This window comes from Neptunomonas sp. (assembly GCF_016744175.1).
Classification (GTDB): Bacteria; Pseudomonadota; Gammaproteobacteria; order Pseudomonadales; family Balneatricaceae; genus Neptunomonas.
In genome coordinates, this window is the sequence record NZ_JADGEV010000014.1 from 11806 (window position 1) to 69476 (window position 57671).

56 protein-coding genes (1 of these 56 running past the window's edge) are annotated in these 57671 nt (G+C 43.3%); 22 read left to right on the forward strand and 34 right to left on the reverse strand.

Features of this window, described 5'->3' with window-relative positions:
* The 5 genes from QZZ55_RS08485 to QZZ55_RS08505 form a co-directional block, all read left to right on the forward strand.
* The coding region (locus QZZ55_RS08485; protein ID WP_293266891.1) for an ABC transporter permease subunit at positions 1–1479 on the forward strand (1479 nt) is incomplete at its 5' end.
* A gap of 27 nt (positions 1480–1506) precedes the next feature.
* Positions 1507–3195, forward strand: coding sequence for a phosphate ABC transporter permease PstA (gene pstA, locus QZZ55_RS08490; RefSeq protein ID WP_293266892.1), 1689 nt, complete (start codon positions 1507–1509; stop codon positions 3193–3195).
* 39 nt (positions 3196–3234) lie between these two features.
* Positions 3235–4068: a phosphate ABC transporter ATP-binding protein PstB gene (gene pstB, locus QZZ55_RS08495; protein WP_293266962.1), complete on the forward strand. Its 834-nt coding sequence runs from the start codon at positions 3235–3237 to the stop codon at positions 4066–4068.
* Between the two features lie 58 nt (positions 4069–4126).
* Complete coding sequence (phoU, locus tag QZZ55_RS08500) at positions 4127–4870, forward strand: phosphate signaling complex protein PhoU (protein WP_293266893.1); 744 nt, start codon at positions 4127–4129, stop codon at positions 4868–4870.
* 134 nt (positions 4871–5004) lie between these two features.
* The gene (locus tag QZZ55_RS08505) at positions 5005–6531 is read left to right on the forward strand and encodes a diguanylate cyclase (protein ID WP_293266894.1); all 1527 of its coding nucleotides are present in this window, start codon (positions 5005–5007) and stop codon (positions 6529–6531) included.
* On the opposite strand, the gene QZZ55_RS08510 is transcribed toward QZZ55_RS08505, so the two are convergent.
* Positions 6528–7109, reverse strand: a complete 582-nt coding sequence (locus QZZ55_RS08510) for a DUF1415 domain-containing protein (protein ID WP_293266895.1) — start codon at positions 7107–7109, stop codon at positions 6528–6530. The two genes, QZZ55_RS08505 and QZZ55_RS08510, sit on opposite strands and share 4 nt — an antisense overlap.
* Before the next feature lie 98 nt (positions 7110–7207).
* On the opposite strand from QZZ55_RS08510, the gene QZZ55_RS08515 reads away from it, so the two are divergent.
* From QZZ55_RS08515 to phoR, 4 genes are all read left to right on the forward strand, one after another.
* Complete coding sequence (locus tag QZZ55_RS08515; RefSeq protein ID WP_293266896.1) at positions 7208–7753, forward strand: chorismate lyase; 546 nt, start codon at positions 7208–7210, stop codon at positions 7751–7753.
* Positions 7754–7776: 23 nt separating this feature from the next.
* Positions 7777–8667 carry a 4-hydroxybenzoate octaprenyltransferase gene (gene ubiA, locus QZZ55_RS08520; protein WP_293266897.1) on the forward strand — a complete coding sequence of 297 codons (891 nt, stop codon included), beginning with the start codon at positions 7777–7779 and terminating at the stop codon, positions 8665–8667.
* A gap of 76 nt (positions 8668–8743) precedes the next feature.
* Entirely contained in the window at positions 8744–9439 is a 696-nt protein-coding gene (phoB, locus tag QZZ55_RS08525; protein ID WP_293266898.1) for a phosphate regulon transcriptional regulator PhoB, read from the forward strand.
* 34 nt (positions 9440–9473) lie between these two features.
* Complete coding sequence (gene phoR, locus QZZ55_RS08530; RefSeq protein WP_293266899.1) at positions 9474–10787, forward strand: phosphate regulon sensor histidine kinase PhoR; 1314 nt, start codon at positions 9474–9476, stop codon at positions 10785–10787.
* Here phoR and cysZ read toward each other — a convergent pair.
* Positions 10784–11530, reverse strand: a complete 747-nt coding sequence (gene cysZ, locus QZZ55_RS08535; RefSeq protein ID WP_293266900.1) for a sulfate transporter CysZ — start codon at positions 11528–11530, stop codon at positions 10784–10786. The two genes, phoR and cysZ, sit on opposite strands and share 4 nt — an antisense overlap.
* A 13-nt stretch (positions 11531–11543) precedes the next feature.
* Complete coding sequence (locus QZZ55_RS08540; RefSeq protein WP_293266901.1) at positions 11544–11771, reverse strand: hypothetical protein; 228 nt, start codon at positions 11769–11771, stop codon at positions 11544–11546.
* Positions 11772–11912: 141 nt separating this feature from the next.
* On the opposite strand from QZZ55_RS08540, the gene QZZ55_RS08545 reads away from it, so the two are divergent.
* Positions 11913–12851 carry an NADP-dependent oxidoreductase gene (locus QZZ55_RS08545; protein ID WP_293266902.1) on the forward strand — a complete coding sequence of 313 codons (939 nt, stop codon included), beginning with the start codon at positions 11913–11915 and terminating at the stop codon, positions 12849–12851.
* Positions 12852–12905: 54 nt separating this feature from the next.
* Here QZZ55_RS08545 and QZZ55_RS08550 read toward each other — a convergent pair whose 3' ends face one another.
* The 5 genes from QZZ55_RS08550 to QZZ55_RS08570 form a co-directional block, all read right to left on the reverse strand.
* Complete coding sequence (locus QZZ55_RS08550; RefSeq protein WP_293266903.1) at positions 12906–13562, reverse strand: hypothetical protein; 657 nt, start codon at positions 13560–13562, stop codon at positions 12906–12908.
* Positions 13563–13568: 6 nt separating this feature from the next.
* The gene (locus tag QZZ55_RS08555) at positions 13569–14558 is read right to left on the reverse strand and encodes an ATP/GTP-binding protein (protein WP_293266904.1); all 990 of its coding nucleotides are present in this window, start codon (positions 14556–14558) and stop codon (positions 13569–13571) included.
* Positions 14559–14731: 173 nt separating this feature from the next.
* Positions 14732–15160 (reverse strand): hypothetical protein, encoded by a 429-nt coding sequence (locus tag QZZ55_RS08560; protein WP_293266905.1) that lies wholly within the window; start codon positions 15158–15160, stop codon positions 14732–14734.
* A gap of 21 nt (positions 15161–15181) precedes the next feature.
* Positions 15182–15439 carry a hypothetical protein gene (locus QZZ55_RS08565; protein WP_293266906.1) on the reverse strand — a complete coding sequence of 86 codons (258 nt, stop codon included), beginning with the start codon at positions 15437–15439 and terminating at the stop codon, positions 15182–15184.
* The gene (locus QZZ55_RS08570; RefSeq protein WP_293266907.1) at positions 15439–16047 is read right to left on the reverse strand and encodes a DUF416 family protein; all 609 of its coding nucleotides are present in this window, start codon (positions 16045–16047) and stop codon (positions 15439–15441) included. The genes QZZ55_RS08565 and QZZ55_RS08570 overlap by 1 nt, the downstream gene beginning before the upstream one ends.
* Positions 16048–16216: 169 nt before the next feature.
* On the opposite strand from QZZ55_RS08570, the gene QZZ55_RS08575 reads away from it, so the two are divergent.
* Both QZZ55_RS08575 and QZZ55_RS08580 read left to right on the forward strand, forming a co-directional pair.
* On the forward strand, positions 16217–16768 hold the full coding sequence (locus QZZ55_RS08575; protein WP_293266908.1) for a TRAP transporter small permease subunit: 552 nt from the start codon (positions 16217–16219) through the stop codon (positions 16766–16768).
* A complete protein-coding gene (locus QZZ55_RS08580; RefSeq protein WP_293266909.1) occupies positions 16765–18144 on the forward strand; it encodes a TRAP transporter large permease subunit in 1380 nt (459 codons plus the stop codon). Before QZZ55_RS08575 ends, QZZ55_RS08580 begins: the two co-directional genes overlap by 4 nt.
* 432 nt (positions 18145–18576) lie before the next feature.
* Here the strand turns inward: QZZ55_RS08580 and QZZ55_RS08585 are convergent, their stop codons facing one another.
* Positions 18577–19656 carry a TRAP transporter substrate-binding protein gene (locus QZZ55_RS08585; protein ID WP_293266910.1) on the reverse strand — a complete coding sequence of 360 codons (1080 nt, stop codon included), beginning with the start codon at positions 19654–19656 and terminating at the stop codon, positions 18577–18579.
* Between the two features lie 270 nt (positions 19657–19926).
* On the opposite strand from QZZ55_RS08585, the gene hexR reads away from it, so the two are divergent.
* Together hexR and QZZ55_RS08595 are read left to right on the forward strand one after the other, a co-directional pair.
* Positions 19927–20811 carry a transcriptional regulator HexR gene (hexR, locus tag QZZ55_RS08590; RefSeq protein WP_293266911.1) on the forward strand — a complete coding sequence of 295 codons (885 nt, stop codon included), beginning with the start codon at positions 19927–19929 and terminating at the stop codon, positions 20809–20811.
* Between the two features lie 170 nt (positions 20812–20981).
* Positions 20982–21191 (forward strand): PA3496 family putative envelope integrity protein, encoded by a 210-nt coding sequence (locus QZZ55_RS08595; protein ID WP_293266912.1) that lies wholly within the window; start codon positions 20982–20984, stop codon positions 21189–21191.
* Positions 21192–21204: 13 nt separating this feature from the next.
* Here the strand turns inward: QZZ55_RS08595 and QZZ55_RS08600 are convergent, their stop codons facing one another.
* From QZZ55_RS08600 to QZZ55_RS08635, 8 genes are all read right to left on the reverse strand, one after another.
* Positions 21205–22695: an FMN-binding glutamate synthase family protein gene (locus QZZ55_RS08600; RefSeq protein WP_293266963.1), complete on the reverse strand. Its 1491-nt coding sequence runs from the start codon at positions 22693–22695 to the stop codon at positions 21205–21207.
* A 76-nt stretch (positions 22696–22771) separates the two neighbouring features.
* Positions 22772–23959, reverse strand: a complete 1188-nt coding sequence (gene metC / locus QZZ55_RS08605) for a cystathionine beta-lyase (protein ID WP_293266913.1) — start codon at positions 23957–23959, stop codon at positions 22772–22774.
* Between the two features lie 49 nt (positions 23960–24008).
* Complete coding sequence (locus QZZ55_RS08610) at positions 24009–25004, reverse strand: D-cysteine desulfhydrase (protein WP_293266914.1); 996 nt, start codon at positions 25002–25004, stop codon at positions 24009–24011.
* A 157-nt stretch (positions 25005–25161) separates the two neighbouring features.
* Positions 25162–25926 carry an amino acid ABC transporter ATP-binding protein gene (locus QZZ55_RS08615; RefSeq protein WP_293266915.1) on the reverse strand — a complete coding sequence of 255 codons (765 nt, stop codon included), beginning with the start codon at positions 25924–25926 and terminating at the stop codon, positions 25162–25164.
* 48 nt (positions 25927–25974) lie between these two features.
* Positions 25975–27054 carry an amino acid ABC transporter permease gene (locus QZZ55_RS08620; protein WP_293266916.1) on the reverse strand — a complete coding sequence of 360 codons (1080 nt, stop codon included), beginning with the start codon at positions 27052–27054 and terminating at the stop codon, positions 25975–25977.
* A gap of 2 nt (positions 27055–27056) precedes the next feature.
* The gene (locus QZZ55_RS08625) at positions 27057–28238 is read right to left on the reverse strand and encodes an amino acid ABC transporter permease (RefSeq protein ID WP_293266917.1); all 1182 of its coding nucleotides are present in this window, start codon (positions 28236–28238) and stop codon (positions 27057–27059) included.
* Between the two features lie 198 nt (positions 28239–28436).
* The gene (locus QZZ55_RS08630) at positions 28437–29456 is read right to left on the reverse strand and encodes an amino acid ABC transporter substrate-binding protein (protein WP_293266918.1); all 1020 of its coding nucleotides are present in this window, start codon (positions 29454–29456) and stop codon (positions 28437–28439) included.
* A 468-nt stretch (positions 29457–29924) separates the two neighbouring features.
* Positions 29925–30401 (reverse strand): Lrp/AsnC family transcriptional regulator, encoded by a 477-nt coding sequence (locus QZZ55_RS08635; protein WP_293266919.1) that lies wholly within the window; start codon positions 30399–30401, stop codon positions 29925–29927.
* Positions 30402–30587: 186 nt separating this feature from the next.
* Between QZZ55_RS08635 and QZZ55_RS08640 the strand changes: the two genes are divergently transcribed.
* Entirely contained in the window at positions 30588–32267 is a 1680-nt protein-coding gene (locus QZZ55_RS08640) for an aminotransferase class V-fold PLP-dependent enzyme (RefSeq protein WP_293266920.1), read from the forward strand.
* A 57-nt stretch (positions 32268–32324) separates the two neighbouring features.
* Positions 32325–33488, forward strand: a complete 1164-nt coding sequence (locus QZZ55_RS08645) for an aminotransferase class I/II-fold pyridoxal phosphate-dependent enzyme (RefSeq protein WP_293266921.1) — start codon at positions 32325–32327, stop codon at positions 33486–33488.
* An 86-nt stretch (positions 33489–33574) separates the two neighbouring features.
* On the opposite strand, the gene glmS is transcribed toward QZZ55_RS08645, so the two are convergent.
* The gene (glmS, locus tag QZZ55_RS08650; protein ID WP_293266922.1) at positions 33575–35401 is read right to left on the reverse strand and encodes a glutamine--fructose-6-phosphate transaminase (isomerizing); all 1827 of its coding nucleotides are present in this window, start codon (positions 35399–35401) and stop codon (positions 33575–33577) included.
* 12 nt (positions 35402–35413) lie between these two features.
* Positions 35414–36778, reverse strand: a complete 1365-nt coding sequence (gene glmU, locus QZZ55_RS08655) for a bifunctional UDP-N-acetylglucosamine diphosphorylase/glucosamine-1-phosphate N-acetyltransferase GlmU (protein WP_293266923.1) — start codon at positions 36776–36778, stop codon at positions 35414–35416.
* Between the two features lie 113 nt (positions 36779–36891).
* Here glmU and QZZ55_RS08660 point away from each other — a divergent pair, with 113 nt between their 5' ends.
* Positions 36892–37632: a helix-turn-helix domain-containing protein gene (locus tag QZZ55_RS08660; RefSeq protein ID WP_293266924.1), complete on the forward strand. Its 741-nt coding sequence runs from the start codon at positions 36892–36894 to the stop codon at positions 37630–37632.
* 74 nt (positions 37633–37706) lie between these two features.
* Here the strand turns inward: QZZ55_RS08660 and QZZ55_RS08665 are convergent, their stop codons facing one another.
* The 14 genes from QZZ55_RS08665 to QZZ55_RS08730 form a co-directional block, all read right to left on the reverse strand.
* Positions 37707–38132: a F0F1 ATP synthase subunit epsilon gene (locus QZZ55_RS08665; RefSeq protein WP_293266925.1), complete on the reverse strand. Its 426-nt coding sequence runs from the start codon at positions 38130–38132 to the stop codon at positions 37707–37709.
* Between the two features lie 33 nt (positions 38133–38165).
* Positions 38166–39542, reverse strand: coding sequence for a F0F1 ATP synthase subunit beta (gene atpD / locus QZZ55_RS08670; protein ID WP_293266926.1), 1377 nt, complete (start codon positions 39540–39542; stop codon positions 38166–38168).
* Between the two features lie 36 nt (positions 39543–39578).
* A complete protein-coding gene (gene atpG, locus QZZ55_RS08675) occupies positions 39579–40442 on the reverse strand; it encodes a F0F1 ATP synthase subunit gamma (RefSeq protein WP_293266927.1) in 864 nt (287 codons plus the stop codon).
* Between the two features lie 69 nt (positions 40443–40511).
* Complete coding sequence (atpA, locus tag QZZ55_RS08680; protein WP_293266928.1) at positions 40512–42056, reverse strand: F0F1 ATP synthase subunit alpha; 1545 nt, start codon at positions 42054–42056, stop codon at positions 40512–40514.
* A 15-nt stretch (positions 42057–42071) separates the two neighbouring features.
* A complete protein-coding gene (locus QZZ55_RS08685; RefSeq protein ID WP_293266929.1) occupies positions 42072–42608 on the reverse strand; it encodes a F0F1 ATP synthase subunit delta in 537 nt (178 codons plus the stop codon).
* Between the two features lie 12 nt (positions 42609–42620).
* Complete coding sequence (locus QZZ55_RS08690) at positions 42621–43091, reverse strand: F0F1 ATP synthase subunit B (protein ID WP_293266930.1); 471 nt, start codon at positions 43089–43091, stop codon at positions 42621–42623.
* A gap of 71 nt (positions 43092–43162) precedes the next feature.
* Positions 43163–43396 carry a F0F1 ATP synthase subunit C gene (atpE, locus tag QZZ55_RS08695; protein ID WP_028468210.1) on the reverse strand — a complete coding sequence of 78 codons (234 nt, stop codon included), beginning with the start codon at positions 43394–43396 and terminating at the stop codon, positions 43163–43165.
* An 87-nt stretch (positions 43397–43483) separates the two neighbouring features.
* Positions 43484–44311, reverse strand: a complete 828-nt coding sequence (atpB, locus tag QZZ55_RS08700; RefSeq protein WP_293266931.1) for a F0F1 ATP synthase subunit A — start codon at positions 44309–44311, stop codon at positions 43484–43486.
* 18 nt (positions 44312–44329) lie between these two features.
* Complete coding sequence (locus tag QZZ55_RS08705; RefSeq protein WP_293266932.1) at positions 44330–44791, reverse strand: ATP synthase subunit I; 462 nt, start codon at positions 44789–44791, stop codon at positions 44330–44332.
* Between the two features lie 118 nt (positions 44792–44909).
* A complete protein-coding gene (locus tag QZZ55_RS08710) occupies positions 44910–45794 on the reverse strand; it encodes a ParB/RepB/Spo0J family partition protein (RefSeq protein WP_293266933.1) in 885 nt (294 codons plus the stop codon).
* Positions 45795–45796: 2 nt separating this feature from the next.
* Positions 45797–46603 carry a ParA family protein gene (locus QZZ55_RS08715; protein WP_293266934.1) on the reverse strand — a complete coding sequence of 269 codons (807 nt, stop codon included), beginning with the start codon at positions 46601–46603 and terminating at the stop codon, positions 45797–45799.
* A 2-nt stretch (positions 46604–46605) separates the two neighbouring features.
* The gene (rsmG, locus tag QZZ55_RS08720; protein ID WP_293266935.1) at positions 46606–47235 is read right to left on the reverse strand and encodes a 16S rRNA (guanine(527)-N(7))-methyltransferase RsmG; all 630 of its coding nucleotides are present in this window, start codon (positions 47233–47235) and stop codon (positions 46606–46608) included.
* Positions 47235–49130, reverse strand: a complete 1896-nt coding sequence (gene mnmG / locus QZZ55_RS08725; protein WP_293266936.1) for a tRNA uridine-5-carboxymethylaminomethyl(34) synthesis enzyme MnmG — start codon at positions 49128–49130, stop codon at positions 47235–47237. The genes rsmG and mnmG overlap by 1 nt, the downstream gene beginning before the upstream one ends.
* Before the next feature lie 707 nt (positions 49131–49837).
* Positions 49838–51439 carry a GMC family oxidoreductase N-terminal domain-containing protein gene (locus QZZ55_RS08730; RefSeq protein WP_293266937.1) on the reverse strand — a complete coding sequence of 534 codons (1602 nt, stop codon included), beginning with the start codon at positions 51437–51439 and terminating at the stop codon, positions 49838–49840.
* A gap of 227 nt (positions 51440–51666) precedes the next feature.
* On the opposite strand from QZZ55_RS08730, the gene mtgA reads away from it, so the two are divergent.
* Positions 51667–52374 (forward strand): monofunctional biosynthetic peptidoglycan transglycosylase, encoded by a 708-nt coding sequence (gene mtgA / locus QZZ55_RS08735; RefSeq protein WP_293266938.1) that lies wholly within the window; start codon positions 51667–51669, stop codon positions 52372–52374.
* A gap of 2 nt (positions 52375–52376) precedes the next feature.
* On the opposite strand, the gene QZZ55_RS08740 is transcribed toward mtgA, so the two are convergent.
* Complete coding sequence (locus QZZ55_RS08740) at positions 52377–53558, reverse strand: urate hydroxylase PuuD (protein ID WP_293266939.1); 1182 nt, start codon at positions 53556–53558, stop codon at positions 52377–52379.
* Between the two features lie 357 nt (positions 53559–53915).
* On the opposite strand from QZZ55_RS08740, the gene QZZ55_RS08745 reads away from it, so the two are divergent.
* The 4 genes in view from QZZ55_RS08745 to QZZ55_RS08760 are tightly spaced (at most 10 nt apart) and all read left to right on the forward strand, a layout consistent with a single transcriptional unit that may run on beyond the window.
* Entirely contained in the window at positions 53916–55529 is a 1614-nt protein-coding gene (locus QZZ55_RS08745) for an ABC transporter ATP-binding protein (protein WP_293266940.1), read from the forward strand.
* A 10-nt stretch (positions 55530–55539) separates the two neighbouring features.
* Positions 55540–56637, forward strand: a complete 1098-nt coding sequence (locus QZZ55_RS08750) for an ABC transporter permease (RefSeq protein WP_293266941.1) — start codon at positions 55540–55542, stop codon at positions 56635–56637.
* Positions 56637–57563 (forward strand): ABC transporter permease, encoded by a 927-nt coding sequence (locus QZZ55_RS08755; RefSeq protein ID WP_293266942.1) that lies wholly within the window; start codon positions 56637–56639, stop codon positions 57561–57563. The genes QZZ55_RS08750 and QZZ55_RS08755 overlap by 1 nt, the downstream gene beginning before the upstream one ends.
* Positions 57564–57568: 5 nt before the next feature.
* Positions 57569–57671 carry the start of an 8-oxoguanine deaminase gene (locus QZZ55_RS08760; protein WP_293266943.1) on the forward strand. It continues 1265 nt past the right edge of the window, so 103 of the gene's 1368 nt are visible here — the first part of the coding sequence; it begins with the start codon at positions 57569–57571; its stop codon lies beyond the right edge, outside the window.

Sequence of the window (57671 nt, forward strand, 5' to 3'; positions counted from 1 at the left end):
AGCACACTTGCCGTTGTTGACCTTAAAGCTGAAGATGGCCCACAAACAACACAAGTGATTGAAGCCAGTAAAGGTAACATCACCAACTTCCAAATGCTGCTAGGTGGAAATGCTGTACTCATCGCCGATGATTTAGGAAAGGTATCGCAATGGTTTCTTATTCGAGACGAAGATACTGATTGGAAATTCACTAAGATTCGTGAATTTAGTGGAGGCAACGCAGCCATTGTTGACCTTACCATCGAGCATCGCCGCAAAGGTTTCGCCTCTATTGATGAGCTAGGAACTCTGCGCTTGTTCAATACAACAGCTGAACGCAACGCACTCACCGCAACGGTTATTGAAGGTGCTGCAGACAGTATCAGTTATGCTCCACGCTCAAATGCCATGTTTATCGAAAAAGATGGGCAACTATCTTTACTAGAAATTCATAATGAGCACCCCGATGTTTCTTGGTCTGCGTTGTGGGATAAAGTCTGGTATGAAGGCTATGAAGAACCAGAGTATATCTGGCAGTCATCTGCGGCCAACAATGACTTCGAACCTAAATATAGCTTAATGCCATTAGCTTTCGGTACGTTGAAAGCCGCTTTTTATGCCATGTTATTAGGTACGCCACTGGCCATTTGTGGTGCAATCTACACTGCTTACTTCATGATTCCTGCGATGCGTCGTAAGGTAAAACCTTTCATCGAATTAATGGAAGCATTACCTACTGTTATTCTCGGTTTCCTTGCAGGGTTATGGCTGGCGCCATTTATGGAGAACCAGCTAGCAGGCATCTTTGTCACCCTTCTTTTCGTGCCTATCGCGATAGTTGTATTTGGCTTTGCCTGGGCACAAGTGCCTAACAAATACCGTTTCATGATTCCTGAGGGCTGGGATGCAGCGCTGCTTCTTCCTGTCGTTATTCTAGCTACGCTGTTCAGCTTATCTGTATCAGATGGTATCGAAACCTTATTATTTGGTGGTGATATGCGCCTGTGGATGAGTAATGAGCTGGATATCTCATACGATCAACGTAACGCGCTCGTTGTTGGTATTGCCATGGGCTTTGCTGTCATTCCTACCATATTCTCGATTACTGAAGATGCTATCTTTGCGGTACCTAAGCACTTGAGCTACGGCTCATTGGCGTTGGGAGCTACACCATGGCAAACACTCACACGCGTTGTGCTACCAACAGCTAGTCCGGGGATCTTCTCCGCCTTGATGATAGGTATGGGGCGTGCAGTTGGTGAAACCATGATCGTATTAATGGCCACCGGCAACACCCCCATTATGGATATGAATATCTTTGAAGGGATGCGCACCTTAGCGGCCAACATTGCAGTAGAAGTACCGGAGTCAGAAGTGGGTAGCACTCATTACCGTATTTTGTTCCTCGCGGCCTTTGTTCTATTCATGTTTACCTTTGTGGTCAATACATTGGCCGAGTTGGTACGACAACACTTACGTAAAAAATACGGTTCTCTGTAACCCATTGATGATTAAGGATTAAAGACGATGAGAGTCTCTTTTACAGAATGGACCAAATCCGGTTCACCATGGGTCTGGCTAAATGCAGGGGCTGTCGCCATCTGTGTGATTATGGTCGTAGGCCTGCTTTCCCTGATTGCTGTACGTGGCCTTGGGCACTTTTGGCCAGCAGACATCCAGCAAGCAACCTATTCTCTTAATGGCGAAAAAAGCCGTGTTATCGGTGAGATTGTAGAGTCGGAACAAGTACCTGCTGAACAGCTACGTGATGCCGGTGTCATCGTTCCTGAAGGAACACTGATGATGCGCCGCGACCTAATGAAGATTGGTAACCGCGATGTTACCGGAACCGACTTTACCTGGGTCTTGGATGATAACTTATCTGATCGTAGTAACCCCGAAATGCTGTTCACCGCAGAGCGTCGTGAGTGGGGTAATTTTTATGGTTACCTGCGCGCGCTTAAGGAAGGCGACAAACTAGTTGGCCAGTATGATGGTTATGAAAAGACCCCTGAGTACGTGGCATTATGGGAAAGCGTTAAAGCCAGTATTGAACGTGCTCTGATCATACGTAAAGATATTTACCAGATTGAAAAACATGAAATTGGTTCCATCAACTATGAGCTTGAGCGCCTGCGTTTAAAGCAACGTGCGCTTGAGTTAAAAGAGATTTCTGATCCGGCACCTTATGCAGAAATCGAAGCACGCAGGAAAGAGCTGAATACTTCTTATGAAGGACTACAGCAAAGCTTGATTGACCTTTATACAGAGATCAACCGAGATACTATTATTGCCGAAGTATCTGATGGTCAACAGATTGATATTGCTGTCGCTAAAATTGTTCGCGCATTTCGCCCGAATGATATGTCTGTCGGCGCTAAGCTAATTCACTATGCAGAAAAAATCAAAGAGTTCGTCTCAGATGATCCTCGTGAAGCCAACACAGAAGGCGGTATATTCCCTGCTATCTTTGGTACCGTGATGATGGTCGTTCTGATGTCAATACTGGTCACCCCGTTTGGTGTTATTGCAGCGGTTTATCTGCGTGAATATGCAAAGCAAGGCTTTACCACTCGTTTGATCCGCATCGCCGTTAACAACTTGGCGGGCGTTCCATCAATCGTTTATGGTGTGTTTGGGCTAGGCTTCTTTGTTTACTTCTTAGGAGGAAACATCGACAGATTGTTTTACCCAGAAGCATTACCATCACCCACTTTTGGTACAGGCGGTCTAATGTGGGCATCAATCACACTAGCACTATTGACGGTACCGGTTGTTATTGTTGCTACAGAAGAGGGATTATCACGAATCCCTCGTGCAGTACGTGAAGGTTCACTTGCACTAGGCGCTACCAAAGCAGAAACCTTGTGGAAAGTTGTCTTACCTATGGCCAGCCCAGCCATGATGACGGGCGTTATCTTGGCTATTGCACGTGCCGCAGGAGAGGTAGCTCCGCTGATGTTAGTCGGGGTAGTTAAATTGGCACCGAGCCTACCGCTTGATGCTAACTACCCGTTCTTGCATTTGGATCAGAAATTTATGCACTTGGGCTTCCATATCTATGATGTTGGTTTCCAAAGCCCAAATGTAGAAGCAGCACGCCCGTTGGTCTATGCAACAGCTCTGCTTCTGGTTGCGGTTATTGCACTACTGAATATTTCAGCAGTACAAATTCGTAACCACCTACGTGAAAAGTATAAATCGCTAGAAATGTAACGCTGTATAACGAATAACTTTGAGAAGGTTAGAATGAAAATGACAACTAACGCTAAAACACATGGTATCGATATCTCATCGTTGCAGCGTGAAGCCAGAACTTTAGATCTGGATACCGAAACAACGACGCTTAAGGTAAGGGATCTACGCTTAACTTATGGCGATAAAGAAGCACTCCATGGCATTAACATGGACATCCCCAAAAAGCGTGTCACCGCTTTCATCGGACCCTCCGGTTGTGGTAAATCAACGTTGTTACGCTGCTTTAACCGTATGAATGACTTGGTAGATGGATGCAATATCACGGGCCAGATTCTACTTGACGACAACAACATCTTTGATCGCACAGTAGATGTTGCTGACTTACGCCGCCGTGTTGGCATGGTTTTCCAGAAACCCAATCCATTCCCAAAATCGATTTATGAGAACGTTGCATACGGCTTACGTATTCAAGGCATTAAAAAGAAACGTGACATAGACGAAACAGTAGAGTGGGCACTAAGATCTGCTGCTTTGTGGGATGAAGTTAAAGACCGTCTACATGAAAGCGCGCTAGGTATGTCCGGTGGACAACAACAACGTTTGGTTATTGCTCGAACGATCGCCGTAAAGCCAGAAGTATTACTTCTAGATGAGCCGGCATCAGCATTGGACCCTATCTCCACATTGAAAATTGAAGAACTAATTCATGAACTGAAAAACGATTTCACTATCGTTATTGTGACACACAACATGCAACAGGCCGCGCGCGTGTCAGACTATACTGCTTTCATGTATATGGGTGACCTTATTGAATTTGGCGTGACTGATACTCTCTTTACCAACCCAGAAAAGAAGCAGACCGAAGACTACATTACTGGCCGTTACGGTTAATAAAAAACATATATACTTTTCGTTTGTGAATCATTAATAAGGACGGAGTACCGTTACCGTGGAACTCACTAAAGATACCTATTCGACCCATATTTCTCAGCAGTTCAATAATGAACTCGAGCAAATCCGCACCGAACTTCTCACTATGGGCGGCATAGTCGAGCGCCAGGTGCACGATGCAGTGGAAGCACTATTAACCGGCGATGCCGAATTAGCAGAGCGCTCACGTCGCGTTGATAAACAAACCAATGATATGGAGCTGATGATCGATGAGCGCTGTACCACCATCATCGCTAAACGTCAGCCTGCAGCAAGTGACCTACGCTTAATCGTTGCCATATCCAAAGCCGTTAATGATCTTGAGCGGATGGGTGATGAAGCCAGCCGCATTTGCCGTCATGCTATCGAGTTAGTAGAAGATGGTGAATCGCAGCGTGGTTATCAAGAAGTACGTCATATAGGCAACTTAGTACGCTCTATGGTAAAAGATGTATTAACAGCCTTTGCACGTAACGATACAGAGCTTGCTTATCATGTTGCTAAGCAGGATAAAGCCGTTGACCAAGAATATCGTACAGCAATGCGCTCTTTAATGACGTATATGATGGAAGACTCACGAGCAATCTCCAGTTGTTTGAATGTCATTTGGGTATTGCGCAGCTTAGAGCGTATTGGCGATCACTCTCGCAATATGGCTGAACACCTCATTTATCTTGTGAGTGGCACCGACGTTCGTCACCAACCACTTTCAAAGATTAAGCAAACAGCAGGAATCAGCGAGCCTGAAGAACCAAAAGCGTAATCTTATATAAGTGATACTTAAAACAGCCTCTATGGCTGTTTTTGGGCCTATAGCAAAACAACGAAAACGACATATCGCAAAAGTTTTACCCTGACTAGCCGCTAACCTTATTATAAGAACAAGTGGTATTACTCATGTCTAACGCAGCGAAAAACCAATATATCGTTTATGGCGATCTTAACTGTCCATATAGCTACGCTTTGCACGAACGCCTGAAAGCACTCAACCTCCTCGACAAAGTCGACTATCGCTTAGTCGAACACGCTCAAGATATCGGTTTGTATGGGAATACTCCCGATATGCTTGCCGAACTTGCCAGTGATGTCTTTTCAGTGCGTAGCTACGCGAGTGAGATCCCCATTGCTTTACCCCCAGAGCGCCCAGATAGTCGCTTCGCTATTTTATGTGTTATCGCCGCCGCTCAAATCGATACCCATAAAGCGATTACTTTTAGAGAACTTTTTTATAAAGCGATGTGGGTAGAAGGGCAGGATATTGCGAGTCCAACTGTCATTTATGATTGTTTAGAAGCCGCCGGATTACCGACAGAACTATCAGTTGATATGGATACTGAAGAAATCCTAGAAGATTGGCAAGAAGACTGGGAAAGAAGTCATACTGGTTCACGTGTGCCGGTTATTCTTTCACCGGATAATCGCAAATTAGTTGGCCTTGCATCGGTTAGTGAGATTAGTTCTTTTTTTGATGGAGAAGATAACAAAGTCGAATACGATTCACGAGAGATGTGTAAGTACTCAGAACATCATACGATTGCCGTTTTTGCGAGCGAAGGTCTAACACCGGTATGGCAACTGATTGATGCATTACGCAGCGACTATAATATTCTACTTCCAGCCACATTAAGTGACCTTAAACAACAATTAAACTCAGTCGAGCAAACCCCTGATTTAGTATTAATACATGCGACAGACGACTGGCTGAATAATCTGTTGCTTTGCCAACGCCTGATCCAAAAAATTAATAATGCCTTTGTCCCTATTGCGATAGTCGGCGCAGAAAATGATGATAAACAAGAACTCCAAGCCTATGCACATGGAGCCTCGGACTATCTCGTACAAGATCGCGCTGCGGGTATCCTTCGTGCCCGAATCAGCATGATGCTAGAACTAAAACGATCACGCGACTTTCTTGAACGATCAGCTCGTATTGACGGCTTAACCGGAGTCAATAATAGACGTGAATTTGAAAAAAGCTTAGAAATGGAATGGCGCCGCAGTGCTCGTACTCGTCAACCTATCTCTCTTATCATGCTAGATGTTGACCATTTCAAAGCATTTAATGATCGTTATGGCCACTTAGCCGGAGACAGCTGTTTACGGCGTATTGCTGGCGTGATGCAAACAACGGTTAACCGCTCCCACGATGCTGTATGCCGTTATGGCGGAGAAGAGTTCGCTATTCTTTTACCTGATACAGACAAAAATGGTGCTAAACGTGTAGCACAAGCTATTCGTGACCAAATCATGTTATTAGGCATTGCCCACGATCGCTCATCAACAGGATTAGTTGTTACTGTTAGCCAAGGCGTAGCTACTTTAATACCTTCCAGCAGCAACAGCCCTCATGAGCTTGTTGAGTATGCAGACCAAGCACTTTATAAAGCAAAAGATAGCCAACGGAACTGTGTAGTAGCTGCTTAATCAATAAAATCTTCAAAGGGCGGAAAGCGCTTTATAAGGCCTTCACGCCCCATATCTTGTAGCAACTTAATATTACGCTCAGGAATCTCTTCCGGATTCTTATAATGCATCAGTACACGACTCATTTGACCTTCGCGGATAATATGCACCATTGGAAACGGAGACCGGTTCGTCCAATGGCTCAAGTCTTCTGGAGCTACTCCAGCAAACACGTATGCTGGATGAAAACTCGCTAGTTGAAACACTCCTGATAACCCGGCCTTATCTAACAGTTTCTCGAATTGGGCCAGCAGGTCAAGATAGTCATAAAAATCAGTTAGCCCTTGCGGCATAATTAGCAAGGTTGTCGCAATAACCTTCTCATCCGTATCTTGAATTAAATTAAGCTCTTTCAGAAAATCGCTAGAAAGTGCCTCGACAGTCTGCGCCTCACAAACCGCATAACGCAGAGTATCATGCCGTACTACGGGCGAAGCAAAAGGGCATAAGTTCAGGCCAACCACGATAGCCTCGACCCAGTCACGGCTTATACTGATAATCTCTTCACGTTTATATTCAACACTTGTGTTATTTTTCATAGCAGCATCCTAATCCAAACAGCGTCAATGAACCAGCCAGATATACTGTTTGTGGACAGATAAGGTAGAATGTAGCCCGGCTAAATAAGGAAGACACTGTGCCTATTCCCTCAGCTCTGACCTCCATGAACTTTGATGTTCGCTGGACCGGCTTGCGACGTGTCACACGTTTGCATGCTCCACTGTGCTGGCAACGCTGGCTAACCGACCGTGCATCGTTAACTCAACACTTAATCAATGCCAGCAACGGCAAGTTTCAAGTACAAGTCGTTCGCCAAGGCTGGGCCCGCCCTACCCGTTCTGAAGCCTTAACACTAGGCATCCCCATCCGCCAACTAGCACTCATTCGTGAGGTGCATTTGCTAGGCAATGATCAGATATGGGTTTATGCACGCTCAATCATTCCAGCATCAACAATGACAGGTTGTGAGCGCCAGCTCAGCCATGTAGGAAACCGTTCACTGGGAAGTATCTTGTTTAGTGACCCGACAATGCGACGTGGCCCATTACAGATTTCGCGCTTACGCTTATCTAATCAACAAACCGTATGGGCGCGCCGTTCCAAGTTCTTCCTCTCAGGAAAGCCTCTCTTGGTTTGCGAAGTTTTTCTCCCGGCACTTGAGCAGGTACACTACACTCCATAACTCAATTTACCGATACCAAACCGATGTCAGACACCACACAAAACTCTGCTTTATCCCTTCGAGATCGCTTTTCGATCTATATTGATCTAACAAGGTTTGACCGGCCCATTGGTACCTACCTGCTTCTTTGGCCAACGCTTTGCGCATTATGGATAGCCTCTGAAGGTATTCCGGATACAAAGTTAATCATTATTTTTGTATTAGGTGTATTCCTCACCCGTTCAGCAGGATGTGTTATCAATGACTTTGCTGATAGAAAAATAGATGCTCATGTGAAGCGAACATCACAACGGCCACTTGCAACTGGGCGCATTAGCAGTAAGGAAGCACTCACTCTCTTTGCAGCACTTATGTTATTTGCCTTCGGTCTTGTACTGTTTACTAATAAAATGACTATTCTGATGTCATTTGGAGGCCTATTTTTAGCCTCACTTTACCCCTTCATGAAGCGCCATACTCACTTGCCCCAAGTAGCGCTAGGTGCTGCCTTTGGCTGGGCAATTCCTATGGCTTTCACCGCAGTAAACGAGTCGATACCTACCATTGCATGGCTAATTTACATGGCCAAGATATTATGGACTGTTGCTTACGATACAATGTATGCCATGGTCGACCGCGATGATGATTTAAAGATCGGAGTTAAGTCGACAGCAATTTTATTTGGAGATCAAGACAAGATAATTGTGGGTGCTTTACAGCTGCTTACAATAAGTATTTTTCTTATCATAGGGCTTCAACTTAGCTTTAACTGGCCCTTCTATGCAGGCTTAGCCATAGCAGCCATGCTCTTTGTCTATCAGCAGTTTTTAATTAAAAACCGAGACCGAGATGCCTGTTTTAAAGCCTTTCTCAATAACCATTATGCTGGATTAGCGATTTTTGTAGGTGTTTTTCTGCACTATATAGCCTTTTAATATCGACATGTAACATTTATGTCATATAAAAGCAGTGTAATACTCCCGACATATTTTATGCGTAGGGACGGTTAACATGTCTACCAGTAAACAAGTTCTAATTGTTGATGATGAAGCACCCATTCGTGAAATGATTGCCGTAGCACTAGAAATGGCAGGATATACTTGCAGTGAAGCAGACAATGCGCAAACAGCACATGCCATGATTGTTGATCAACAGCCTGACATGATATTGCTTGATTGGATGATGCCTAATATGAGCGGTATTGAACTAGCAAGGCGCTTGCGAAAAGATGAAACAACCTCTGATATTCCCATCATTATGCTGACAGCCAAAGGTGAGGAAGAAAATAAAATAAAGGGGCTAGAAGCAGGTGTAGATGATTACATCACTAAACCCTTTTCTCCTCGTGAATTAGTTGCCCGCCTAAAAGCCGTATTAAGGCGTGCAACTCCCAAAGGAATCGAAGACCCTGTATCTGTCGACGGGTTAACACTTGACCCAGTTTCACATCGCGTTACATCTAATGAAAGCCCCGTTGACCTTGGTCCAACTGAGTTCCGTTTATTGCAATTTTTTATGACTCACCAAGACCGTGCATACTCACGTGGACAATTATTAGATATGGTATGGGGAGGTAACGTTTATGTTGAAGAACGAACAGTCGATGTACATATTCGCCGTTTGCGTAAAGCATTAGGCAGCCAACATGATTATTTAGTACAAACTGTCAGAGGAACAGGTTATCGTTTCTCGATAAAAATAGCCTAATATGCTGTTCATTCGATAGAGTTCGACTAACTTTATGCAAAATTCTCCACATGCATCCTTCGGCAATCTACTAATTATTGTAATCGTATCTGCAGTATTAGGACTCTTTTTTGGATACCTTAGTTGGGGACTGGTACTTGGCTTATCAGTCTGGTGTATTTTGCAAATACGCCAGACCGAAAAATTGAGGAATTGGCTACACCAGTCAGATACAGTACCTCCTGAGGCTCAAGGGCCATGGGGTGAAATCTTTGATGATTTAGCGCGTATTCAAAAACGCCAACAAGCCAAAACAAAGCAGCTAAAAGACATCATTATTCGCTTCCAGCAATCATCTTCTGCGCTTGCAGATGCATTTGTCATTATTGATAGTCACAACAATCTTGAGTGGTGGAACCTTTCAGCGGACCGGCTATTAGGCCTTAAAGCATCAGCTGACCGCGGCAAACCTGTCATCAATTTATTGCGTGACCCTCGCTTTATTCGTTACTTTCGTAAAGGTAATTATGACGATCCGTTGCAACTACCAAGCCCCGTATTAAATGACACGGTCTTACAATACCAAATTACTGAGTTCGGCTTCGGCGACCGGCTGTTGGTGGCACGAGATATTACTCAGCTCGTTCGACTTGAGCAGACTCGCCAAGATTTTGTAGCCAATGCCTCCCATGAGTTACGAACACCGCTCACTGTTATTCGCGGTTATTTAGAAACCTTTCTCGACCAAGAACTACCAAAACCACTAACCAGAGCTATGAACCAAATGCAAACTCAAGCTAGCCGCATGGAAAGCTTAGTTTCTGATTTACTTTTCCTCTCTCGCTTAGAGGCGAGCCAACATATTCTTGATGAGAGTCCCGTCTACATAAAAGAAATGCTTTCTTCAATCCAACAAGATGCCTTAGTTTTGGCTCGCGCACAGGGTAAAGAGCACAACATCAGCCTTTCTATTGATTCAGAATACGATTTACTAGGCCAAGCCCAAGAGCTCCACAGCGTGTTCTCAAACTTAATATTTAATGCGGTAAGATACTCACCATTGAAGGGAAAGATAGATATTAAGTGGACCGTAAATCAAGAAGGTGGGCACTTCTCAGTACAGGATAATGGCCTTGGTATTGAATCCATTCACTTATCACGTCTCACTGAAAGATTTTATCGCGTAGATGAGGGACGTTCCTCCTCAACCGGAGGCACAGGGCTCGGGTTAGCCATAGTAAAACATGCGTTGTATCGGCATGGCGCTCAACTGACCATTGAAAGTCAGTTTGGTAAAGGCAGCTTGTTCAGCTGCCATTTTCCTTTAGATATGCTGGAAAAAGTGAATAGCGCAAACGCGGCAACCTAACTGCTTGCTTCTTGGTTAGCGCAGTGTTCTTCACACCAATATAATGTCGCTCCTATCACAGCAGCAGGCATCACCACCAGGTTTACGAGCGGTATCATCATTCCAACTTGGACAATTGCTCCAAAACTTACAGATGTTAATCGACGCTTAGCTAACATCACCTTCATTTGCCTAAAACTTACTTTATTATTATCCATCGGATAATCACAGTATTGTATAGCCATCATCCAAGCACCGAACAAAAACCATAAAAAAGGCGCTAAAATATTCACGACAGGAATAAAACTAAGAATAAGTAATAACAGCAACCGCGGTAAATAGTAAGCCAGTTTAGACAGTTCACGCTGCAACGCTCGCGGCACCATCGCCAACATACCTTTCCAACCCTCATCTTCCATGATCGCACCATTTTGCATTCTCTCTACTTTCTCAGATAAAAAACCATTGAAAGGAGCAGCAATTAGGTTAGCAACCATTGAAAACCCGTAGTACACAGTAACCAATACTAATACAGCAAACAACGGCCACAAAAGCCAATCAAGAAACGACATCCACTGTGGCAGGTGACCCAGCCAATAATTCACCCAGCCCTCAAATTCATTAACCAGTAACCAGATAGCCCCAGAAAATAAAAATATATTGATCATCATAGGAATCAATACAAACCGTCGAATACCAGGTTCAGGTAACATACTGAACCCTCTAAGCAAATACCCCGCCCCTTTTACTGGATTCCCTCGCATTTTCTCTCCTTTCTTATGCTATAAAATTAACCGCAAGACGTAAAACCAAACCAACAATCATCATCGTCATACCTGCGCGATTAATCTTGAACTCTTTTGGGCTAAACTCAATGGTGGGCTGCCAGAACATCAATAAAGATTTATAGTCTTTTGTCCTGCCGGCATACATAGCCAGAGATACCAGAAAAACACTAAGACCACCCCAAAACAGTATTTGTTCAAGCAAAATCAAAAAGTACATCGCTTCCTCTCTTATACACCCGATTTTCAAACAGACAAGACTAACAGAATTGCTTTGTGCAGGCTGCAAAGATAACCTCTAATATTATGGTAATAGTCGATAACCCTGGCTAACAATAAAAGCCCGCCTAGGAGTACACGCATGAAAGCGATCCGAATTCACACCTTCGGTGGACCAGAAGCCTTACTATTTGAGGAAGTTCCCAAGCCACAACTAAAAGTGGATGAAGTACTGGTAAAAACGCATGCCGCGGGGGTAAACCCTATAGACTGGAAAACCTGTAGTGGCGGAGGTGCTGCTCCATTTATAGGCGATCTTCCCTTTATACCTGGCTGGGAGTTTTCAGGGACTATTATTGCTTGCGGTGCGGACGTATCGGGTTTTCAGCGTGGGGATAAAGTGTTTGGCTTTATCAGATTTCCAAATGCTGCCGGCTGCTATGCTGAAGAAATAGCAGCGCCTGCTAACCAAATCAGTTTATTGCCAAAGGGGTGTGATCTAACTGCATCTGCAGGACTTTCGCTTGCAGGACTTACCGCATGGCAAGCACTTTTTGATAAAGGACAACTCCACCCAAAACAAAAAGTACTTATTCTGGCTGCGGCAGGAGGTGTGGGACACTTGGCAACTCAACTTGCGAAATGGAAAGGCGCTACTGTTATCGGTACGGCATCAAAGAATAATCAGCTATTTTTGACACAGCTAGGGTGCGACCAAGTCATCGACTATAACCAACAACAAGTGGGGAGTTCTTTACAAGATATTGATCTTATTATTGATGGCGTTGGCGGGCAAACAGCTATCGAAGCGCTCTCATGCCTGAAAGCATCGGGCACAATGGTTACACTTCCCTCTGTTACAAAAGATGAAGTGATAGCCGCGGGAGAAAAACTGGGAGTAAACGTATTACCGTTGCGCGTTGAGCCAAATGCTGAACAACTAAATTCATTAGCTGAACTCAGTGCTTGCAATCAGCTAACGTTAAACATCAGCTCGACCTATCCCATTGAAAGCATCTCAGATGCTTTTCAAGATATTGCTTCTAGTCACACTCAAGGCAAGGTGATCCTGACCTTATAAAAAGAGGAATACTACACAAAAACCTCTACGCTCCTGTACCTTTTTCGGGAGCTTTTATCTTGCCAGTTGCGCATTAAATGAGCGAACAGTGTGAACTGCACCTTGAAGATATCGGCTTCTATCAGCTTTATCCTCAATTTCTGATGCAAGCACCTTTATAAGCTCCGCAATTTTAGATCGCTTCACCCCATGGGTCGTCTTCCATTGATCATAAGCATCATCAAACACTATCTCAGCAGCAGGGCCTATATATTCTGCTAACCCTTCCTGAAGTTTCCCCATTAACCCCATCAGTTCAACTTCCATTCTTCCTTGGTTTGCTCTGTTAGGAGCGGGCGCCTGTCCTCCTTGAGGAGCTACAGCTTCGGCACTTTGAGGAGCTAACTGCTTTTTAATTCGCCCTAAGGATGAGCGCACACTCGTGTTTATCAGTGCTAAATTGACTTCTTTTTCTGTCAACATAGCCAAAACCGTTTCATCGGTTATGTAATAACCAATTAATAAATTATCATCTAACTCAATAAATATTTCGCGATGAGTACAGCCCATCCCCTCAACTGCCATAAACATCTGATAGAGTACACGGCAAGCACCTGTCATATTTTCTTCTAAAAGCTCCGGAAATGTCGAAGCCTTCATCTCATCGCTATGCATTAAACAGCAATGATGTATTCCGCCCAAAAGCTCAAAACCTTTTAGTATCTTATCCATTCCTATTTAGCTCCACTGCAATAAGTCATCAACTTGCTGTTTTAGCGTTCTGACAGATACCCGATTAGAAGACTGAACTCCTAAGGCTTTATCACCACCAACAAAAATAGAAAGATTATCTTCGGTGTTACTCTTTACACAGATGTTGTGAACAGAACCTAAACCAGAGGCTTCTTCAAATACCTTTACAACACCGGCAACAAAGCCAACAAAATCATTTACTTCTGGCGATTCTATAGATGAAGTAATTATCTCACCCATATCATCCGTCAATACAGCCCCGCGGACACCCTTCAGGTTCATTACATCATCAATGATTGCGTCTTTCATAACGACCTCTTCCCCAATGTACTCTTGAATAGCAAAATGGGCGTCATCCTGCTCCGGTACGACTTCTTCGAACACCATGTCCTTTTCATTGCTCAGCGCTTGGTTGGTCAAATCCGACCAACTGTCGAAGCTAACCAACTCCCCCACCAACTCTTTTACTAAAGGTAGAACACTGCTCGCCTTACGTGCATCAATAAAGCGAACTGCCGCATCGATACCTAATTCTTGAAGTGCCTTTTGATAATCAAGAACCGTAGGGTCATCGCGCAAATCTGATCGTGTCACCCCCAAAATAACTTTTTTACGGGCAATAAGTTCAGAAAATTCATGGGAGTAATATTTAAGATCACGCATTGGATAATTTCGCGTATTGTCGACGAGAAATACGATACCAGCGCAGTCAGCGGCTAAATTATTTGCAAGTAATTCCCACATAAACTTAAAGCGGGATTGTCCTGGAGTGCCGTAGAACTGCACACTCTCATTATCGTTCAGCGTAAGACAGCCATAGTCCATCGCAACGGTTGTGGTCGCCTTGCGTAACCCTGTCATATCAGATGCTTTCGCTTCTGTTTCAAGATTATCGTGGTCATCACAAACGGCACGAATAGCTGATGTTTTACCAGCCCCTACTGGACCGATAAAGAGTAACTTATGATAGTCCATATGTACCCAAAGTTATTATTGTTTTTATGTCATTTAGGTCGATCATTTATCAACCGACTACTTGTTGCTCAGCATTTAGTATTAAGCAGACATTAAAAATAGTCGATATATGCAAATTATTGAAGTAAGAACCGACTGTTATTATAAGAATGATTGAAATAACCTAAAAATGTCTACTTTTGGCTACAGAAATATTGTTGCTGTTTCATTAGAAAACGACAACCTTCCCCTTTAATATTATTGTTCCAGCAGTAATATTTAGCCCATGCTTTATCATCTTCTGTAGGCTTTTCTCGATACTCAGGTACGCTATCACAAAAATCTGGCGTGGCCTCTGCTTGGCTCAAGCAAGCCTTCAAAAACACACCTTGATTTACCGTACAACTAAAGCCAAGACATCCGTCAAATTGTTGCAAGGCGGTATCTAAACACTGTTGCTGATCTACTTCTTGCCCTAAAGAAGCACCTTTTTGTTTAAACTCTGTTGTTTTAACAACTCTTTCTTGATTGAAGCTCGCCAGCCAACTATCTCGATTAAGCCAGCCATACACCGCAGCGAAAACCAGTATCAATGACATAGCCAAAAGTGATTTTTTTAACATAACTGTTCTTTCTAGTTCCGATTAACTGCGCTTATACAAACCAATAGTGCAAGCAAGTAACCCAATTATAGACAGCAGCATACCGCCATTTACAAATAGGGGGTGTCTTGCCATATAAGGTATGAAGGGGTTGTTGTTATCCTGATCGCACGTCAGAAGCTCATAATTAAATGAACCTCCTTGATCCAAACAGCTACTGACGAGAGACTGTTCATACATATAGCCCCCCATCAATAACAAGCAGGGGACTACCAGTAGTATTAATCCAATTTTCAGCATCAGGCGTCTTCGTCACTTATTCCAATATTACTTACACCTTGATTATTGGCTAATGCTCTCAGGTCATTGATAAATACTTTATCCAACTGTTTGACGTTCATTAAGCGCTCAACCACCTCTTCCTGAAACTCATCTTCCTGAATCATCAGGTCGTGGTTATTTATCAGGCGAATAATCTCTACATCTGACATCTGATTATCACCTTCTGACACTTCGATAAACATCGCCACGCACTCACGGGAAACATTTCCAACAGCAATCGCTTCATCAACATCCGCTTCTAAAATACAAATAAGAGTTGAATACAAAGAAACGACGGCATCTAATGCTGGCGACGCACCATACATTTCATGCTCATCTAGATCAGGCATATTGGAATCAACTCTATCCAACTGCACCTCAAAGTTCATTTTAGCGCCGCCTGGCACCAACGACTGCCACACCCCGTCTAATACTGTTTCCAATTGTTTCAAATCGCCAAACTTAACTAGCTTATTGAAAAGTACAAAATTTGGAAATTGGCGTTCTGTTAAAGCAACACAGTAAGCGGCCAACTTTTTGTGGTCCAATGAGCGTAATTGCGCCTCAACGGGCAGTTTGTCAGTCATATACAGGTCTCTGGTTGGGTAAGTAACGTGGCTATTGTAAGGGATTTAAACGATTTTGTAGCCATTACGTAAGTAAACCGGTGGAATTACGGATAAATATACCCGTTTTTTGTTGTTATACTTTTAAAGTATACAACTTTGAACCTACCTTGCTAATAAGAGAAGAATAATGCAAAGCAAATTTCTTAGTCAGTTAGTCCGCTTAATCGACGGTCTCAGTGAATGGACTGGCCGTACAGTCTCGTGGCTGACCTTATTCATGGTCATTGTCACTTTTGTAATCGTTGTTATGCGCTATGTATTCAACATGGGCAACATTGCTTTACAAGAATCTGTCGTTTACATGCATAGCTTTGTTTTTTTACTGGGTGCAGCTTACACACTAAAACACGATGGCCATGTCCGGGTCGATATTTTCTATCGACCTTTAAGTGAGCGCGGCAAAGCCTGGATAAATATCTTAGGTGTTTTACTGCTCTTATTTCCTGTCGCTGGTTTTATCGGCTACATATCATGGGAGTATGTAGCTACATCGTGGTCTCTACTGGAGGGCTCTCAAGAGTCTGGTGGTCTAGATTTTCGATATATTCTCAAGACAGCCCTAGTCGCTATGCCTGTCTTAATTATCTTACAAGGAATATCAGAACTTTGTCGTTGCATCTTGGTGCTAACAGGCCAAGGGCACCTCCTTGAAGAAGATGTTTCGGAGCACACTGTATGATGGAATACCTTTCTCTCTTTCTCTTTTTAGGCGCTGTTCTCGTTCTATTAATGGGTTACTCTGTTGCCTTTTCTCTTGCTGGAACAGGTCTTCTCTTTGCCGGTATCGGCGCATTAACCGGGCACTTTGACTCAGTATTCCTTGAAGCGATCCCTAATCGATTATTCGGCATTATGAATAATGAAGTACTCATCGCTGTCCCTCTGTTTGTTTTCATGGGTGTTATGCTGGAGAAATCCAAAATTGCCGAAGGCCTTCTCGATACCATGTCGATACTCTTTGGTTCCATGAACGGCGGATTAGGTATATCAGTTACCATCGTAGGAATGTTACTGGCAGCCAGTACCGGTATTGTAGGTGCGACTGTAGTGACAATGGGTTTGTTATCTCTGCCCACCATGTTACGCCGTGGTTACGACCCTCAGGTTGCTTGTGGCGTAATATGCGCATCAGGAACATTGGGACAAATAATCCCACCTTCTATCGTGCTTGTTCTATTAGGTGATGTCATTAGTTCCGCCTATCAACAATCGCAAATCGACCAAGGTTTATTTTCTCCAGAAACGGTTACTGTTGGTGATCTCTTCTTAGGGGCGTTAATTCCTGGGTTATTACTGGTGCTGGCATATACACTTTATATTGTAGGAAAAGCCATTACCTCTCCCTCTTCTGTTCCTGCTATTCCAAAAGAAGAGCGCGATGCTGTTGATAACCTTTGGAGTAAGGTTCTCAGTGCACTAGTACCTCCAATTTTACTTATTGGGCTTGTATTAGGATCAATCCTAGGCGGGTTAGCGACACCGACAGAAGCGGCGGCTGTGGGCGCTGTAGGAGCGGTGGTGTTGGCTATCTTTAAGCGTAATTTCAACATGAAAACGCTGACCAGCGTAATGCGCTCGACAACTCAAGTTAGTTCGATGGTATTCATCATTCTCGTTGGTGCATCCATCTTTTCACTGGTGTTCCGTGGTTTTGGTGGCGATGATATGGTCCGGGACTTTCTAACCGACCTTCCTGGTGGCGTTTGGGGTGCTCTGGCGATGGTTATGTTGGTGATGTTCTTACTAGGATTCTTCCTAGACTTCATCGAGATAACATTTGTTGTTGTTCCTATTGTCGCTCCCATCTTGCTGACCATGGGTCTAGACCCTATCTGGTTAGGTATTATGATTGCACTTAACCTGCAAACATCTTTCCTAACACCACCCTTTGGCTTTGCCCTATTCTACTTACGAGGCGTTGCCCCTGAGTCCATTTCAACAGGACAAATTTATCGGGGTGTTATCCCCTTCATTGCCATTCAGCTCACCATGTTAGGCCTGTTAGCTGCGTGGCCAGCACTCGCTACATGGTTACCTCACGCTGTTTATGGTTAATTATTAGTGCACGAAAAAGCCACCTCTTTAGGTGGCTTTTTTTGTTCTAAAATAGAGAAAGACTTTATAGCTAACTAGCACTGAAAGATGAAACCCCACTCTTCTTAGACAAACAATATACACCTATTTATTTTTCGATTAAGAGACCCTGCCTACACTTAAAAAATAGAACACCTTCCTTACCACAAAGATATCTGCGTCTGGCTAATCAAGAACAATGGGTAAACTCAACAAGGGGTGTATTACGAGCAACAAACGATAGAAGGCCTCACTTAGAAGCGAGACTACTCACAGGAAACAGCTAAATCGCATACGATTAGCGTTCATGAGAACACTAACTAAACAACGAATAGCATTAATTGCTAACACTAAAACATAAAAAAGCCGGCTAATGCCGGCTTTAAACTAAAAGCTCTTTAACCCATAAAAGGTTTAAACAGGGTTACGCGCGTTAAGGTACGCCTGCTCAGATACTTGATGCCATTTAGTTGCTTGATCACGGAATTTAACGAACGAATCAAATACTTTCTTCGTCATTTCATCATTCGCCGCTTCTTCAGCAATAACTTCATCAGACAGAGATTTCAACGTAGCCAATACATCGTCTGGGAATTTACGTAATTGAACATTATGCTCGTTAACCAACTGCTCTAGTGAACGGTTGTTTTTCGCTGTGAAGTCAGCAAGCATATCTTGGTTAGCTACGCGAATCGCATTTCGCACGATAACCTGTAAATCAGCAGGCAACTTCTCAAATGCTTCTTTATTCATGAAACACTCAAGTGTCGTACCTGGCTCATGCCATCCTGGGTAATAGTAGAATTTCGCCGCTTTATGCAAACCAAATGCTGCATCGTTATAAGGGCCTACCCATTCAGTTGCATCAATAGCACCCGATTGCAGTGCAGGGAAAATCTCACCGCCCGGCAATAGTACTGGAGTACCACCAGCACGCTTCAATACTTCGCCACCTAAACCAGGCATACGCATTTTCAAGCCTTTAAGGTCACCTACGGAGTTGATCTCTTTATTGAACCAACCACCCATCTGTACACCGGTGTTTCCTGCAGCACCAGGAACAAGACCAAACGGTGCATACGCTTCCTCCCAAAGCTCCATACCACCGCCGTGATACAACCAGCTATTCATCTCTTGAGCGGTTAAACCAAACGGTACAGCTGCAAAGAATTGCGCTGCACGGCTTTTACCTTTCCAGTAATAAGAAGCGCCGTGTCCCATTTCTGCCGTTCCGCGCGAAACCGCATCAAAAATTTCTAATGCTCCGACTAGCTCTTTCGCACCGTAAACTTTAACTTGAACTCGACCGCCAGTCATATCAGTGATTAGCTTAGCTAAATTGTTTGCACCTACACCTAGACCAGGAAAGTTCTTAGGCCAGGTGGTTACCATTTTCCACTTAAACTCTGGTGCAGCTTGTGCTGCGGTAGACATCATAGCGCCTGTTGCTACTGTAGCTGCTCCGGCACCTTTTAGAAATTGACGACGTTTCAAAGGCCTGCTCCTTACTTTATTATTTTCAGTTATTTACATTAAACATATCACGCACTATAAGCCCCTGCAACGCCCACTAACAGCTCTTTTATTACGTACGTGATAATACCCAGACAGCGTAAAATACGTATCAAACACGATCGAGCCCTCGCATTCTTATCTATTAATTGTGCTCACCTTTTATTACGATAAATCCTAATGAAATTATGTGCTTTCATATTTCGTTGATATACTGATACGTTACGTAATAGCGCTTAACGAGAATTACTTTTGAACGCAGTAAACTTACTAAAATCAATCACTGACGCTCGCCCTAAGCTCCGTAAGTCAGAGCAGAAAGTAGCTGATTTCGTATTGGCTAACCCACAAGAAGTTATCCACATGCGAATCGTCGACCTCGCTTCTGAAGCGAATGTCAGCGAACCTACCGTCGTGAGATTTTGTCGTGCACTGCATTATGATGGCTTTCAAGACTTCAAGTTAACACTTGCCCAAGGCTTAGCAAGCAATCCTAATTTTGAGCAGTTTGCATTAGATTCTAAAGATACTGTTTCAGAGTTTAAGCAAAAGATTTTTGACTCCATGATCGGCAACTTGATCAATATGCGTGACCAGCTAGATGCTGAAACGCTGGAAAGTGCGATTGATGCATTAGTCAAAGCTAAGCGCATTGAGTTTTATGGGTTTGGCGCATCCGCTGCGGTATGTAGTGACGCGCAGCATAAATTCTATCGTTTGCAAATCTCAGCAGCCGCTTATTCTGATCCTCATATGCAAACAATCTCTGCTGTATCTATGTCAGCAGGAGATGTAGTGGTTGCGATCTCACAAACAGGCCGCACCAAAGATTTACTGCATACGGTGAAGTTGGTCAAAGAAACCGGTGCAACAGTGATCACTTTATGCCCTGGCAATACGCTACTCGCTGACTTAGCTGATATCGCCATTCATATTGATGTAGAAGAAGATAAAGACTTAAGCACACTCATGTCCTCGCGCGTCCTTCATCTTGTTGTCATTGATGTATTAGCCGTCGGTGTGGCGATGCGTCTTGGCCCTGCTCTGCTGGATCACTTGAAAACAATTAAGCGCAGCTTACGTAGCTTAAGACAAAATGATAAGCGTCTCTTAGCACGGCCTGATGCTGAAATATAATAGCCTCTAAACTCCCCCTTAACATTTCTGCAACCTAAAGAAACTACTCTACCCCTAACAAACAGCGGGCCTAACTAGGTGCGCTTTATACTCGGTGAAGTAATTTTGTATCAATAAGTCGTCCGCCTAAACTCACAACCAGCACGGCAGACAACGATAAAAGGTTAATTATGATGTTAAAGCAAAACATGAACTCTCTTAGCGAAGTGCAGCTTGAAATCATGAATGCGTTAATGGGCTACCAAGATGCTAAAAACCAAACCAATAAAAAACAAGCAACCAAACGCTTGTTCACAGCTAGACGAGCTATTGAAGAACGCCGAGAAATGAATGGCCTAGCAAAAGAGATAGATAGAGAAGCCTGGTACGACTCACTTTAGACTTCTCTATTGGTTAGTGCTCTGGATAAATAATATTCAGAGGTACCGAGTTACCTCCATCCATCACGATAGCAGCATGATGACGTTTTAACTGGCGTGGTTCTGAAACACCACAAGAGTGAGCAATAATCTCTACTTCATGCACTAAATTGTGATGAAAGTGAGCCACTCGCTCAGCCTTACTTTCCGGCACTAGGCCCTGTTGCAAATCTGGGTCGTGCGTTGTGATACCTGTTGGGCAGGTGTTCTTATTACACTGCAGCGCTTGAATACATCCCAACGAAAACATAAAGCCACGTGCACTAACGACAAAATCCGCACCAATACACAAGGCTGCAGCCACATCTGTTGGGTTAATCATTTTACCGGATACAATCACGCGTATCCGCTCACGCAACTCATGTTGGTGTAATTTGTTCACCAAAACTGGCAAGCTTTCACGCACAGGTAAACCAACGCTATCCATTAAAGGCATAGGCGCTGCGCCTGTACCACCGTCCGAGCTATCTAAAGTAATAAAGTCCGGAGCATTTTCAATACCACGTTTATTAACCGTCTCAAAAAACTGATCAAGCCATTCTGTGGTGCCTAAGACCAATTTAAACCCACACGGCTTACCCGTCACCCTACGGATACGTTCAACTACATCAAGAAGGTCATCAATAGATGCTATATCAGAATGCCTGTTAGGGCTGATAGAAGCTTGCCCTTCAGGGATTCCTCTTATATCAGCAATGGCTTTACTTACTTTCTCTGCAGGTAATATTCCACCTTTTCCGGGTTTAGCACCTTGTGAGAGTTTAATCTCAAACATTTTAACCTGAGTAATCGAGGCTTTTTCTTTCAATTTCTCATCTGAAAGCTCCCCATCGGCATCTCTTACTCCATATTTGGCCGTTCCTATCTGGTATACAAGGTCACAGCCACCCTCTAAATGAAAAGGAGATAAACCACCTTCACCTGTATTCATCCAGCACCCTGCTTTAGCTGCGCCATGAGAAAGCGCTTGGACAGCAGGCTTTGATAAAGCACCATAACTCATACCCGAAACATTAAAGAACGATGGAGCATCGTAAGGGTGCTCACAATAAGGCCCAATACGTGAGGGTTGTGAAGGTGCTGAGTCTTCAGATAATGTAGGAAAAGGACAATTAAGAAAGTAGTGAGTGCCCGGACGGCGTAGGTCTCGTGTCGATCCAAAGGCTATTGTATTATCGATATTCTTTGAAGCGCGGTATACCCAACTACGCTGTGCTCGGTTGAAAGGCAACTCCTCTCGGTCCATAGCAAAAAAGTATTGACGAAAAAACTCACCAAGATGCTCAAATATATAACGAAAACGGCCAATTAATGGATAGTTACGTCGAATTGTTTGGGCGGTTTGTTTCTTGTCATTTTGATAAAGAATGAAGCCCGTAATCAATAAAACAACCACAACTAATAGAAATAAAATCCCAATAGTTGCGATAAAGTTAATTGCAAAAATAGTAACCGTATCGTTCATCATGCACCCCCCTAACTCATTGATAGACCTATCCTACTCTAGAGTTAGCGTAGGTGAATATAATAAATCCGCTTAACTACGCTATTCGCTCAAAACCTGCTTCTAGGTCTTTTATTAGCTCATCTACATTTTCCAAACCAATATGAACACGAATTAAAGTCCCCTCAAAATCAACATCGCCAGAGGGACGAATAGCATTAATTTCTTCAGGTTGATTTGCAAGGATGAGAGATTCAAAGCCACCCCAAGAGTAAGCCATGCTGAAGTGCTTAAAATTATCTAAGTATTGCTCCAGTTGATCGTCAGCCAGGCGTTTTTTCAAAATAAATGAGAACAGCCCATTGCAGCCGTTAAAATCACGGGTATAAAACTCATGCCCTCTACAGCTAGGTAGTGCTGGATGATTAACACGTTCAACTTCTGGTCGTTCACTTAACCAAGTAGCAGCAGCGATACTGTTTATCTCATGCTGTTTTAGCCTAATCCCCATTGTTCTTAGGCCCCGAGCCGCCATATATGCGGTATCGGCATCAACCATCTGCCCCATGAGATATGAGCGCTCACGTAATCGATCCCAGCAGCGTTCGTTGGATACCGCCGTACCCAACATAGCATCAGAATGGCCAACAATGTATTTAGTGCCAGCCTGAATCGAAATATCGATATCATGGTCGAACGCTTTGAACAGCACTCCTGCAGCCCATGTATTATCTATCATAACAATAATGTCAGGATTAATAGCCCGAGCCGCTTTAACCATAGCCGGTATATCGGGTACTTCCATCGTGATAGAGCTCGGCGATTCTAAAAATAAGAGCTTGGTATTTTTCTGTACTAGCTGGCGAATACCTGCACCGATTGTCGGCTCATAATATGTGGTGCTTACATTCATATCATTCAAAATAATATTACAAAAATCTTGCGTGGGCTCATAAGCCCCACCAGTCATCAATACATGATCTCCTGCCACTACGAAGGAAAGAATAGCATTAGACACCGCAGCAGCACCGCAAGGGTACAGAGCACAACCAACGCCTCCTTCGAGCTCAACCATCGCTTCTTGAAGTGAAAAATGAGTCAGGGTGCCACGACGGCCATAGAAAAGCTCACCATTAGCACGGTTGGCTGTGGCTATTTTTTTATCTTTGACCGAATCAAAAACTAACGATGATGCTCGTTGAATGATGGTATTTACTGAACCCTTTCCAAATTTCTTTGAGCGTCCTGCCGTAATAAGTGATGTTGCAATTTTATCGAGATACATGGGGGCTCTCATATTAAAAATATTTGTAGCGAAGGTAGTTTTTAGCTTTTCATGACAGTACTTCTCGATAGGCAAATAGCCCCTGACTTCCACCCGTGTGCAAGAACAGAATATTTTTATTTGCTGATAAAACACCCGTGCGGCATTTATCAATAAGTCCTGCCATCCCTTTACCTGTATACACGGGATCAAGCAGTATACCTTCTAGCTGAGCACACATTTGCACTGCCTCTATTGTTGCAGGCGTAGTAATACCGTAACCCTCACCATAATAACCTCCATCGGCTACAACACGTCCATTAGCTAGCTCAGGGTCGAGCCCCATATGCTGGAGCGTCTTTGCCAACAACGTATGGACCAACTCTTGCTGCGCTTGTGTATCACGGCTTACCGCAATACCTAGCACGGGAATACCAGCACCCGCCGCGATGAGGCCCGCTAACAACCCTGCTTGCGTTCCAGCACTACCCGATGCGAGAACGATTTGGTCCACGCTAATACCTTGCTCTACTATTTGCGCCAACATCTCATTTGCGCAGCGAACATAGCCAAGACTACCTACTTCATTAGAGCCACCTACCGGTATAAGGTAAGGCTTTTTCCCAGCGTCAATCAATGTAGCCATTAATTGATCGGCAAATGCAACGCTATCCACCCCTTCAGCTACCGCGTGAATAGTTGCGCCAAACAGTTTATCCAACAAGATATTTCCGTTGTTATAGTAATCTTGCTTTGGCGTCCCTTCTACATCTTCAAGCACCAATTCACAGGCAAAACCAAACTTTGCAGCGGCAGCGGCAGTCTGGCGGGCATGGTTAGATTGCAATCCGCCAATAGTGACCAAGGTATCAGCGCCAGCTTCATGCGCAGCAGCCAGTAAATACTCCAGCTTACGCGTTTTGTTACCGCCACCCGCCAACCCTGTGCAATCATCTCGCTTAATAAACAAGTTACAATCTAAGGCTTGCGACAACCGAGGCATGGCTTCAAGTGGTGTTGGACCATGGCTAATAACCATGCGAGGAAAGGAATCAAAATCGATCATGAACAGCACACTCCTAGAACACCCAGTAGGTGAGTATTCCTTCGATATAATTATTTAACTATGTGGGTAGAAACATCGAAATAGCGTACATCCTTGTACGAAGACTTGAACAAAAATACCGATAAAGCTAAGACTTTACGTACTTTAGCAACTCGTATTAGTGCCCTAAAATTTGACTTAGGAACAATTGTGTACGCTCATTTTGCGGGTTATCAAAGAACTCGTGAGGTGTATTTTCTTCAATAATGCTGCCTTCATCCATAAAAATAACTCGATCAGCTACTTGCTTAGCAAACCCCATTTCATGCGTTACACAAATCATAGTGGTGCCTTCTTCAGCTAGCTCCACCATTACATCCAATACTTCCTTGATCATTTCTGGATCGAGCGCAGACGTTGGCTCATCAAACAACATCACTCGCGGGTTGGAACACAGTGCTCGAGCAATAGCCACTCGCTGTTGTTGCCCGCCTGATAGTTGTCCTGGAAACTTGTTTGCCTGCTGAGGAATTTTAACTCGCTCAAGATAACTCATCGCCATATCTTCAGCGTCTTTCCTAGGCATTTTATTTACTAGACGCGGCGCTAACGTCAAGTTGTCTAGGATTGTCATATGCGGGAATAAATTAAAGTGCTGAAACACCATCGCGACTTCTTTGCGTACAGCTTCCAAATTTTTCACATTGTCATCCAGCAAAATACCATCGATCAATATTTCACCAGCCTGGTATTTTTCCAGACGATTCATACAACGAATCATAGTTGACTTGCCCGAGCCAGAAGGCCCGCAAATAATGATTTTTTCGCCTTTTTTAACGTGTAAATTAATATCTTTCAATACATGAAAGTCGCCATACCATTTATTCAAATTATTTACATGAATCAGCATATCATCAGCAGATGTTTGGCCATTTGAACTCATAAATTATACCTATACTCAATTCTGTGGTGTTATCAAACAGAGGCGCTATTAATGCTGCTCGCCTTTACGCAATTCTGTTTCAAGGTTATTCGCATATGAAGCCATCGAATAGCAAAAGACAAAATAAATCGCCGCCACAAAGATATACACTTCAATGTAGAAGGCTCGCCATACAGGGTCTGTAATCGCTACTTTTGCCGTGGCCAGTAAATCAAATAAACCAATGATTAAAACCAATGAGGTGTCTTTAAACATTGAAATAAAGCTATTTACCGTCGGTGGAATGACAATACGTAATGCTTGTGGCATCACCACAACGCGCATCGTTTGCCAGTACGTCAACCCCATCGCGGCGGCGGCTTCGTACTGCCCTTTAGGCACAGCCTGCAAACCACCTCGAAAGACCTCAGCAAGGTACGCCGATGTAAATAAAATGATACCTATTTGCGCTCTGAGCAGTTTATCGATAGTAACGCCTTCGGGTAAGAATAACGGGAACATCACCGAAGCCATGAACAACACACTTATCAGCGGAACTCCACGCACCAACTCAATAAAAGCAACACACCAAACACGAATTAAAGGGAGCTCAGAACGGCGCCCTAAGGCGAGTAAAATACCCAGAGGAAAAGCAGCAACGGTACCAACAACAGATAGCATTAGCGTTAACGGCAGGCCACCCCATTGTGTATTTTCTACGTAGCTTAAACCCAGCACACCACCCCACATCAAGACACCTAAACCAATCAAACTGGCGACCCATAGCGGAATTAACCACAGCTTCCAGAACGATCGGTGTAAACTGCAAACAATCAAACCAACAAACCACACCATCGCAATTAACGGCCGCAACTGCTCATCGGCAGGATATGTACCAAAAATTATAAAACGGTACTTTTCTGAAATAATCCCCCAGCACGCGCCATCAGACGCCGCTTTACAAGCGGAAGCATCCGCAGCAAATACTGCATTTAAAATACCCCAATCCACCACACCGACTAAAAACTTAACAATAAAATAGATACAGATGATAGATATCACCGTATTCAGCTTATTACTGAACAAGTTTTCCTTCATCCAATTGACGATTCCACCCTGACTTGGCGGCTTTATAGCTACATTACTCATATCTATCGCTCCACCAGTGCCATCTTCTTGTTATACCAATTCATGAATAAAGAAATAGCGAGACTAAGCCCGAGATATACACCCATGAAGATTGAGATTGCTTCGATCGCCTGCCCTGTTTGATTCATTGTGGTATTCGACAATGACACCAAATCAGGATAACCCACAGCTACCGCCAAAGAGCTGTTTTTGGTTAAGTTGAGATATTGACTGGTTAGTGGAGGAATCATGACTCGTGATGCTTGAGGTAATACAACATGCACCAGCGTTTGACTTGGTTTTAAACCTAAATCCGTAGAGGCCTCTTCTTGACCTTTTGGCACCGACTGTAAGCCACTTCGAACGATGTCGGCGATATAGGTTGATGTATATAAAGATAAACCAATCAGCAAAGACAAGAACTCGGGAGATAGCTTAGCACCGCCTTTAAAGTTAAAACCTTTAAGTACAGGCGTGCTCATTTCGGTAGGAGCACCACAAACAATATAGGTGATAAAAACACTGACTATGACTAATGCCAATCCTGCCCATGCATACGGAAACGACTGGCCCGTTCTGTCTTGACGCGCTAATGCCCAGCGACGTAATAACCACACGCCTGCCAATGCAATAACAAACACAACCCCCATCCAAAAGTAGGCAGGGTGATCAGCAGGAACTGGGAATAACACACCACGGTTACTCAAAAAAACATCTGGCAAAACTTCCAAAGCTCGCTTAGGGCTAGGAAAGCCATTGTTAATCAATGTGTACCAAAAAATAAGTTGCAATAATACGGGGATGTTACGAAACAGGTTGATATATACCGCAGCGATACGACTCAATATCCAGTTCTTGGACATCCGCGAAACGCCCACTACAAAGCCGATCAATGACGCAAATATGATGCCTAATAAGGAGACTTTCATGGTATTAAGCAAGCCAACCATGAGGGCCCGGCCATAACTATCAGCAGGCGTGAACTCAATCATATGCTCGCTGATACCGAAGGAGGACTCTAACGATAAAAAGCTATAGCCCGTAGCTATACCTTGATTAGCTAAGTTTTCGAAGGTGTTTGAAATAAGATACCAAGCAATAAATGCAATACCCCCAGTGACGAGTATCTGAGCAAAAACACCTCGCGCCTTCTCACTGTAGATTAAACTGGATAGCTTTTTACGGCTCTTTACTGGTTCGGACATTAGCCTGCCTCTTTAATTATTATCTGAGCATATTTATTTTCATCACCGCTATATGAACACATAACGGCATGCTTACCCAATAAAGCACATTAACTATTAACGCGTATTGATAATAAGCAAAAGGGGTTAATCCATATGCATCAATCTTAGAAACCCCTTAAAAAAAGCCCCGATAATCGGGGCTCAAGTCAAACTGTCTTAACGAATAGGTGCTGGATACATCAAGCCACCATCAGTCCACAACGCATTCAATCCACGTTCAAGACCCAATTTAGCTTTAACATTACGGTCAAAGCTTTCACCGTAGTTCCCCACTTGTTTAATGATGTTATATGCCCAGTCATCACTAACACCTAGTGCTTTACCCATGTCACCTGTTGTACCTAACAAGCGTTGAATACCTGGGTCTTTACTATCTTTTTTGAAAGTATCAACGTTAGCTGATGTAATACCTTTCTCTTCTGCTTCAAGCATTGCAATATGAGTCCAGCGTACGATATCTGCAAACTCCTCATCACCATGACGAACCGCTGGGCCTAAAGGTTCTTTAGAAATAATTTCAGGCAAAACCATAAAATCATCAGGATTTGGTGCTGTTTGACGGTAAGAGGCTAAGCCTGACGCATCCGTTGTATAAACATCACAACGACCAGAGAAGAATGTTTGTACCGCTTCTACAGCGTTTTCGATAACCACTGGCTCAAAAGACATGCCCTGTGCACGGAAGTAATCTGCAAGGTTTAGTTCTGTTGTCGTACCGGGCTCGATACACACAGTTGCACCATCTAATTCGGTAGCGCTAGTAATACCAGATGCTTTTGCAACCATGAAACCTTGGCCGTCGTAGTAGTTAACACCGGCAAAGTTAAGGCCAACCTTAGTATCTCGTGACAGTGTCCAGGTTGTATTACGCGCTAGCAAGTCAACTTCTTTAGACTGCAAAGCAGTAAAGCGCTGAGCGGCAGTCAACGGTGTAAAGCGCGCTTTTGAAGCATCACCTAAAATAGCAGCCGCTACTGCATGACAAAGATCTATGTCTAAGCCTTCCCACTTACCTTCAGAAGTTGGGGCTGAAAAACCAGCCAACGCAGTATTGGCACCACATTGTACGTAACCTTTTGCCTTGATCGAATCGACAGTTTCACCTGCCATAGCAAAAGTACTCAAAGCTGCTGTTGCTGCGATAGTACCGCCAACGATCAGTTTCAATGATTTCATATATTGCTCTCTTCTTTGTTTTTATTAAATAAGTGTTCAAGTACAACTTATCACTAAATAAGTAGCACGAAAACAAAATAACCTTTGAATCTAAAGGATTTTTTTAACTTCGGTAAAAAATCTCAACTATATATCTGGTCAACAACCTAAATTATCCAATTTATTGACTTTATGTTACAACACGAATCGAATATCGAAAGTTCTGGTCTCATTTTCTTAACCCAATCCTAATTCTGTTTTTACTCAATGAAATAAAATTGTAAACGCTATGAAGAGGGACAATGTGCCTAATTCAACAGTAAAAATCTAATTTGTGGAAAATACTTCCCTTTTTATGAAAATATTGACACGTTATGTCATTTTTATAAGCTAATTCAGAACATAGTAGTTTTGGCTACTAAGCCACCCATTGTGTGATACCTACTAATAAATATAAGCGACAGCAATGCGCTGTTAAATTAACTCACCTTAGTTACTAATGTACTCTAACGGTAACTGAGTTGTTTGCTTCATTGTTTCCATAACAAAGCTGGAACTCACATCAAATAAATCTGCTTTTATAAAGCTTTTATAGAGTCGGTCATAACCTGGCATATCCGTCACCACTGCTTTTATTAGGTAGTCCAAGTCTCCACTCATTCGATACACCTCTAGCACCAAGGGGATTTCTTCTATTACTTTCTTAAACTGCTCAGCCCACTGATCATTATGCTGGTTGGTGCGAATAGATATGTAAACAGTGAGAGGCAGATTAACCTGCTCTTGATTTAGTAAAGTCACACGGGCGCAAATAACATTATCTTGTTCAAGCTTCTGGATTCTTCGCCAGCAAGCAGATTTAGAAATCCCCACTCGCTCCGCAACATCTCCTATTGAAAGAGAAGCATCCCGTTGCAGAAGCTCCAAAATCGCTCGGTCTTGTTTATCCAGCTTTGCCTTAATCATGCAACACCCACTCAATAAAAATAATACATAATCCTTATATTAATTCATTTAGTGAAATTTTATTCCTATATTTATAATAATAACGAAACTTAAAACCAACAATAGCTATTCTTGTAATTCAATTAGAGACATTGTTTATCAATAGTTAGCCTAAAATTACACCTCAAGCATACTAGGCACAGAAATATGAACACACTGATAGATAAAATTCGAGCGTCTGTTATTGGTGAAAATAACATCATAAATACCTCCTTCGGCCAGCAACCACTTGTTTACGCCGACTACACAGCCTCAGGTCGCTCCTTGGGGTTTATCGAAGATTATATCCGTCAGCAGGTTCTACCGTTCTATGCTAACACTCATACGGAGACTTCCTATACAGGAGCTCAAACCAGTACTTTTCGAGAAGAGGCCCGTCAAGAAATCCGTAGCGCTATTAATGCAAGAGAAGAAGATCAAGTGATTTTTTGTGGCTCGGGGGCTACCGCCGCCATAAATAAGCTAATCGACATGATGAATATTCGCCTTCCGTATGACTTAGATAACCGCTACAAGCTGCAGCAACATATACCCGAAGATGAGCGCCCTGTTGTCTTTATTGGTCCCTATGAGCACCACTCCAACGAGCTACCCTGGCGTGAAAGCATCGCAGAGTTAGTTGTTATTCCATTAACTCATGATGGCCTCTTGGACTTAGTTGCACTTGAAGCCCAGTTAAAAAGATACAGTAACAGGCCCATGAAAATTGGCAGCTTTTCTGCTGCCTCCAATGTAACCGGGCTGAAAACTGATATCGAAGCTGTTGCACAATTACTGCACAGATACGATGCACTCTCTTTTTGGGACTATGCAGCGGCAGCGCCCTACGTAGGCATAGACATGAGAGATAGCAAAAACACGTTAAGCAACAGCAGCAAAGATGCGGTATTCATTTCGCCTCACAAGTTTATTGGAGGCCCTGGAACACCAGGAATTCTGGTTGTGAACCAACGAGTCATCAACAATCTAGTACCCGCTGTTCCCGGTGGTGGCACTGTTCTCTATGTTACCCCAGAAGATCACCGGTATATAACCAACATTGAGCGTCGTGAAGAAGGCGGTACACCAGCAATAATTGAGTCTATTCGGGCAGGGTTAGTATTTAAGTTACAACAAGCCGTTGGCACACAAGAGATTGAAAGACGGGAGGCATTGTTCGTAAAGCACGCTCTAACGCGTTGGTCGACCTATGACAATATAGAGATCCTTGGCAACCTGAATGCTCCCCGGTTATCGATTATATCTTTGCGAATAAAACACAATGATAAAGACCTACACTACGGATTTGTAGTTGCCTTGCTCAATGACCTTTTCGGTATTCAAGCTCGCGGAGGCTGCTCTTGTGCAGGCCCTTACGGTCACAGCTTACTCGGTATGGATATGGCCTATAGCAAGGCTCTCGAGGAACAACTCCTTGAGGGTCAGATGATTTTGAGACCGGGCTGGGTTCGCCTAAATTTCAATTATTTTATTAGTGAAGAAAGCTTTAATTACATTGTTCGCGCAATAGAGCTAATAGCGCAGTACGGCTGCAAGCTTTTGCCGTTTTACAACTTTGATCAGTCAAGTGGTGTATGGCGATACCAGGATATAAAAAGCACTCAACACTCTAGCCTAGCTGCTTTAGATTTTAATTATATTAACGATAACCTAAATCATACTACCGGCCTCCCTTCTGATATGGACTTGTCAGATTACATGAGCATAGCCGAACAAGAGATTCGCAAAAACAATAGAGAAGGCTTGCAGTACGAACTGACTCTTCCTGAAGCCGCCGAGAAATTACGCTGGTTTGCGTTACCACAAGAAGCTCGCGTACTGGAATAAAAAGTCGGATGCCTCCCTTTTATCACACTTACTTTACTGTAATACACGAGAATGAATATGACCTCAAAGACAGCTCAGTTTTCCACTAAGGTGATACATGCAGGCGAGCAAACAGACCCTGCATACAATGCTATTATTACACCCATTGTTACGGCTAGCTCCTTTGTAAAACCCAACATAGATGCATCCGCTCAATTTAGTTATAGCCGCGGCGAAAACCCTACACGACATGCATTAGAAACCTGTTTAGCATCATTGGAGGGCGGAGTTGGAGCGGTAGCTTGTGCCTCAGGGATGGCCGCCACAGCAACAGTAATGGAACTATTGCCTAAAGACGCTCACGTGATTGTTACTGATAGTGTATATGGCGGTACATTTCGTTTATTAGAAGATTGTCGTTCTAAAACATCCGGCTTTACAACCACTTACGTTGACCTTAACGATAGAAAAGCCGTAGAAGCGAGTATTCAAGATAACACTGCATTAATCTGGATAGAAACACCCACTAACCCACTCTTGAAGTTGGTTGATCTAGAAGCAATTGCAAAAATCGCACACAAATATAATATCCTGAGCTGTGTAGATAACACTTTCTCATCACCGTGGAACCAACAACCACTTCTGCACGGTATTGATTTAGTCATGCACTCAACCAGCAAATATATCGGAGGTCATTCCGACTTAATTGGTGGCGCTGTAGTTGCTTCTAATGAAGAATTGTTTACACAATTGAAATTTGTATCAATGGCGGTGGGCGCCATTCAAGGCCCGTTCGATAGCTACCTAGCATTGCGTGGATTAAAAACACTTGATCTACGAATGCAGCGCCAAAGTGATAACGCACTTGTCATTGCATGCCATCTTGAGAAGCATAAAAGCATTGAAGCCGTTTTCTATCCAGGTTTGAAAAGCCACCCTCAACATAACTTGTGCCGCCGCCAAATGGTAAGTGGAGGTGCTGTAATAGCAATTCGTTTGTTAGGCGGTCTAGAAGAAACGAAAAGATTTATAGCACGTTTACATTACTTTGTTTTGGCTGACTCTTTGGGAGGTGTCGAAAGCATGATAAACCATTCGTTCTCAATGTCTCATGGGGGAATGCCGGCAAAAGACAAAGAGGCAGCGGGTATTACAGAAAACTTATTACGTTTATCTGTCGGCGCTGAATCTGTTGAGGACTTATTAAATGAGCTCGACTATGCACTTGAGGTAATAACTTAACACTAACGAGGTTGTCGGTTGTTCTTAAAATACTTCTCTTACATCAACTTTCCATATCGAAAGTGATGTAAGAGCATACTTAAAATTTATTCCACTGTTACTGATTTAGCCAAATTACGAGGCTGATCAACGTCGGTACCTTTCAGAACAGCCACATGATAAGACAGCAGCTGCAATGGGATCGTATAAACAATCGGTTCAAGTATTTCAGGCATATCAGGCATACCTAATACGTGAATGCCTTCACCCGGTTGCACTTTTTGTGTACAACCAGCAAAAACAAACAACTCACCCCCACGTGCACTGACTTCCTGTAAGTTAGCTTTGAGCTTATCCAACATGTCATTGCGTGGAGCTACCGTAACAACCGGCATGTCTTTATCAACTAACGCTAATGGACCATGTTTCAGCTCTCCTGCTGGATAAGCTTCTGCGTGTATATAAGAGATCTCTTTAAGCTTTAAAGCACCTTCCATTGCTACTGGATACAGCGTTCCTCGCCCTAAAAACAAAGAGTGTTGCTTCTCCGCAAAGGCTTGCGACATTAACTCAATATCACTATCCATTTGCAGTGATTCTTCAATTAATCCTGGCAATAGCATTATTGATTCAACTATTTGGCGCTCGACCACTTCTGTTATTTTAAAACGTCGACCAATAACAAGCGTCGTTAACAACAAGCATACTAATTGAGTAGTAAATGCTTTAGTTGAAGCCACACCAATCTCAGGTCCTGCATTTGTCATTAAGCACAGGTCAGATTCGCGAACCAGCGAACTTCCCGGAACATTACAGATTGTTAGACTCGCTAAGATTTGATCTTTAACGTCACGTAATGCAGCGAGTGTATCTGCGGTCTCTCCTGATTGGGAGATAGATATAAATAACGTTCCTTCCTGAATAACAACGGGCCTATATCGATACTCACTTGCCACTTCAACATGACATGGAATACCTGCCAAGCCTTCCATCCAATACTTAGCAATCAAACCCGCGTGGTAACTAGTACCACACGCTATTATTTGGATTTGCTTAACTTGATCAAAGACAGCTGAAGCCTGCTCACCAAATGCTCTCTCATTAACTAAAGCACCTTGGATTCGATCCTGAAAAGCAGCCAAAGTAACCGTTGGCTGCTCATAGATCTCTTTCATCATGTAATGCTTGAACTTACCCTTTTCAGTCGCTGAAGTGGCATGCTCATATTGAGTGATTTCTCGCTCAACAATATCACCCTTGATATTCCAAACAGTAATATCATCTCTTGTTAGGTGTGCAATATCACCCTCTTCTAAGAACATGAAACGATCGGTAACAGGTAATAGTGCTAATTGATCTGATGCTATAAAGTTTTCACCAATACCTACGCCAATAACTAACGGGCTACCTTGTCTTGCCGCTATCAATTCACCGGGCTTATCTTTATGGATGACACCTAAGGCAAAAGCACCATCTAAAGAAGCAACGGCATCTTTAACAGCCGATAAATGATCAGCACCACCTTTAATAGCCCTGTCTAATAAATGAGCAATTACTTCTGTGTCAGTTTCAGAGCTAAAGCGATATCCTGAAATCATTAATTCAGATTTCAGTTCTTCAAAGTTTTCAATAATACCGTTATGAACGACAGCTAATGACGTGCCTGACATATGCGGGTGAGCATTATCTTCAGTAGGCTTTCCATGTGTTGCCCAGCGTGTGTGTGCTATCCCAGCAGAACCGGTTAATGGTTGCCCATCAAGAGCATCAGCTAATGCCTGCACTTTTCCTGCACGGCGTAACCGGTGGATTAAGTCACCATCCCAGACAGCCATACCCGCAGAGTCATATCCCCTGTACTCCAGACGACGCAGACCTTCTAATAATATCCCTGATACTGAACGCTCAGCTGTAGCTCCAACAATACCGCACATACTTGCTTCTCCTTAGCCTTTCTTTACTGGGCGTTGCCAGTTAGACAAATTAGTTTGTTTGCCACGTGCTACCGCAAGCTGGTTTTCTGTCACTTCTTTAGTAATGATAGAACCCGCACCTACTGTCGCCCCCGATCCAACTTTAATGGGCGCAACTAAGGCAGTATTTGAGCCTATAAATACTTGGTCACCAATTTCAGTCAACGATTTATTCACACCATCATAGTTACAGGTGATTGTGCCTGCGCCAATATTAGTGTTTTTACCGATAACCGCATCACCCACATAACTAAGATGATTAATTTTAGATCCTTCGCCGACTATCGCTTTTTTAATCTCTACAAAATTCCCCACTTTAGCACCCGCAGCAAGCTGTGTGCCCGGACGAATTCGAGCAAAAGGTCCTACGTCGCAATTAGCCGCAATAGTAGAGTCTTCAATAACACTATTAGCACGGATATGCGTATTATCGCCAATCGTTGCATTTTTAATGATGCAATTAGGTTCAATCAAGACGCCGTGGCCCAACACTACATCACCTTCAAAGACCACGTTGACATCAATAATGACATCACCAGCAACCGATACATTCCCTCTCACATCAACACGTGATGGATCAGCTAGCGTTGCCCCATTCAACATGAGCGTTTCAGCTTGTTGTAGTTGGTGCCAACGCTCTAGTTCAGCCAATTGAACGCGATTGTTAACCCCTTGCACTTCCTGCTCACAGGCAGGATGTTGTGTTTCTATAGAAACATCTTGCTCTGAGGCCATAGCAATAATATCGGTCAGATAATATTCGCCCTGAGCATTATTAGAAGAAAGCTTTGGTAACCATTCAAGCAATAGCTTAGTTGGAACAGCCATGATGCCAGTATTAACTTCCGTTACTTTAAGCTGCTCTTGAGATGCATCTTTCTGCTCAACAATGGCAATAACTTTATTAGCATCATTACGTATGATCCGACCATAACCCGCTGGATTTTGTAAATGTACCGTCAATAAGCCCAAATGTCCTTTAGTCGCACTATTAACCAACTGCTGCATCGTTTCAGAGCGTGTTAGCGGAACATCACCATAAAGAATCAGAGTAATGCCTTCAGGATCAACATTAGGCAATGCTTGTGCAACTGCATGCCCTGTTCCCAACTGCTCCTTTTGTAGAGAGAACGTTAGTTGCTCACCATCAAGAGCGGTTTCTAATAATTCTGCACCGTGCCCGATCACTACATGAAGCTTGGCTTGTTCAATGTTGCGAGCCTGATCCAATACATGCTTGACCATCGGCTTTCCAGCGACGGCATGTAGCACTTTTGGCAGAGAAGATTTCATGCGGCTTCCCTGGCCCGCTGCAAGGATTACAATATCCGTTGTCATTACCCGATCCTATAGCATCTTATGATGTGTTATTGGCATAATTTATTTACTGTGCGCTAATCTATATTATAGTTAAATATATACAATACTTTTTGTCTGGAAAATTTTGACAAATGCAGCATTCAATTCTAGAAAGACTCGGCTTTGATCAGCGAGAAATAACAATATACAGAGCCTTATTATCTCTAGGACCCAGTCCTATTAGGAGTATTGCTGATAAAGCGGGTATTAATCGTGGCACAACATATGATTGCCTAAAAGGCCTTCTTCAGAAAGGTATTGTCAGTTATTTACCAAAAGGAAAACGTCGCCTATTCTCTCCTCGCAACCCTGAAGTACTCTTACAGCTAGCTGAACAAAGACAACATGAGATAGAAAATACCATTCAGCAACTAAAAACATCGATCATTCCAGAGCTAAACCATCTAAAACCAGACTTTTCAGCTGCTAATGTTCAGTTCTATGAAGGTGATGATGGGATTGAGTTTGTTCTGAGAGATATTTTAAGCAGTGTTTCTAAAAGTAATGAACGGCATTATTCTGTTTTCTCATCAAAGCCAATACGGTCTCATCTCTATAGACCCTTCCCAAATTACACTGCTCAACGGATTCAAAAGCAGATTGGGGTTCGAGTTATTGCTATTGGTGATGGCGGCGAAGATGCTGAACTTTCAGAGAGAAAATGGATTAAAACAGAGGGTCATGTAGATGCCGCTTATATTGCAATTTATCCACCCAAGTGTGCAATTATTTCTTTAGCATCCAATAATTATCCAACGGCAGTGCTTATTGACTCAAAAGAGGTGTCTGCCGCTCAGAAGATAATATTTGATACATTATGGGCTGTGTTGTAATAATTAGAAGTACAGATACAAAAAAGGCAGCCTAGGCTGCCTTTTTATTCGATTGTAACTCAACGACGTCAGTCTTATTTACCGAGCTTTTTGCGAATTTGCTGTAGTGTGCGGAGTTGAGCCGCAGCTTCAGCCAGTTGAGTAGCAGCGCGACCATATTCGAATTCGCTTTGCTTATCACCCATCGCTTGTTCAGCATGCTTCTGCGCTTCAAGAGCTGCCGCCTCGTCCAGATCACCTGCATGCATTGCAGTATCTGCCAAAACGATAATCTTGTTAGGCTGAACTTCTAGGAAGCCGCCAGATACGTAGAAGATATCCTGTTCGCCGCCCTGCTTACGCATTTCGACAGGGCCTGGTTTCAGTTCCGTCAGAAGCGGAGCGTGACCTGGGTAGATACCCAGATCACCCAGGCTACCTGTTACTGATACGAATTCGATTAGACCAGAGAAGATCTCTTCTTCAGCACTTACGATATCGCAATGAACAGTCATAGCCATGTTGTTTTCCTTCTAAAGGTTTACCAAAAGCAATTACATGCTTTTGGCTTTCTCAACAGCTTCTTCAATGCCACCAACCATGTAGAACGCTTGCTCTGGTAGTGAATCATATTCACCTTCCAAAATTCCTTTAAAGCCACGAATAGTGTCTTTCAAAGATACGTACTTACCTGGAGAACCAGTGAATACTTCTGCAACAAAGAACGGCTGAGACAAGAAACGCTGAATCTTACGAGCACGTGTTACAACCTGCTTATCTTCTTCAGACAACTCATCCATACCTAGGATAGCAATAATGTCTTTCAGCTCTTTATAGCGCTGAAGAACACCCTGCACATTACGAGCAATGTCATAATGCTCCTGACCGATTACCAAAGGATCTAGCTGACGAGAAGAAGAATCCAATGGATCGATTGCTGGATAAATACCTAGCTCTGCAATCTGACGAGACAATACAACTGTCGCATCAAGATGTGAGAAGGTAGTTGCAGGAGATGGATCCGTCAAATCATCCGCTGGTACATATACCGCCTGGATAGACGTGATAGAACCCGTATGAGTTGATGTAATACGTTCCTGAAGAACACCCATCTCTTCTGCCAGCGTAGGCTGGTAACCTACCGCTGAAGGCATACGACCTAGCAGAGCTGATACTTCAGTTCCTGCTAGTGTGTAACGGTAAATGTTGTCAACAAACAACAGTACGTCACGACCTTCATCACGGAATTTCTCAGCCATAGTAAGCCCAGTCAGCGCTACACGCAGACGGTTTCCTGGAGGCTCATTCATCTGACCATAAACCAGAGATACTTTGTCCAATACATTGGACTCTTTCATCTCGTAGTAAAAGTCGTTCCCTTCACGAGTTCGCTCACCAACACCTGCAAATACTGAGAAACCTGAGTGCTCAATAGCGATGTTACGGATAAGCTCCATCATGTTTACGGTTTTACCTACACCGGCACCACCGAACAGACCAACTTTACCACCTTTGGCGAATGGGCATACCAAATCGATAACCTTAATGCCTGTTTCTAGCAGCTCATTAGAAGCCGCTTGGTCAGCATAAGTAGGTGCCTTACGGTGAATAGGCATACGCTCTTCTTCACCGATAGGTCCACAATCATCAATTGGATTACCTAGTACATCCATGATGCGTCCCAATGTTGCTGTTCCTACAGGAACAGAAACTGGAGCACCAGTATTCTCTACATCTAAGCCACGACTAGTACCTTCAGTCTGACCCATCGCGATCGCACGTACTACACCGTCACCCAGCTGTTGCTGAACTTCAAGTGTCAGACCATTCTTTGAAACGGTCAGCGCGTCGTAAATTTTAGGGACAGCATCACGTGGAAATTCCACATCGACTACCGCGCCTATAATCTGAACAATTTGTCCGCTACTCATGTTCGGATCCTCTTAAATTTTAACCCGTTCACCGCATTAAACAGCCGCAGCACCACTAACAATTTCAGAAATTTCCTGAGTAATTGCCGCTTGACGAGCCTTGTTATAAATCATTTGAAGTTCGTCAATCAAATCGCCGGCGTTGTCAGTTGCACTTTTCATTGCCAGCATTCGCGCCGCCTGTTCACAGGCGTTATTCTCAACTACTGCCTGATACACTTCGGACTCAACATAACGCATAAGAAGGCCATTCAGCAGTTCTTTAGCATCAGGTTCATAAATATAGTCCCAGTGATGATTCAGCAGCGCCTCATCGTCTTCTGCTTTCAGTGGAAGCACTTGTTCAACCTGCGGGTTCTGCGTCATTGTGTTAACAAACGTGTTAGCCACAACGTACAGACGATCCAGCTTGCCCTCAGAATAAGAGTCCAGCATAACCTTCACAGCACCGATCAGATCCGTTACTTCTGGTTGATCACCCAAATGGGTTTTTGCTGCTACTACATTACCGCCGTAGGTCTTAAAAAATGAGACTGCTTTAGATCCCAACGCACAAACGTCAATTTCAACGCCTTTGTCATTGAACTCTTTCATGCTTAACATGGCTTTCTTGAACGCGTTAACGTTAAGGCCACCACAAAGTCCACGGTCAGTTGCTACAACAATATAACCAACACGTTTAACTTCGCGTTCTTGCATGTAAAGATGCTTGTATTCAGGATTTGATTTAGACAAATGCTGAATAACACCACGGATACTGCGAGCGTACGGGCGGGAAGAATGCATGCGATCTTGAGCTTTGCGCATTTTTGACGCAGCAACCATTTCCATGGCGCTGGTAATCTTGCGCGTGCTACCGATACTCGCTATTTGCGTCTTAATCTCTTTTCCGACTGCCATAGTTCCGCCTATAAAACCTTAACTTAGTAAAGGCCTGCATAAATCTGCAGGCCACCACTCAATGAGTGCTTACCAAGTCTGAGTTGACTTGAACTTATCAATACCTGCTTTGAACTGTGCAGCGATTTCATCGCTGAAGCCACCGCTCTTGTTGATATCATTCATCAAGTCAGCATTTTCGCTGTTAAAGAATGAGATCAGAGCAGCTTCAAAACTACCGATTTTGTTAATTTCAACGTCTTTCAGGAAACCTTCGTTTGCTGCAAATAGGCTAAGACCCATTTCTGCAACAGACATTGGTGAGTACTGTTTCTGCTTCATTAGCTCAGTAACAGCCTGACCATGCTCCAATTGTGCACGTGTTGCATCGTCAAGATCTGATGCGAACTGCGCGAACGCAGCCAATTCACGATACTGAGCAAGTGCCAAACGTACACCACCACCCAACTTCTTGATGATCTTAGTCTGTGCTGCACCACCTACACGGGATACAGACAAACCAGCGTTGATCGCTGGACGTACACCTGCGTTAAACAGGCTACTTTCCAAGAAGATCTGACCATCAGTAATGGAAATAACGTTGGTTGGTACGAAAGCAGAAACGTCACCGCCCTGAGTTTCGATTACCGGTAGAGCTGTCAAAGATCCAGTCTGACCTTTCACTTCACCATTCGTGAATTTTTCTACGTAATCAGCGTTTACACGAGCAGCACGCTCAAGTAGACGAGAATGCAAATAGAAAACATCACCAGGATAAGCTTCACGACCAGGTGGACGGCGTAACAACAGGGATATCTGACGGTATGCCCATGCCTGTTTAGTCAGGTCATCGTATACAATCAAAGCATCTTCGCCGCGGTCACGGAAATATTCACCCATAGAGCAACCAGCATAAGGAGCTAGAAACTGCATAGATGCAGGGTCAGCAGCACCGGCAGCCACGACAATGGTATGATCCATTGCACCGTGCTCTTCCAGCTTGCGCACTACGTTAGAGATAGTAGATTGCTTCTGACCAATGGCAACGTAGATACACGTTACACCAGTACCTTTCTGGTTGATGATCGCATCAATCGCGATAGCTGTTTTACCGATTTGACGGTCACCGATAATCAACTCACGCTGACCACGGCCTACAGGTACCATCGCATCAATTGCTTTTAAACCTGTTTGTACAGGTTGGTCAACTGATTGACGATCAATTACACCTGGCGCTACTTTTTCAACAGCGTCAGACAATTTAGCCTCAATAGGGCCTTTTCCGTCGATTGGGTTACCAAGCGCGTCAACAACGCGACCTCGTAGTTCCGGTCCGACCGGTACTTCAAGGATACGGCCAGTACAACGAGCAGTCATGCCCTCGACTAGTCCTTGGTAATCTCCTAATACTACTGCACCGACAGAGTCACGCTCAAGGTTGAGCGCCATACCGTAAACGCCGCCAGGGAATTCGATCATTTCCCCGTACATTACGTCAGCTAGGCCGTGGATCAAAATGATACCATCGGATACGCTGACGATAGTGCCCTCATTTCGGGCTTCAGAAGACACATCCAGCTTTTCGATGCGCTTCTTGAGAATCTCGCTGATCTCAGATGGATTCAGTTGCTGCATGGTTATTCCTCATACTCAGGAATTAAGTGCTTCAGCTAGTTTCGCCAAACGGGCGCGAACTGAGCCGTCGATTACCAGGTCTTGTGTCCGTACTACAACACCACCCAAGATAGTTTTATCTACGGTTGATGTTAGTGTTACGTCCCGACCCAGCTTAGCGCTGAGTGCCTGAGTTAATTTCTGTTGCTGTTGCTCATCCAGTTCATAAGCAGTTGTCAAATCGATATCGACTGACTTCAGCAAATTTGCTTTGAGCTGCTCGAACTGCGCATTAACTTCTTGGAGCAAACCAAGGCGCTGATTTCCAGCTAGTAACCGTATGAAATTCTCACCTGCTTCATCCAGGTGGTCTTTACATACCGATACCATAGCGCCTGCTTTTTGCTCACTCGTTAGCGCAGGATTGCCCAACACATTAGCCATCACGCTATCATTAGCTACTACAGCAGCTGTTGTTAGCATTGTTGACCACTGCTCTAAATTGCCCTTTTCTTGAGCGAATTCAAATGCAGCTTTTGTGTAAGGACGAGCGACTGTATTGAGTTCAGCCATCGTAAACCTCGCTTAAAGCTCCGCTGCTAGTTTATCAACCAGCTGAGCGTGGGCTGCTTTGTCGACCGACTTCTCAAGAATCTTTTCAGCTCCGGCAACTGCTAATGCAGCAACCTGTGAGCGAAGCGTTTCTTTCGCACGGTTAACATCCTGTTCGATTTCTGCCTGAGCAGCGTGTTTGATGCGTTCTGCTTCAACACGAGCTTGCTCTTTAGCTTCATCGACTAGTTGACTAGCCCGCTTATTAGCCTGTTCGATGATGGCGGCTGCTTGCTCTTTGCTTTCACGCATATTCGCAACAGCTTTTTCTTGTGCCAATTGCAAATCGCGCTGAGCGCGTTCAGCAGCGTCCAGACCTTCAGCAATCTTTTTCTTACGTTCTGCTAGGGCACCTGTAATTGGTGGCCATACATACTTCATGCAGAACATAACAAAGATAGCGAATGCGATGGCCTGACCAATGATGGTTAGATTGATATTCACGCCATTACCTCTCGCGGTTGTTCTAAAAAGTAGTTACCCATATTACTGGGAATGGTTTGCATCTCTACTTATTAGCCAGCAACAGCGAACAGTACGTATAGACCCAGACCTACACCGATCATCGGAACGGCGTCAACAAGACCCATTACGATAAAGAACTGTGTACGTAAAAGTGGAATCAGTTCAGGCTGACGAGCAGCACCTTCAAGGAATTTACCACCAAGAATACCGATACCAACTGCAGCACCTACGGACCCAAGACCCAACATCAGTGCACCAGCGATATATAGCAAAGCCATTTCCATCAGTTTTTCTCCGATTAATTTGCTAAGTTAAAGTTAAAGTTAAGGTTAAAATTTTAAAACAAAATCTTTTTATTCAGCGACTACAATTTAATGCTCTTCATGCGCCATGGCCATATAGACTATTGTCAATACCATGAAGATGAATGCCTGCAATGTAATAACTAGAATGTGGAAAATCGCCCACGGTACAGAAAGAACCCACTGTATCCAGAACGGCAGTAAAGCGATCAAGATAAAGATCATCTCACCTGCATACATGTTACCGAACAGTCGCAATGCCAATGATATTGGTTTTGCGAGTAAGCCAACGATTTCCAAAAATAGGTTAAACGGAAGCATCCATTTACCTAGTGGCTGGAAAGCCAATTCGCCTAAGAAACCACCAAGACCTTTCATTTTGATGCTGTAATAAAGAATCAAACCAAACACACTCAATGCCATACCCATAGTTGCATTGATGTCTGTAGTAGGAACCACTTTCATGTAACCGATACCCATTTGACTAGCAATATACGGGATCCAATCAACAGGAACGAGGTCCATTGTATTCATCAGGAAAATCCAGACAAATATGGTCAATGCCAAAGGTGCAATAAGCGCATTTTTATGATGAAAAATGCTATTGACGTTCTCTTCAACAAATTCAATAAGTGTTTCTACAAAGTTTTGTGTATTACCTGGAACACCTGCCGTAACGGTTTTAGCAACTTTGCTAAACAGCCAGCAAAATAACACACCCAGACCGATAGACCACAACATAGTATCAACATTAATCGCCCAGAATCCCATCTCAGCCGCTTCAGCCGCACCGTGAGCAAAGCCCCATCCATTTTCTGGATGGCTGCCAAACGTCAAGTTGGTCAAATGGTGGGATATATATTCTGAGGATGTTTGAGTTCCACTTCCGCTAGCCATACTCAGTTCTCTCGTTTCTTAAAGTTTTAGGAATCGGTGATTTGCCTTCATCTGCAGGTACCAACCGGATACCTGTAGCAATATGAAAGCGAAAAATAAGGAAAATGGGCTCAAAGGACGAACCATGATAAAGACAGCTGAAAAACCTACTATCGATATCGCCATTTTCCATATTTGACCGATATACATTTCTGCCAGAGCCCGATTTGGCGAGCTTTTCTGACCACCGAACAGGATACGTTTTGCAAAATAGGCATTGGGTAGCAAATAAAGCAGCCCTCCCAGTAGTACTGAGTAGGCTTGTGTCACTCCATAAATCAATGTAATGACGGCCATTACTGCTATCAAAAGAGCTTGTATCAGAAATATCCTGATAACTCTGTGTCGTGTTGCCTGAGTATGCTTTCCTGGCTTCAGGTTCATATCCAAGTTCCACTCACGATGAGTCCCTTTTGCACTATTTTGGAAATCTGTTTCCAATCAGCGTGCCGATTATATGGGGTTAGCCCGAGAGACTCAACCTGATAGTAAGGGTTTTGCACTAATGTCTTATCGCAGATCATACTTAAGTCCTTAAAACATCAACCTTGTAGCGTTTTTACTCTGCAAAATTTTTAAGAATATTTTTTAATGCATCAGGCGAGTCGTATGCAATCGTGATTTTTCCTTTACCTTTGTTGCTTTGATTTATCGATACTTTTGCCGCAAAGCGACGTGATAAATCACTTGATATCTGCTCAAGCTGAGGATCTGGTTTTTTTACTTCCCGTATAGGCTTAACAATATCACCAGCTTGCCACTTTCTAACAAGCTCTTCTGTTTGCCTAACTGAAAGCGCTTTGCCTACAACTTCTTGAGCGGCTAATATCTGTTGCTCTAGGTCTAAGCCAAGCAGAGCTCGCGCATGCCCCATCTCTATGTCGCCATATTCCAACATTTTTCGGACATCATCAGTCAACTTCATCAAGCGTAGTAAATTGGCTACGCTCGAGCGCGACTTTCCAACCGCATCAGCAACTTCTTGCTGTGTTAGTTCAAATTCATCTTGTAAGCGTTGCAGTGCTATCGCTTCTTCCATTGGGTTTAAATCTTCACGCTGGATATTTTCTATCAGCGCCATTGCAATAGCAGCTTCGTCAGGCACATTTTTTACAATAACAGGTATCTCATCCAGCCCTGCCATTTGTGAAGCTCTCCAACGGCGTTCACCAGCTATAATTTCATAAAAGTCATCTTCAACCAAACGAATGATTATTGGTTGCATCACACCCTGTACGCGAATAGAACTAGCCAAGTCTTCTAATGCAGAAGGCTCCAAGTCACGGCGAGGTTGATAACGGCCACGCTGAATTTTGTGAACAGACATGAGCTCATAGCCACTATGCGGAGCATTTACTGTTTGTTCTATAGATGCTTCATCTTCGGTATTAATACCCGCTAATAACGCATCCAATCCGCGACCTAAACCTCTTTTTTTAACCATTACTATGCTTCCTGTTGATCGGCTTTCAGAGAATTTTTCAATTCTTGCTTTGTTTTTCTTATCAACTCCCCTGCTAAAGCAAGGTAAGCTACCGATCCACGCGAATTTTTATCGTAGAACAAAACCGGTAAACCATGAGATGGCGCTTCAGCCAACCGAACATTACGTGGAATGACTGTGCGATAAACCTTATCACCAAAATAATCTACTAAATGATTAGAAACATCTTTGGTCAGACTCATTCTTGGATCAAACATAGTACGCAAAATCCCTTCAATTCTTAAATTAGGGTTTAGACGCTGGTTTATTTTATCAATAGTGCCAATTAGCGAACTGATACCTTCAAGGGCATAGTATTCACATTGCATGGGTATGATGACGCCTGACGATGCAGCAAGAGCATTAACTGTCAGTAAGTTTAGAGATGGCGGATTATCGATTAGCACAAAATCATAATTTTCTATGATAGGCGCTAGTGCTGTTTTTAAACGAAACTCTCTTCTGGGCAATTGTAATAATTCAACTTCAGCAGCGGTTAGATCCCCGTTTGAACCAATAACATCGTAACCCACCTTCGGGTTTTTAATAATGGCATCGGCAGCTGTAGACTTTCCTGTCAGCAACTCATAGGCAGAGTGCTGCAAATCATGCTTATCAACGCCACTACCCATAGTAGCGTTGCCTTGAGGGTCAAGGTCAACCATCAACACACGTTTTTTAGTTGCAGCAAGGGACGCAGAAAGATTAACGCATGTTGTCGTCTTCCCCACACCGCCCTTCTGATTAGTTATTGTCAGGATCTTAGCCACAGTTACCCTCTCCCAAGCACCATTAAGTGTCGTGCGCCATGTGTACCTGATACATTCAATGAATGACTGGCTTTTAACTCAATATCGGCAGGCAGCTGAGTTAACTCTTCAGTAGGGTACAAGCCTTTCATGGCAAGAAACACTCCATCTTGGCGGCACAATTGATGTGTCCATTTGATCATATCCGCTATAGAAGCAAAGGCGCGCGATACTACCTCATTGTAGGGTTCATCATCGCATTGCTCTGCACGGCCATTAATAACGGTTAGGTTACTCAAACCCAGTTCAACTTTAACCTGATTTTGGAACCGTGTTTTTTTACCATTACTATCTAGTGTAGTCACATCTAAATCTGGGCAACAAATAGCCAGTGGAATTCCTGGTAATCCAGGTCCACTTCCCACATCGATAATTCGAGGCCCTTTTACAAATGGCAACAAACTTAAACTATCGAGTAAGTGTCGAGTAACCATTTCAGCGGGGTCTTTTACGGCAGTGAGATTATAAGCTTTATTCCACTTCTCTAATAACTGTAAATAAGCCATTAGCTTATCTACTTGTTCATCCGATAACGAAAGCTTCATTTCTTGCGATTGTCGTACCAATGAAGCACGTAATTCTGTCAAATCCATTAACCCGTGGCCTTTTGTTGCTTCTTAATCATCTGTTGCTTTTTAATATTAACCAACAGTAACGAAATTGCCGCAGGCGTCATCCCTTGAATCCGAGATGCGTGCGCAATACTGACAGGTCGCTGCTCTTGTAGCTTGCTTTTTAACTCATTTGAAAGACCACCCACCACCTCATAATCAAAATTATCAGGTAGAGGGGTATTTTCTTGTAATTTAACACGCTCTATATCTTCAATTTGACGGTTGATATAACCCTCGTATTTAAACTGTATTTCCACTTGCTCCGCAACCAACGGATCAGTCACTGCCTGCCCTTTTAATTCAGCAACATCCGCATATTTCAGTTCGGGACGGCGAATGAGATCTGCTAAATTGTATTCACGTTGCATTACAGAAGAGAGTTTATCTTTAATTTTCTCCGCCGCTTCAGTGCCCGGCTGTATCCATGTGCTGCTTAAGCGTTGCTTTTCTATATCAATAGCTTCACGTTTCTTACAAAAAGCAGCCCAGCGCTCATCACCGACTAAACCAAGCTCGCGGCCTTTTTCCGTTAAGCGAAGATCAGCATTATCTTCTCTTAAGATGAGTCGGTATTCCGCACGACTAGTAAACATCCGATAAGGTTCGGATGTTCCCATTGTGATGAGGTCATCCACTAGCACTCCAATATATGCCTCATCTCGACGTGGATACCATTGATCTTGATCTAAAGCACTTGCCGCAGCATTTAGCCCTGCAAGTAAACCTTGAGCCGCAGCTTCTTCATAACCTGTCGTACCATTAATCTGACCGGCAAAATAAAGCCCCTGAATAAATTTCGTCTCTAATGTGTGTTTCAAATCCTGTGGATTGAAGAAGTCATACTCAATTGCATAACCAGGCCTGAGTATATGAGCGTTTTCAAAACCACGAATAGAACGAACAGCGGCTAACTGGACATCAAATGGTAAGCTGGTTGATATTCCATTCGGATATAGTTCGTGAGTCGTTAGCCCTTCAGGTTCAACAAAAATCTGGTGTTGATTCTTATCAGCAAAACGCATGATTTTATCTTCAATTGAAGGGCAGTAGCGTGGTCCAGCACCTTCAATAACGCCAGTATATAAAGGAGATCTATCTAATGCGGCGCGAAGAATATCATGAGTATGTTCATTAGTATGTGTAATAAAACAACTGATCTGTTCAGGATGGTCTGCTTGAGAACCCATAAACGACATTACCGGCCTTGGTGTATCACCTGGTTGGGCCTGCATAACTGAGAAATCTACGCTACGAGCGTCTATGCGCGGTGGCGTACCCGTTTTTAAGCGTTCGACACGAAATGGAAGTTCTCGTAAGCGCTTAGCTAACGCGATTGATGGAGGATCGCCTGCTCTACCTCCTGAGAAATTCTCCATTCCTATATGGATTAATCCGCCTAAAAAAGTTCCTGCTGTTAGCACTACTGATTTCGCATTAAAACGAATGCCTGTTTGAGTGACGACGCCTTTAACTTCGTCTTGCTCAACAATTAAATCATCTGCTGATTGTTGGAATATTTGTAGATTAGGTTGATTTTCAAGAATGTTACGTATGGCAGCTTTGTAAAGAACTCTATCTGCTTGAGCTCGTGTAGCACGTACCGCAGGCCCTTTACGAGAATTCAAAACTCGAAATTGAATACCTCCTTTGTCAGTTGCACGAGCCATTGCTCCATCCAGAGCATCAATTTCTTTTACAAGATGGCTTTTCCCAATACCACCAATTGCTGGATTACATGACATCTGACCAAGCGTTTCGATGTTATGTGTTAGCAATAGTGTTTTAGCGCCTTTACGAGCAGAAGCTAATGCAGCTTCTGTTCCCGCATGTCCTCCGCCAATAATAATGACATCAAATTGATCAGGATAGTCCAATGCTTTTACCTCGATATAAAGCAGGTTACTTATCTATTTACAACGAAACAGATTTGATAGGACGAGCATTATACAGTCTTAATTGATCGAAGGAATGTCTAAAAATTGATCAACTTTATTCTTTATTTGTTTTCTTCTAAATAAATATTAAAGGTATATGAATATATATATAAGATTATTGTTGTTGTTATTATTAAGGAGCTACTTATCTGTTCTTAAGCCTATATTTATCAGCAAAAACAAAGAGATAGACGGGTTGAAACAGGGTCTTGAAACTGTCAGATACCTCTGCTGTACAAGTACATAAGGTGTGCATAAAAGGGCAAGTTATGCACAGGTAAAACTACCCCCAACTTGATCACCTAGATATCCCCTGTTTTACACAGACGTTACTAACAACAAGAATAAAAGTGTTTAACTAATGAATAACCTAAAACCTTGCTGTGGATAAACCTGTGTAAAGTGTTAATAACTTTACTTGGGGATAATCCATCTGGAAATAGAAAAGAAGCTCTTGTTATTTTATCAACAGTGGATAAGTCTTTGGTAATTGTAATTATTCTTTTTTAATCAATGTGTTATATCTGTATATAATTATACATGTAGATAACTTTTGTGTAAGGAAATGTGAGTAATTCACTGTTTTAGAGAAAAGATCAGCCTATAGAAAGGCTGATCGGAACAAAAAAAGTAGAAAATAATTTCAATTATTTGCTTAAAATCATCTCTGCAGCCTTTTCTGCAATCATAATTGTGGGTGAATTGGTATTTCCGGAGGTTATCGTGGGCATAATCGATGCGTCGACGACTCGCAGTTGATCAATTCCGTGGACTTTTAATTGAGAGTCGACAACTGACATTGGGCTGTTGCCCATCTGACAAGTACCGACAGGATGAAAAATAGTGGTGGCAATATCGCCCGCTGCTTTAATGAGCTCTTCATCAGTATGAATCTCAATACCTGGCTTAAACTCTTCTGGTTGGTATTGTTTAAAGGCATCTGCTTTGCAGATATTTCTACTGAGTTTAAGTGCATCAGCAGCCACTTGTTTGTCTTCTTCATGGCTTAGGTAGTTAGGGGTGATGATAGGGGCTGAATAGGGGTTTGCAGAGCTTAATCGAATATGGCCCCGGCTTTTGGGCCTGAGGTTGCAAACAGAAACGGTAATAGCTGGGAACTTATGAAGTGGGTCACCCAACTTTTCGCAACTCAGTGGCTGAATATGGTATTCGAGATTAGCTGTATCGTACTTCTTATCGCTTTTCGCAAAGCCTCCTAACTGACTGGGAGCCATGGATAAAGGGCCTCGTCTGAAAAAAGCATAATCAAAAGCCATTTTAGCCTTGCCAAGCCAGCTATTCGCCTGCTCATTGAGGGTGTCAGCATTTTTGACTTTAAACACTGCCCTAACTTGTAGGTGATCTTGTAGGTTTTCTCCGACACCTGGAAGTTTATGGACAAGGTCTATATTGTGCTGTTTTAAGAGGCGTGGGTTGCCGATGCCTGAGCGCTGTAAAATAATAGGAGAGACAACTGCACCGGCCGATAATATGACTTCTTTATTCGCTCGAGCGTAGGTAGGAACGCCTTGAATATCGAACGCCACGCCTAAGGCTTTTTTATTTTCAATATGTAAGCGGTCAACGTGAGCGCAGGTGATAATTGTTAGGTTGGGCCTATGTGCTATTGGATGTAAAAACCCACTTGCGGATGACCAGCGCTTGCCTTTTTTCTGGTTTACTTGGAAATAGCTAAAGCCTTCGTTATCTCCCGTATTAAAATCATCTATTGATGGTATACCTGTTTCTGCTGCCGCTTGTCTGAAGCTATCGAGTATTTTCCATGAGAGACGTTGTTCCTCTACGCGCCATTCTCCGTTGGCTCCATGGATGTTTGATTCACCTAAGAAATGGTCTTCAGACTTTTTGAAATATGGCAGAAGATCATCCCAACCCCATCCCTCATTACCTAAAGCGGCCCAATGGTCATAATCTTGTTTTTGACCACGCATATAGATCATGCCATTAATGGAAGATGATCCTCCTAACACTTTGCCGCGAGGGTAGTTCAGGGCTCGCCCGTTCAGACCGGCATCTGCCTGTGTTTTAAAACACCAATCAGTTTTAGGATTGTTCATCGTGTAGATGTAACCGATAGGAATATGAATCCAGGGGTAAGTGTCTTTTGTTCCGGCTTCTAATAGCAGAACTTTATTTTTTGGATCAGCTGAGAGCCTATTAGCTAATACGCAGCCTGCTGAACCTGCTCCAATAATGATATAATCAGCCTGAAATTCACACGGGTGCATAACTTCTCCTGATACTCTTTCGCCTGCTTGGCTAAGAGTTGTTGTTTTTATTTGTTATATTCCCTTTTTAGCAAGTTATGAGCCTTTTTCATACGCTCAATTAATCGACTAACAACGGTAGTGCTTAGTGAGTGCTTAGTGAGTGATTAGCTGAGTTCTTACATTCTATGTTGCTTCAGCCCTTACTGTATAAAGAGGTACATACTTTGCCATTTGGAGGTGGTTGAGTGGCAAACAGATCAATTTTACGCTCACTCTGGCGATATACATTTTTAACATTACTATCGGTATGTTTTATATCTTTAGGCATTGTCGGTTTTATTAAGTTTGTTAACCCTCCGACATCTTCCTTTATGTTGATTGACCAATGGCAGAACCCAGAACGTAAGGTTAGACATCTTTGGGTTGAGCTTGAGGATATTTCGCAGTGGATGCCGTTAGCTGTTATTGCTAGTGAAGATCAATCTTTTGTTAAGCATTGGGGGATTGATACGCAACAATTACTGACTGCTTTAAAGGACTATCGCAAGAAAGGCTCTTTGCGAGGAGCAAGTACGATCTCTCAACAGACAGCAAAAAATTTATTCCTTTGGAACGGAAGACATTACATTAGGAAGGTTTTAGAGTTGGGTTTTACATTGGAGATGGAAGGCTTATGGTCAAAGCGGCGTATTATCGAAATTTATCTTAATATTGCAGAATTTGGTAATGGCGTTTACGGTGTTGAAGCGGCTAGTCAGCACTTTTTTGGAATAAAATCCCGTGATCTAACGCAAAAACAAGCGGCCATTTTGGCTGCGGTATTACCCAATCCTAAAAAATATAATGCAGCTCAACCCTCTGCCTATATCAGACAGCGAATAAAATGGATTATCCGCCAAATGAATCAGTTAGGGGGTACCCATTCCATACAGCCACTGTTACAACAAAAGTAAGGTTAGTGTTTTTGTAGCCAGTCCGCGAGCGCTATTCTTTCTTTGTCTGTCATACCTGTTTTATTCATAAATGGCATATCTTTTGAGATAACGGCGCGCGCATGAATGCGCGGAAGCCAGTTCATTATTTGATCTTTTGTATCGTAAATGACACCTGCTGGTGCTGTTGTAAATAATTCGTCAGTGGGAGTAGCGCTATGGCAACTACGACAGCGTTGCTGAATTAAACTGATGGCTTCATTTTCAGAAAGAGCCTTACTTGAAGCATCAAGTTTCATTGGTTTAGGCGCTACTGTCCAAGCCAGAGCTATAAACGCTAAAAATGCTGTGACTAGAATAAAGGGTCTAACGATGCCTTTATGTCGTAAGTTAAAGAAATGACGTGCCCACGCTGCAATTAACATTATTGTCCCTAGAACTAGCCAGCTGTATTCATGGCCGTACGTCATAGGGTAGTGGCTGCTTAACATAATAAAGAGTACAGGTAAGGTTGCGTAGTTATTATGGGTTGAACGTAACTTAGCGTTAATTCCGTATTTGGGGTCAGGCGCTTCGCCTTTTTCTACAGCGGCTACCAATGTGCGCTGTGCAGGCATAATTCCGACGAGTACGTTGGCTGCCATACAGGTACCAATAATTGCACCTACGTGAATATAAGTACCTCTATCACTTAAGACCAAGCCTAAACCAAAGGCAATTAGGGTAAGTAAAACCAACATAACCAAACCAAATATCAAGCCATAATTAACTAATGGTGACTTACAGGCTAAATCATAAATAACGACCCCGCCCAGAATACTACCCAATCCAATAGCAATAGCCGATAGTTGAGATATGTTGGCTTTATTTGTATCGATTAAGTAGGCATCAGCACCGACATAATAGATCAAGCTGAGTAATAAAAAGCCAGTAATCCAGGTACTGTATGCTTCCCATTTGAACCAGTGTAGTGTCTCTGGCATTTGTTCAGGCGCTAAGCGGTATTTGGCTACTTCGTAGAAACCCCCACCGTGTATTGCCCAGAGGTCACCAGAGATTCCTTTGTCTTTTTTCCATTGCGGGGGGCTTTGTAGCGTGTTATCTAACCAAATAAAATAGAAAGAGGCGCCAATCCAAGCTATTGCTGTGACTACATGTAAAAAACGCAGTATTAAGCTGATCCAATCTATTAGGTAAGGATCCATAGTTCATGCCTCTTATTACGTCACTAACATGATAAAATGCGTGGACTTAGTGCATTACAGAATTGAGAAGTATCTGTTTATCAAAGGTAACGAATATTTAATAGTTTGTTTTTGAATGATTTTTTATTTCTTGGGAGGCTTATTTAGCGACCATCTGAAATAATATTTGTATTCAAGTCATCCTAAAACTTGTCTTATTAGTCAGGTTTTGTACTAATTCTGCCACTGTGCGTTAAAAATAAGAATCTATTTTTGAACGGTTGGCTGGTTTTTTGCATTTCTGAGAGAAACTAATTTTACGTTAGTACTGTGCAGTACGTGATGCAAAAATCGTTCAACGGTGAGAAGAGGACACACATGAATACTCCTACAGCCAGTTTTCAGCCCGATCGCCCTAAACGGCTTATTATGCAAGGTATTACCAAGCAATATCCCGGTTGCCTAGCGAACGATAGTATTGATATTGATATCGGCGTGGGAGAGATACATGCCTTGCTGGGTGAGAACGGTGCAGGTAAAAGCACCTTAATGAAGATTATTTACGGTCTAGTCAAGCCTGATGCCGGAGAGATAACCTGGGAAGGTGACAAGATCCGCATTAAAGATCCTGCACATGCTAGAAAATTAGGCATAGGTATGGTATTTCAACACTTTTCCTTATTTGAAACGCTCACCGTTACCGAAAATATTGCTTTAGCCTTGGGCGATGAAGCTAAGGACATGAAAGTTTTAGCTGAAAAAATTCGTACGGTATCAGCACGCTATGGCATGGCACTTAACCCTGATCGCTATGTACACTCCTTGTCTGTAGGAGAAAGGCAGCGGGTTGAGATAGTACGTTGTCTAGTACAGGACATTCGTTTGTTAATCTTGGATGAACCTACATCAGTATTAACCCCGCAAGAGGTCGATACGCTTTTCGTTACGCTACGTCGTTTAGCGGAAGAAGGCTGCAGTATTTTGTTTATTAGTCACAAGTTAAACGAAGTTAAGGCTCTATGCCATCGTGCCACTGTGTTACGAGCTGGACATGTATCAGGCGCTTGCCTTCCTACAGAAGAAGATGCATCCAGTATGGCGCGGATGATGGTTGGCGATGAAACCCCTATTAGCATGGCGTATGACAAAGTTCAGGGGCAGGATATCTTTTTACAAATTCGCGGTTTGAGTCGTATTAGTGAGGATCCTTTTGGTGTTGATCTGAAAAATATCAATTTGGATGTACACGCCGGTGAAATTGTAGGTATTGCCGGAGTGGCGGGTAATGGCCAAGAAGAATTATTGGCAGCGTTGAGTGGTGAAGATATCATCAAAAATCACGATGCTATTCATTTTCCGTGTGGCCCCGTTGGGAATTTATCCCCAGAAAAGCGTCGCGGTAAAGGGCTTGCCTTTGTACCTGAAGAGCGCTTGGGACGCGGTGCTGTCCCTGATATGAGTTTGAAAGATAATGCTCTTTTAACAGGCTTTCTAACAGGCTTGATTAAAAACGGCATGATAGACCATGAGAGTACTGATAGCTTTGCTAAAAAAATCATTAAAAAGTTTAAAGTAAAGACGCCTAACAGTGGCACCCATGCTAAAAGCTTGTCGGGTGGTAACCTTCAAAAATTTATTATTGGTCGTGAGATAATGCAAAATCCGCGGTTGTTAATAGCAGCTCACCCGACGTGGGGAGTCGATATTGGCGCGGCAACGGCTATTCATCAGGCGTTGATTGAATTACGAGATAACGGTGCTGCTATTTTGATCGTTTCTGAAGATATCGATGAGCTATTTCAAATATCAGATCGTTTATGTGCACTTTGCGATGGTGCACTCTCTCCTATTAAGCCTGCCCCTTCGACAACAGTCGAAGAAGTAGGACGTTGGATGGCAGGGATATTTGATACAGACGTTTGTGATGATGAATTGTTTGATAAAAAATCAGTTTCTGCACAAGCCACGGCTACAGCCGTTCAGACTCATTAAGGAGTGGTAGATGTTTCTTAAGTTAGTACCTCGTGCAGAGCACTCCCGCAAGATGGCATATTTATCACCTCTGCTAGCCGGAGTTCTAACCCTGGTTACGGGGGGAATCTTTTTTTATCTGCAAGGGCATGATCCTCTTTTTGCTCTAAAAACGATGCTTTATACGCCTATATCAGATACCTATGGCTTAGCTGAGTTATGCGTTAAAACGGCTCCTATTTTACTGTGTGCTATTGGTCTGGCTATCGTGTTTAAGGCACAAGTGTGGAATATCGGTGCGGAAGGGCAGCTATTAATGGGGGGGCTCACTGCGAGCGCGTTAGCGGTCAATATCATAGAAGTAGAGGCTGCATGGGCTTTGCCGGTAGTGATGTTGGCGGGAATTGCTGGTGGTGCTTTATGGGCATTACTGGCTGCTTGGTTAAAAACCCACTTTAACGCTAACGAAATTCTAACAACCATCATGTTTAACTATATCGCACTCAACTTACTAATATTCTCGGTGCATGGTCCGTTAAAAGATCCTGATGGGTATAACTTCCCTGAATCCGCCTTGTTCGGCGATGCCTCTTTGTTACCAATTCTAGTGGAGGATACACGTGTACATGCTGGGATATTGTTTGCCTTGCTGGCGGTTGTCATTATTTGGGTTTTATTGGCTCGTAGCTTTATCGGCTTTCAAATAAAAGTATTGGGGTTGGATGCTAGCGCTGCAAGACTGGCCGGTTTTAAAGATAAAAAGCTTGTATGGATTGCTATGTTAATCAGTGGTGGTTTGGCTGGGCTAGCAGGTGCCGGTGAAGTTGCTGGTCCACTAGGGCAGCTCGTACCGCAAATATCACCCGGGTATGGTTATGCAGCTATCATTGTTGCTTTCTTAGGACGTTTACACCCTGTTGGTATTTTGTTTGCCAGCTTATTAATGGCCCTTATTTATATGGGTGGAGAGATGGCTCAAATTGAACTGAATATGCCGCTGGCTATTACCGGTTTGTTTCAAGGCATGTTGCTGTTTTATCTCCTTGCATGCGATGTATTGATTGGTTACAAAATTAAATTTCCTTGGTCAGGTGTGAAAACAGTGACAAGCCGTGTGGAGCAACAATAATGGATATTGATCTTATTACGAATATTCTCTACGCCATGATACGTACCGGGACCCCGCTACTGATTGTAGCCTTAGGTGAAATGGTATGTGAAAAAAGCGGTGTTTTAAATTTAGGCCAAGAAGGCATGATGTTGATGGGCGCTGTGGCAGGGTTTATAGCAACCTGGCTGACCGGTAGTTTGTTTTTTGGCTTCTTGATGGCGATCGTTGCGGGAGTGGTAATGTCGCAACTATTTGCCATGATAGCGTTGGGGCTTAACGCTAACCAAGTAGCGACAGGATTAGCATTGACCATTTTTGGAGGCGGTTTATCTGCGTTTATTGGTTCAAGCTTTGTGGGTAAACCTATAGACGGGCTAGAAATTATTGCTATCCCGTTTCTCAGTGATATTCCTGTGATCGGCAAGATGTTATTTGCTCAAGACTTAATCGTTTACTTATCTTTTGTCTTATTCGGTATTATTTTTTGGTTTTTCCGTTCCAGCCGTACCGGCTTAATTGTAAAGGCTGTTGGAGAGAATCCGCATGCGGCTAACGCTATTGGCTTGCCTGTTTTGCGTACTCGTTATTTAGCCGTGGCTTTTGGTGGCGCAATGGCGGGTTTAGCGGGCGGCTATTTATCACTAGCCTATACGCCTTTATGGGCTGAGAATATGACCGCCGGGCGCGGTTGGATTGCACTAGCATTGGTTGTTTTTGCTAGCTGGCGTACTGAGAGAATCCTGCTGGGGGCTTATTTGTTTGGTTTAGCCAGTATTCTACATCTGGTAGCACAAGGCTTAGGCTTTGCTGTTTCTCCTAATCTATTAGCGATGTTACCTTACATTGCTACAGTACTGGTTTTGGTGATGATGTCCCGTAATCAGGGGCGCAGCAAAATGTATGCGCCAATATCATTAGGCAAACCGTTTCATGCGGGAGCTTAAGGTAAATGATTAAAAACAGTTCCCTGTGGATAAAAAATCCACTGGCTATTTTGTCTAACCCAAAAGAAGATGCTCGTGGTGGTATTGTTGTTTCAGGCGGTAAAATTA

Excerpts from the sequence above, each read along its gene's own strand:
- pstA (WP_293266892.1), top strand. The coding sequence starts at position 1,507 with ATGAGAGTCTCTTTTACAGAATGGACCAAATCCGGTTCACCATGGGTC.
- pstB (WP_293266962.1), top strand. The coding sequence starts at position 3,235 with ATGACAACTAACGCTAAAACACATGGTATCGATATCTCATCGTTGCAG.
- QZZ55_RS08505 (WP_293266894.1), top strand. The coding sequence starts at position 5,005 with ATGTCTAACGCAGCGAAAAACCAATATATCGTTTATGGCGATCTTAAC.
- QZZ55_RS08510 (WP_293266895.1), bottom strand. The coding sequence starts at position 7,109 with ATGAAAAATAACACAAGTGTTGAATATAAACGTGAAGAGATTATCAGT.
- ubiA (WP_293266897.1), top strand. The coding sequence starts at position 7,777 with ATGTCAGACACCACACAAAACTCTGCTTTATCCCTTCGAGATCGCTTT.
- phoB (WP_293266898.1), top strand. The coding sequence starts at position 8,744 with ATGTCTACCAGTAAACAAGTTCTAATTGTTGATGATGAAGCACCCATT.
- phoR (WP_293266899.1), top strand. The coding sequence starts at position 9,474 with ATGCAAAATTCTCCACATGCATCCTTCGGCAATCTACTAATTATTGTA.
- cysZ (WP_293266900.1), bottom strand. The coding sequence starts at position 11,530 with ATGCGAGGGAATCCAGTAAAAGGGGCGGGGTATTTGCTTAGAGGGTTC.
- QZZ55_RS08540 (WP_293266901.1), bottom strand. The coding sequence starts at position 11,771 with ATGTACTTTTTGATTTTGCTTGAACAAATACTGTTTTGGGGTGGTCTT.
- QZZ55_RS08545 (WP_293266902.1), top strand. The coding sequence starts at position 11,913 with ATGAAAGCGATCCGAATTCACACCTTCGGTGGACCAGAAGCCTTACTA.
- QZZ55_RS08550 (WP_293266903.1), bottom strand. The coding sequence starts at position 13,562 with ATGGATAAGATACTAAAAGGTTTTGAGCTTTTGGGCGGAATACATCAT.
- QZZ55_RS08555 (WP_293266904.1), bottom strand. The coding sequence starts at position 14,558 with ATGGACTATCATAAGTTACTCTTTATCGGTCCAGTAGGGGCTGGTAAA.
- QZZ55_RS08560 (WP_293266905.1), bottom strand. The coding sequence starts at position 15,160 with ATGTTAAAAAAATCACTTTTGGCTATGTCATTGATACTGGTTTTCGCT.
- QZZ55_RS08565 (WP_293266906.1), bottom strand. The coding sequence starts at position 15,439 with ATGCTGAAAATTGGATTAATACTACTGGTAGTCCCCTGCTTGTTATTG.
- QZZ55_RS08570 (WP_293266907.1), bottom strand. The coding sequence starts at position 16,047 with ATGACTGACAAACTGCCCGTTGAGGCGCAATTACGCTCATTGGACCAC.
- QZZ55_RS08575 (WP_293266908.1), top strand. The coding sequence starts at position 16,217 with ATGCAAAGCAAATTTCTTAGTCAGTTAGTCCGCTTAATCGACGGTCTC.
- QZZ55_RS08580 (WP_293266909.1), top strand. The coding sequence starts at position 16,765 with ATGATGGAATACCTTTCTCTCTTTCTCTTTTTAGGCGCTGTTCTCGTT.
- QZZ55_RS08595 (WP_293266912.1), top strand. The coding sequence starts at position 20,982 with ATGATGTTAAAGCAAAACATGAACTCTCTTAGCGAAGTGCAGCTTGAA.
- QZZ55_RS08600 (WP_293266963.1), bottom strand. The coding sequence starts at position 22,695 with ATGAACGATACGGTTACTATTTTTGCAATTAACTTTATCGCAACTATT.
- metC (WP_293266913.1), bottom strand. The coding sequence starts at position 23,959 with ATGTATCTCGATAAAATTGCAACATCACTTATTACGGCAGGACGCTCA.
- QZZ55_RS08610 (WP_293266914.1), bottom strand. The coding sequence starts at position 25,004 with ATGATCGATTTTGATTCCTTTCCTCGCATGGTTATTAGCCATGGTCCA.
- QZZ55_RS08615 (WP_293266915.1), bottom strand. The coding sequence starts at position 25,926 with ATGAGTTCAAATGGCCAAACATCTGCTGATGATATGCTGATTCATGTA.
- QZZ55_RS08620 (WP_293266916.1), bottom strand. The coding sequence starts at position 27,054 with ATGAGTAATGTAGCTATAAAGCCGCCAAGTCAGGGTGGAATCGTCAAT.
- QZZ55_RS08625 (WP_293266917.1), bottom strand. The coding sequence starts at position 28,238 with ATGTCCGAACCAGTAAAGAGCCGTAAAAAGCTATCCAGTTTAATCTAC.
- QZZ55_RS08630 (WP_293266918.1), bottom strand. The coding sequence starts at position 29,456 with ATGAAATCATTGAAACTGATCGTTGGCGGTACTATCGCAGCAACAGCA.
- QZZ55_RS08635 (WP_293266919.1), bottom strand. The coding sequence starts at position 30,401 with ATGATTAAGGCAAAGCTGGATAAACAAGACCGAGCGATTTTGGAGCTT.
- QZZ55_RS08640 (WP_293266920.1), top strand. The coding sequence starts at position 30,588 with ATGAACACACTGATAGATAAAATTCGAGCGTCTGTTATTGGTGAAAAT.
- QZZ55_RS08645 (WP_293266921.1), top strand. The coding sequence starts at position 32,325 with ATGACCTCAAAGACAGCTCAGTTTTCCACTAAGGTGATACATGCAGGC.
- glmS (WP_293266922.1), bottom strand. The coding sequence starts at position 35,401 with ATGTGCGGTATTGTTGGAGCTACAGCTGAGCGTTCAGTATCAGGGATA.
- glmU (WP_293266923.1), bottom strand. The coding sequence starts at position 36,778 with ATGACAACGGATATTGTAATCCTTGCAGCGGGCCAGGGAAGCCGCATG.
- QZZ55_RS08660 (WP_293266924.1), top strand. The coding sequence starts at position 36,892 with ATGCAGCATTCAATTCTAGAAAGACTCGGCTTTGATCAGCGAGAAATA.
- QZZ55_RS08665 (WP_293266925.1), bottom strand. The coding sequence starts at position 38,132 with ATGGCTATGACTGTTCATTGCGATATCGTAAGTGCTGAAGAAGAGATC.
- atpD (WP_293266926.1), bottom strand. The coding sequence starts at position 39,542 with ATGAGTAGCGGACAAATTGTTCAGATTATAGGCGCGGTAGTCGATGTG.
- atpG (WP_293266927.1), bottom strand. The coding sequence starts at position 40,442 with ATGGCAGTCGGAAAAGAGATTAAGACGCAAATAGCGAGTATCGGTAGC.
- atpA (WP_293266928.1), bottom strand. The coding sequence starts at position 42,056 with ATGCAGCAACTGAATCCATCTGAGATCAGCGAGATTCTCAAGAAGCGC.
- QZZ55_RS08685 (WP_293266929.1), bottom strand. The coding sequence starts at position 42,608 with ATGGCTGAACTCAATACAGTCGCTCGTCCTTACACAAAAGCTGCATTT.
- atpE (WP_028468210.1), bottom strand. The coding sequence starts at position 43,396 with ATGGAAATGGCTTTGCTATATATCGCTGGTGCACTGATGTTGGGTCTT.
- atpB (WP_293266931.1), bottom strand. The coding sequence starts at position 44,311 with ATGGCTAGCGGAAGTGGAACTCAAACATCCTCAGAATATATATCCCAC.
- QZZ55_RS08710 (WP_293266933.1), bottom strand. The coding sequence starts at position 45,794 with ATGGTTAAAAAAAGAGGTTTAGGTCGCGGATTGGATGCGTTATTAGCG.
- rsmG (WP_293266935.1), bottom strand. The coding sequence starts at position 47,235 with ATGGATTTGACAGAATTACGTGCTTCATTGGTACGACAATCGCAAGAA.
- QZZ55_RS08730 (WP_293266937.1), bottom strand. The coding sequence starts at position 51,439 with ATGCACCCGTGTGAATTTCAGGCTGATTATATCATTATTGGAGCAGGT.
- QZZ55_RS08740 (WP_293266939.1), bottom strand. The coding sequence starts at position 53,558 with ATGGATCCTTACCTAATAGATTGGATCAGCTTAATACTGCGTTTTTTA.
- QZZ55_RS08745 (WP_293266940.1), top strand. The coding sequence starts at position 53,916 with ATGAATACTCCTACAGCCAGTTTTCAGCCCGATCGCCCTAAACGGCTT.
- QZZ55_RS08750 (WP_293266941.1), top strand. The coding sequence starts at position 55,540 with ATGTTTCTTAAGTTAGTACCTCGTGCAGAGCACTCCCGCAAGATGGCA.
- QZZ55_RS08755 (WP_293266942.1), top strand. The coding sequence starts at position 56,637 with ATGGATATTGATCTTATTACGAATATTCTCTACGCCATGATACGTACC.